Annotated in this window: 48 protein-coding genes and 1 pseudogene (1 of these 49 cut by a window edge); 37 read left to right on the top strand and 12 right to left on the bottom strand. The window is 71.5% G+C overall.

Annotated elements, in window-relative coordinates; translation table 11 throughout:
- Positions 1 to 77: 77 nt before the first annotated feature.
- Complete coding sequence (locus tag LE548_RS15445) at positions 78 to 470, bottom strand: pyridoxamine 5'-phosphate oxidase family protein (protein ID WP_225097400.1); 393 nt, start codon at positions 468 to 470, stop codon at positions 78 to 80.
- A 116-nt stretch (positions 471 to 586) separates the two neighbouring features.
- Between LE548_RS15445 and clpB the strand changes: the two genes are divergently transcribed.
- The 3 genes from clpB (at position 587) to LE548_RS15430 (ending at position 5,577) form a co-directional block, all read left to right on the top strand.
- The gene (clpB, locus tag LE548_RS15440) at positions 587 to 3,184 is read left to right on the top strand and encodes an ATP-dependent chaperone ClpB (protein ID WP_225097399.1); all 2,598 of its coding nucleotides are present in this window, start codon (positions 587 to 589) and stop codon (positions 3,182 to 3,184) included.
- 104 nt (positions 3,185 to 3,288) lie between these two features.
- A complete protein-coding gene (locus LE548_RS15435; RefSeq protein WP_225097398.1) occupies positions 3,289 to 4,902 on the top strand; it encodes a recombinase family protein in 1,614 nt (537 codons plus the stop codon).
- A gap of 126 nt (positions 4,903 to 5,028) precedes the next feature.
- Positions 5,029 to 5,577, top strand: coding sequence for a YbjN domain-containing protein (locus tag LE548_RS15430; RefSeq protein ID WP_225097397.1), 549 nt, complete (start codon positions 5,029 to 5,031; stop codon positions 5,575 to 5,577).
- Between the two features lie 3 nt (positions 5,578 to 5,580).
- Here the strand turns inward: LE548_RS15430 and LE548_RS15425 are convergent, their stop codons facing one another.
- Both LE548_RS15425 and LE548_RS15420 read right to left on the bottom strand, forming a co-directional pair.
- Positions 5,581 to 6,753: a hypothetical protein gene (locus LE548_RS15425; protein WP_374116101.1), complete on the bottom strand. Its 1,173-nt coding sequence runs from the start codon at positions 6,751 to 6,753 to the stop codon at positions 5,581 to 5,583.
- 175 nt (positions 6,754 to 6,928) lie between these two features.
- Entirely contained in the window at positions 6,929 to 8,128 is a 1,200-nt protein-coding gene (locus tag LE548_RS15420) for a pyridoxal phosphate-dependent aminotransferase (protein ID WP_225097396.1), read from the bottom strand.
- A 119-nt stretch (positions 8,129 to 8,247) separates the two neighbouring features.
- On the opposite strand from LE548_RS15420, the gene LE548_RS15415 reads away from it, so the two are divergent.
- The 21 genes from LE548_RS15415 (at position 8,248) to LE548_RS15315 (ending at position 29,297) form a co-directional block, all read left to right on the top strand.
- Positions 8,248 to 8,586 (top strand): hypothetical protein, encoded by a 339-nt coding sequence (locus tag LE548_RS15415; protein WP_225097395.1) that lies wholly within the window; start codon positions 8,248 to 8,250, stop codon positions 8,584 to 8,586.
- 342 nt (positions 8,587 to 8,928) lie between these two features.
- Positions 8,929 to 9,450, top strand: a complete 522-nt coding sequence (locus LE548_RS15410; protein WP_225097394.1) for a DUF2617 family protein — start codon at positions 8,929 to 8,931, stop codon at positions 9,448 to 9,450.
- A gap of 79 nt (positions 9,451 to 9,529) precedes the next feature.
- A complete protein-coding gene (locus LE548_RS15405) occupies positions 9,530 to 11,167 on the top strand; it encodes a polyamine aminopropyltransferase (protein WP_225097393.1) in 1,638 nt (545 codons plus the stop codon).
- 54 nt (positions 11,168 to 11,221) lie between these two features.
- The gene (locus LE548_RS15400; RefSeq protein ID WP_225097392.1) at positions 11,222 to 12,049 is read left to right on the top strand and encodes an SRPBCC domain-containing protein; all 828 of its coding nucleotides are present in this window, start codon (positions 11,222 to 11,224) and stop codon (positions 12,047 to 12,049) included.
- Between the two features lie 13 nt (positions 12,050 to 12,062).
- A complete protein-coding gene (locus LE548_RS15395) occupies positions 12,063 to 12,851 on the top strand; it encodes an aldose 1-epimerase (RefSeq protein WP_225097391.1) in 789 nt (262 codons plus the stop codon).
- 10 nt (positions 12,852 to 12,861) lie between these two features.
- Positions 12,862 to 13,410, top strand: a complete 549-nt coding sequence (gene pyrE / locus LE548_RS15390) for an orotate phosphoribosyltransferase (RefSeq protein WP_225097390.1) — start codon at positions 12,862 to 12,864, stop codon at positions 13,408 to 13,410.
- 143 nt (positions 13,411 to 13,553) lie between these two features.
- A complete protein-coding gene (gene fbaA / locus LE548_RS15385) occupies positions 13,554 to 14,576 on the top strand; it encodes a class II fructose-bisphosphate aldolase (RefSeq protein WP_225097389.1) in 1,023 nt (340 codons plus the stop codon).
- Positions 14,577 to 14,639: 63 nt separating this feature from the next.
- The gene (locus LE548_RS15380; RefSeq protein ID WP_225097388.1) at positions 14,640 to 16,094 is read left to right on the top strand and encodes an MFS transporter; all 1,455 of its coding nucleotides are present in this window, start codon (positions 14,640 to 14,642) and stop codon (positions 16,092 to 16,094) included.
- Between the two features lie 57 nt (positions 16,095 to 16,151).
- Positions 16,152 to 16,565 (top strand): DUF3151 domain-containing protein, encoded by a 414-nt coding sequence (locus LE548_RS15375; RefSeq protein ID WP_225097387.1) that lies wholly within the window; start codon positions 16,152 to 16,154, stop codon positions 16,563 to 16,565.
- Positions 16,566 to 16,716: 151 nt separating this feature from the next.
- Positions 16,717 to 17,565, top strand: a complete 849-nt coding sequence (locus LE548_RS15370; RefSeq protein ID WP_225097386.1) for a tryptophan 2,3-dioxygenase family protein — start codon at positions 16,717 to 16,719, stop codon at positions 17,563 to 17,565.
- Positions 17,558 to 18,751 (top strand): kynureninase, encoded by a 1,194-nt coding sequence (gene kynU / locus LE548_RS15365; RefSeq protein ID WP_225097385.1) that lies wholly within the window; start codon positions 17,558 to 17,560, stop codon positions 18,749 to 18,751. The genes LE548_RS15370 and kynU overlap by 8 nt, the downstream gene beginning before the upstream one ends.
- 192 nt (positions 18,752 to 18,943) lie before the next feature.
- Positions 18,944 to 19,843, top strand: a complete 900-nt coding sequence (locus LE548_RS15360) for an alpha/beta hydrolase (RefSeq protein WP_225097384.1) — start codon at positions 18,944 to 18,946, stop codon at positions 19,841 to 19,843.
- Between the two features lie 660 nt (positions 19,844 to 20,503).
- On the top strand, positions 20,504 to 21,448 hold the full coding sequence (locus LE548_RS15355) for an alpha/beta hydrolase (protein ID WP_374116100.1): 945 nt from the start codon (positions 20,504 to 20,506) through the stop codon (positions 21,446 to 21,448).
- Between the two features lie 73 nt (positions 21,449 to 21,521).
- Positions 21,522 to 22,700, top strand: a complete 1,179-nt coding sequence (locus LE548_RS15350; protein WP_374116107.1) for an acyltransferase — start codon at positions 21,522 to 21,524, stop codon at positions 22,698 to 22,700.
- Entirely contained in the window at positions 22,693 to 24,171 is a 1,479-nt protein-coding gene (locus tag LE548_RS15345; protein ID WP_374116099.1) for a sensor histidine kinase, read from the top strand. Before LE548_RS15350 ends, LE548_RS15345 begins: the two co-directional genes overlap by 8 nt.
- Complete coding sequence (locus tag LE548_RS15340; RefSeq protein ID WP_225097382.1) at positions 24,168 to 24,851, top strand: response regulator transcription factor; 684 nt, start codon at positions 24,168 to 24,170, stop codon at positions 24,849 to 24,851. Before LE548_RS15345 ends, LE548_RS15340 begins: the two co-directional genes overlap by 4 nt.
- 134 nt (positions 24,852 to 24,985) lie before the next feature.
- Positions 24,986 to 26,329 carry a histidine kinase gene (locus LE548_RS15335; protein WP_225097381.1) on the top strand — a complete coding sequence of 448 codons (1,344 nt, stop codon included), beginning with the start codon at positions 24,986 to 24,988 and terminating at the stop codon, positions 26,327 to 26,329.
- On the top strand, positions 26,326 to 26,991 hold the full coding sequence (locus LE548_RS15330) for a response regulator transcription factor (RefSeq protein ID WP_225097380.1): 666 nt from the start codon (positions 26,326 to 26,328) through the stop codon (positions 26,989 to 26,991). The genes LE548_RS15335 and LE548_RS15330 overlap by 4 nt, the downstream gene beginning before the upstream one ends.
- Before the next feature lie 65 nt (positions 26,992 to 27,056).
- Complete coding sequence (locus LE548_RS15325) at positions 27,057 to 27,524, top strand: hypothetical protein (protein ID WP_225097379.1); 468 nt, start codon at positions 27,057 to 27,059, stop codon at positions 27,522 to 27,524.
- Positions 27,521 to 28,015 carry a hypothetical protein gene (locus LE548_RS15320; protein ID WP_225097378.1) on the top strand — a complete coding sequence of 165 codons (495 nt, stop codon included), beginning with the start codon at positions 27,521 to 27,523 and terminating at the stop codon, positions 28,013 to 28,015. Before LE548_RS15325 ends, LE548_RS15320 begins: the two co-directional genes overlap by 4 nt.
- 58 nt (positions 28,016 to 28,073) lie before the next feature.
- On the top strand, positions 28,074 to 29,297 hold the full coding sequence (locus LE548_RS15315; protein WP_225097377.1) for a cytochrome P450: 1,224 nt from the start codon (positions 28,074 to 28,076) through the stop codon (positions 29,295 to 29,297).
- 26 nt (positions 29,298 to 29,323) lie between these two features.
- Here LE548_RS15315 and LE548_RS15310 read toward each other — a convergent pair whose 3' ends face one another.
- Both LE548_RS15310 and LE548_RS15305 read right to left on the bottom strand, forming a co-directional pair.
- Positions 29,324 to 30,898 carry an ABC transporter permease gene (locus tag LE548_RS15310; RefSeq protein WP_225097376.1) on the bottom strand — a complete coding sequence of 525 codons (1,575 nt, stop codon included), beginning with the start codon at positions 30,896 to 30,898 and terminating at the stop codon, positions 29,324 to 29,326.
- The gene (locus LE548_RS15305) at positions 30,895 to 31,788 is read right to left on the bottom strand and encodes an ABC transporter ATP-binding protein (protein WP_225097375.1); all 894 of its coding nucleotides are present in this window, start codon (positions 31,786 to 31,788) and stop codon (positions 30,895 to 30,897) included. The genes LE548_RS15310 and LE548_RS15305 overlap by 4 nt, the downstream gene beginning before the upstream one ends.
- Positions 31,789 to 31,863: 75 nt before the next feature.
- On the opposite strand from LE548_RS15305, the gene LE548_RS15300 reads away from it, so the two are divergent.
- The gene (locus LE548_RS15300; protein WP_225097374.1) at positions 31,864 to 32,352 is read left to right on the top strand and encodes a GbsR/MarR family transcriptional regulator; all 489 of its coding nucleotides are present in this window, start codon (positions 31,864 to 31,866) and stop codon (positions 32,350 to 32,352) included.
- A gap of 150 nt (positions 32,353 to 32,502) precedes the next feature.
- Complete coding sequence (locus tag LE548_RS15295; protein ID WP_225097373.1) at positions 32,503 to 33,105, top strand: Uma2 family endonuclease; 603 nt, start codon at positions 32,503 to 32,505, stop codon at positions 33,103 to 33,105.
- On the opposite strand, the gene LE548_RS15290 is transcribed toward LE548_RS15295, so the two are convergent.
- Complete coding sequence (locus LE548_RS15290) at positions 33,097 to 33,933, bottom strand: diacylglycerol kinase (RefSeq protein WP_225097372.1); 837 nt, start codon at positions 33,931 to 33,933, stop codon at positions 33,097 to 33,099. The genes LE548_RS15295 and LE548_RS15290 overlap by 9 nt on opposite strands.
- 196 nt (positions 33,934 to 34,129) lie before the next feature.
- Here LE548_RS15290 and LE548_RS15285 point away from each other — a divergent pair, with 196 nt between their 5' ends.
- Together LE548_RS15285 and LE548_RS15280 are read left to right on the top strand one after the other, a co-directional pair.
- The gene (locus tag LE548_RS15285; RefSeq protein ID WP_225097371.1) at positions 34,130 to 35,413 is read left to right on the top strand and encodes an adenylosuccinate synthase; all 1,284 of its coding nucleotides are present in this window, start codon (positions 34,130 to 34,132) and stop codon (positions 35,411 to 35,413) included.
- Between the two features lie 238 nt (positions 35,414 to 35,651).
- Complete coding sequence (locus LE548_RS15280; RefSeq protein ID WP_225097370.1) at positions 35,652 to 37,469, top strand: bifunctional UDP-sugar hydrolase/5'-nucleotidase; 1,818 nt, start codon at positions 35,652 to 35,654, stop codon at positions 37,467 to 37,469.
- Between the two features lie 70 nt (positions 37,470 to 37,539).
- Here the strand turns inward: LE548_RS15280 and LE548_RS15275 are convergent, their stop codons facing one another.
- From LE548_RS15275 to LE548_RS15265, 3 genes are all read right to left on the bottom strand, one after another.
- Positions 37,540 to 38,190, bottom strand: coding sequence for a hypothetical protein (locus tag LE548_RS15275; RefSeq protein ID WP_225097369.1), 651 nt, complete (start codon positions 38,188 to 38,190; stop codon positions 37,540 to 37,542).
- Positions 38,191 to 38,251: 61 nt separating this feature from the next.
- Positions 38,252 to 38,947, bottom strand: coding sequence for a GntR family transcriptional regulator (locus tag LE548_RS15270; protein WP_225097368.1), 696 nt, complete (start codon positions 38,945 to 38,947; stop codon positions 38,252 to 38,254).
- 103 nt (positions 38,948 to 39,050) lie between these two features.
- Complete coding sequence (locus LE548_RS15265) at positions 39,051 to 40,406, bottom strand: aspartate aminotransferase family protein (RefSeq protein WP_225097367.1); 1,356 nt, start codon at positions 40,404 to 40,406, stop codon at positions 39,051 to 39,053.
- 128 nt (positions 40,407 to 40,534) lie between these two features.
- On the opposite strand from LE548_RS15265, the gene LE548_RS15260 reads away from it, so the two are divergent.
- The 3 genes and pseudogenes from LE548_RS15260 to LE548_RS15250 all read left to right on the top strand — a co-directional run bounded on the left by LE548_RS15260 (position 40,535) and on the right by LE548_RS15250 (position 43,610).
- Complete coding sequence (locus LE548_RS15260) at positions 40,535 to 41,152, top strand: type 1 glutamine amidotransferase family protein (protein ID WP_225097366.1); 618 nt, start codon at positions 40,535 to 40,537, stop codon at positions 41,150 to 41,152.
- Entirely contained in the window at positions 41,149 to 41,607 is a 459-nt protein-coding gene (locus LE548_RS15255; protein ID WP_225097365.1) for a MarR family winged helix-turn-helix transcriptional regulator, read from the top strand. The genes LE548_RS15260 and LE548_RS15255 overlap by 4 nt, the downstream gene beginning before the upstream one ends.
- A gap of 102 nt (positions 41,608 to 41,709) precedes the next feature.
- Positions 41,710 to 43,610: pseudogene (locus LE548_RS15250) on the top strand (serine/threonine-protein kinase).
- Positions 43,611 to 43,810: 200 nt separating this feature from the next.
- Here the strand turns inward: LE548_RS15250 and LE548_RS15245 are convergent.
- Complete coding sequence (locus tag LE548_RS15245; protein ID WP_225097364.1) at positions 43,811 to 44,560, bottom strand: SLATT domain-containing protein; 750 nt, start codon at positions 44,558 to 44,560, stop codon at positions 43,811 to 43,813.
- A 327-nt stretch (positions 44,561 to 44,887) separates the two neighbouring features.
- Between LE548_RS15245 and LE548_RS15240 the strand changes: the two genes are divergently transcribed.
- Genes LE548_RS15240 through LE548_RS15230 form a run of 3 tightly spaced genes read left to right on the top strand, consistent with a single transcriptional unit; the run spans position 44,888 to position 46,538 of the window.
- Positions 44,888 to 45,232, top strand: a complete 345-nt coding sequence (locus tag LE548_RS15240) for a YbaB/EbfC family nucleoid-associated protein (protein ID WP_225097478.1) — start codon at positions 44,888 to 44,890, stop codon at positions 45,230 to 45,232.
- A 51-nt stretch (positions 45,233 to 45,283) separates the two neighbouring features.
- Positions 45,284 to 45,883 carry a recombination mediator RecR gene (gene recR / locus LE548_RS15235; RefSeq protein ID WP_076094544.1) on the top strand — a complete coding sequence of 200 codons (600 nt, stop codon included), beginning with the start codon at positions 45,284 to 45,286 and terminating at the stop codon, positions 45,881 to 45,883.
- A complete protein-coding gene (locus LE548_RS15230; RefSeq protein ID WP_225097363.1) occupies positions 45,876 to 46,538 on the top strand; it encodes a DUF5063 domain-containing protein in 663 nt (220 codons plus the stop codon). The genes recR and LE548_RS15230 overlap by 8 nt, the downstream gene beginning before the upstream one ends.
- Positions 46,539 to 46,718: 180 nt before the next feature.
- Here the strand turns inward: LE548_RS15230 and LE548_RS46020 are convergent, their stop codons facing one another.
- On the bottom strand, positions 46,719 to 47,264 hold the full coding sequence (locus LE548_RS46020) for a response regulator transcription factor (protein WP_225097362.1): 546 nt from the start codon (positions 47,262 to 47,264) through the stop codon (positions 46,719 to 46,721).
- Between the two features lie 9 nt (positions 47,265 to 47,273).
- Positions 47,274 to 48,038 (bottom strand): sulfite exporter TauE/SafE family protein, encoded by a 765-nt coding sequence (locus tag LE548_RS15220; protein WP_225097361.1) that lies wholly within the window; start codon positions 48,036 to 48,038, stop codon positions 47,274 to 47,276.
- 181 nt (positions 48,039 to 48,219) lie between these two features.
- Between LE548_RS15220 and LE548_RS15215 the strand changes: the two genes are divergently transcribed.
- From LE548_RS15215 to LE548_RS15205, 3 genes are all read left to right on the top strand, one after another.
- Positions 48,220 to 49,491 (top strand): aspartate kinase, encoded by a 1,272-nt coding sequence (locus LE548_RS15215; RefSeq protein WP_225097360.1) that lies wholly within the window; start codon positions 48,220 to 48,222, stop codon positions 49,489 to 49,491.
- Positions 49,492 to 49,507: 16 nt separating this feature from the next.
- Positions 49,508 to 50,578 (top strand): aspartate-semialdehyde dehydrogenase, encoded by a 1,071-nt coding sequence (locus LE548_RS15210; protein ID WP_225097359.1) that lies wholly within the window; start codon positions 49,508 to 49,510, stop codon positions 50,576 to 50,578.
- A gap of 320 nt (positions 50,579 to 50,898) precedes the next feature.
- On the top strand, positions 50,899 to 51,085 hold the 5' portion of the coding sequence (locus LE548_RS15205; RefSeq protein ID WP_374116097.1) for a SigE family RNA polymerase sigma factor. The gene runs 494 nt beyond the window's last position; the window shows 187 of its 681 coding nt (coding positions 1-187); it begins with the start codon at positions 50,899 to 50,901; the stop codon falls past the right edge of the window.

The raw sequence follows: 51,085 nt of genomic DNA, 5'->3' as shown, positions 1-51,085 counted from the left end.
GGCCCCGCCGCTGCAGTTTGCGGGGACATTTCGGGGTATGGGCGCGCTCCCGCGGTGGCCGAAAGTAGTCGGCCGTCTCAGCCATGTCCCAGGGCCCGCTCGACCTCGATCTCGATCACCACGCGGGCCGGATTCGGCCCCGGTGTCCGCTCGTAGCGCTCGGCGTAGCGCCGGACCGCCTCCGCGACCCGTTCCGGTTCCGTCCGTATCCGCGCCCGGCCCTCCAGCGTGGCCCAGCGCCGGCCGTCCACCTGGCACACCGCCACCCGGGCGCCCTCACTTCCGGCCGCGCGCACGTGCCGCACCTTCGTGCTGGTCCCGTTGGTGATCACCCGGGCCAGCCCGGCCTCCGCGTCGTATGTCACCCCGACCGGCACCACGTGCGGGCTGCCGTCGGGCCGGAGCGTGGTCAGCGTGCACAGGTGCCGTTCCCGCCAGAAGATCAGGTATTCGTCGGAGTGCTTCAGCATGCCCGCAACCTAGTGCCCCCACGTTCTCCCGCCCACCTTGAGCGGAATAGACTCAACTTTGTGTACGCTGCTTAAGTCAGCAGTGGAAGAGAGTCGCGCAGGAGGAGAACGGACACGTGGACGCCGAGCTGACCAACAGGAGCCGGGACGCGATCAACGCGGCGAGCAACCGCGCCGTGACCGAGGGACACCCGGACCTCACCCCCGCTCATCTGCTGCTGGCTCTGCTCCAGGGCCAGGACAACGCGAACATCATCGACCTGCTCGCGGCCGTCGACGCCGATCAGGCCGCCGTACGCTCCGGTACGGAGAAGATCCTGGCCACGCTGCCCAGCGTGACCGGGTCCACCGTCGCGCCGCCGCAGCCCAACCGCGAGCTGCTGGCCGTGCTCGCCGACGCCGGTGAGCGCGCGAAGGACCTCGGCGACGAGTACCTGTCCACCGAGCACCTGCTCATCGGCATCGCCGCGAAGGGCGGCCGGGTCGCCGAGGTGCTCCAGGCGCAGGGCGCCGATGCGAAGAAGCTGCTGGAGGCCTTCAAGAAGGCCAGGGGAGGACGCCGCGTGACCACCGCCGACCCCGAGGGTCAGTACAAGGCCCTGGAGAAGTTCGGCACCGACTTCACCGCCGCCGCCCGCGAGGGCCGGCTGGATCCGGTCATCGGGCGGGACCAGGAGATCCGGCGGGTCGTGCAGGTGCTGAGCCGTCGTACGAAGAACAACCCCGTCCTCATCGGCGAGCCCGGTGTCGGCAAGACGGCCGTCGTGGAGGGGCTCGCGCAGCGGATCGTCAAGGGGGACGTCCCCGAGTCCCTCAAGGACAAGCGGCTCGTCTCCCTCGACCTCGGCGCGATGGTCGCCGGGGCCAAGTACCGGGGCGAGTTCGAGGAGCGGCTGAAGGCCGTGCTCGGCGAGATCAAGGACTCCGACGGGCAGATCATCACCTTCATCGACGAGCTGCACACCGTGGTCGGGGCGGGGGCGGGCGGCGACTCCGCCATGGACGCGGGCAACATGCTCAAGCCCATGCTCGCCCGTGGTGAGCTGCGGATGGTCGGGGCGACGACGCTCGACGAGTACCGCGAGCGGATCGAGAAGGACCCGGCGCTGGAGCGGCGCTTCCAGCAGGTGCTGGTCGCCGAGCCGACGGTGGAGGACACGATCGCGATCCTCCGCGGCCTGAAGGGCCGGTACGAGGCCCACCACAAGGTGCAGATCGCCGACAGCGCGCTGGTGGCGGCGGCCACCCTCTCCGACCGCTACATCACCTCCCGTTTCCTTCCCGACAAGGCCATCGACCTGGTCGACGAGGCGGCCTCCCGGCTCCGTATGGAGATCGACTCGTCCCCCGTCGAGATCGATGAACTCCAGCGCGCCGTCGACCGGTTGAAGATGGAGGAGCTGGCGATCGCCAAGGAGACCGACCCGGCCTCCGTCACCCGCCTGGAGAAGCTGCGCCGCGACCTCGCCGACAAGGAGGAGGAACTGCGCGGCCTGACCGCCCGCTGGGAGAAGGAGAAGCAGTCCCTCAACCGGGTCGGCGAGCTCAAGGAACGCCTGGACGACCTGCGTGGCCAGGCCGAACGCGCCCAGCGCGACGGCGACTTCGACCGCGCGGCCAAGCTGCTGTACGGCGAGATCCCCACGCTGGAGAAGGAGCTGGAGGCCGCCTCCGAGGCCGAGGAGGAGGCCGCCCAGGACACGATGGTCAAGGAGGAGGTCGGCTCCGACGACATCGCCGACGTCGTCGCCGCCTGGACCGGCATCCCCGCCGGGCGCCTGCTGGAGGGCGAGACGCAGAAGCTGCTGCGCATGGAGGAGGAGCTGGGCAAGCGGCTCATCGGCCAGACCGAGGCCGTACGGGCCGTGTCGGACGCCGTACGACGCGCACGCGCCGGGATCGCCGACCCCGACCGCCCCACCGGATCGTTCCTCTTCCTCGGCCCGACGGGCGTCGGCAAGACCGAACTCGCCAAGGCCCTCGCCGACTTCCTCTTCGACGACGAGCGGGCCATGGTCCGCATCGACATGTCGGAGTACGGCGAGAAGCACAGCGTGGCCCGCCTGGTCGGCGCGCCTCCCGGCTACGTCGGCTACGAGGAGGGCGGCCAGCTGACGGAGGCCGTGCGCAGGCGGCCGTACACCGTCGTGCTGCTGGACGAGGTGGAGAAGGCCCACCCCGAGGTCTTCGACATCCTGCTCCAGGTCCTGGACGACGGACGCCTGACGGACGGACAGGGCCGTACGGTCGACTTCCGCAACACCATCCTGGTGCTCACCTCCAACCTGGGCAGCCAGTACCTGATCGACCCGATCACCGGTGAGGAGGAGAAGAAGCAGCAGGTCCTGGAGGTCGTCCGGGCCTCCTTCAAGCCGGAGTTCCTCAACCGGCTGGACGACCTGGTGGTCTTCTCGGCCCTCGACAAGGCCGAGCTGGAGCGGATCGCGCAGCTCCAGATCGACCGGCTGGGCAGGCGGCTGGCCGAGCGCCGGCTCACCCTGGAGGTCACGCCCGAGGCGCTGGCCTGGCTCGCCGAGGAGGGCAACGACCCGGCCTACGGCGCCCGGCCGCTGCGCCGCCTGGTGCAGACCACCATCGGCGACCGGCTCGCCCGGGAGATCCTCTCCGGCGAGATCAAGGACGGCGACACGGTCCGCGTGGACCGCTTCGGCGAGGGGCTGCTGGTGGGGCCGGCGACCGGGAAGACGCTGTGACTTCGGACGGCTCGCTGCTTCGCGGTGAGTATCGAGTCGATAGATGATGTTTGACGTAACCTCCCGGCAGGTCGGCTCGTTCCTCCAGCCGGGAGGGATGTCATATGAAGCGAGTACTGGCGGTTCAGCGCATCAGCCGTGACACGGAGGCTTCGTCGGCGCTCACGCGGCAGGACGAGGCGCTCACGATCGCGCTGCGACGGCGTGGTTACACCGAGGTGGGGCGCGTCGTCGACGCCACTGTGTCCGGCGCTGTGCACCTCGACCACCGCCCCAGCCTGAGGAAGTGGCTCAACGAGCCTCTTGTGCACGAGTGGGATGTCCTCATGGTCACCGAGCAAGACCGCATCACTCGCGATGACATGCACTGGTGGCACTTCGTCGACTGGATCCTCAAGAACGGGAAGGACATCGAAGTCCTCGACGATCCGACGTTCGACATCCACTCCGAGGAGGGCCGGATGCTGGCGGGGATCAAGGCGGCCCAGGCTGCCAAGTACCGCAAGTCAGTCCAGGCCAAGCAGCTCGACCGCACGCAGTTCTTCCGCGACAACAGGCTGTGGAACGGCGGAATCTGGCCGTTCGGCTACTGTGCCGAGGTGTTCACCCATCTGGGTGAGTCCCGCAAACGCCTGGCTGTCGACCCCCACACCTCACGGCTCGTGCGTGAGGCGTACGAGCGCATCGTCCATGGTGGCGACACGGTCTACGCCGTGGCGCAGGACTGGAATGCGCGGGGTGTACCCAGCGCCCGGGACCACCAGCGCAGGGAACAGAACAAGGGCCTTCCGGAACATGAGCGCAGGCCTGAGAAGGGGACGCTCTGGTCGGTGACCCCTCTGCGCAACATGCTGAGGTCGCCCGCTCTGATCGGCGTGATGATGCATCGCTCCGAACCTGTCCTGGACGAGGACGGAGAGCCGGTGGTCTGGGCGGATCCCATCCTCACCCCTCAGGAGTTCGCGGCCCTCCAGGACGCGATCACCACCGAGAGGAACACGGGAGAGCCCAGGTCGGCAAAGGGCTGGCGCACTCCTCTCCTCGGCGTGCTCTTCTGCATCTGCGGCAGGCCCATGTACGTGCGGCACCAGAAGAACCGCCTGGCCGACGGTACGGTGCGTGTGCTCACCTACTACCAGTGCCGTTCCGTCTCCGAGATGAACCGCTGTGAGGCTCCCGCGACCTGGCGCGCCGAGAGTCTCCACGAGACCGTTGAGCGGCGCTTCCTGGATGCGGCCGGCGATCTGACAGAGACGAAACGCACTTACGTGCCGGGACGGGACCACGCGGCGGCGATCGCCGAGTTGCGGGCGGCCCTCGTCAACCTCACCGCCGCCGTCGGACAGGCGGCCAGCGCCCTGGCCGTCGAGGCCTTGGCCCGGCAGATGGACGAGCACGCCAGGACCATCGAGCGGCTGGAGGCCGATCCAGCGGTCCCCGCCCGGTGGATCGAGGAGCCGACCGGTGCGGTTTACCGCGAACAGTGGTCCGCGAGAGCGGACTGGGACGCCAGGGCGTCCCTCCTCCGTAAAGCTGGTGTTCGCTGTTTCTGTGAGGGTACTCACAGATCGGGCACCGTACACATGTATGTCCCTGCGGCCGTGCCACGGCAGGACGCAGATCGAATCGACTGCCGTGAGGAGAGAGCCCGCCGTTACTTCGTGGAGCTTCGACAGAGCAAGGGAATGAGGTCGGGATTCTGGTACTCACCTCGCTGATCTGCCACGCGGAGGCGGCTCGCTGCCGGGCAGGTTGCCGGTCGCGGTCCAATAGCGAGAGGGTGGACAGTACGTCTGGTCCCAGCGATGGCCGGACGCGCCAGACGACCGCAGGAGTGTTCAAGTATGTCCATCGACCCGTCCTCGATTCCGAACTTCGGGGGCCAGCCCGAACCGCAGCCCCAGGGACCGGCGGGCCCCGTCCTTCCGGATCAGGACCTCGTGAAGCAGCTCCTCGACCAGATGGAGCTGAAGTACGTCGTCGACGAGGAGGGTGACCTCGCGGCTCCGTGGGAGCAGTTCCGCACGTACTTCATGTTCCGCGGGGAGGCCGACCAGGCGGTCTTCTCGGTGCGGACCTTCTACGACCGCCCCCACAAGATCGACGAGAAGGCGCAGCTGCTGGAGGCCGTCGACGACTGGAACCGCCGTACCCTGTGGCCCAAGGTCTACACCCACACCCACGAGGACGGCACCGTCCGCCTCATCGGCGAGGCCCAGATGCTGATCGGCACGGGCGTCGACATCAACCACTTCGTCTCCTCGACGGTCAGCTGGGTGCGGGCCGCGATCGAGTTCGACAAGTGGCTGCTGGAGCAGCTCGGCCTGGAGCAGGAGCTCGACCAGGCGGCCCAGGGCGACGAGGGGGACACCCCCGAGAGCGACGAGCAGTAGTCCCTACAGGGGAGTGTGCGCGTAGACGACCAGGTACGCGCCGTAGAGATAGCTGAACCCGGCCAGGGTCGCGACCAGCACGGTCGTGTGCCAGGGCCGGGTTCGTGCCAGGCGGACCAGCAGCCGCGCGAGCGGCAGCAGCAGCGGGAACGCCGGCAGCAGGAACCGCGGCTTGGACTCGAAGAAGCCCGACCCGCCGAGCGCGATCAGCAGCAGCACCCCGCTGTGCACGAGCAGCGGCACCGGGGCACGGTCCAGCGCCAGCAGCACGAACAGCACCGTCCCGGCCGTCACGATCAGCAGCGTCACCGGGAACACGAACGGGCTGCCGTGCGCCACCATCAGATGCACGAAGTGCAGCGAGCCCCGCCCGAAGTCGAACCTCGACCCCCACTGCCGCTGCACCTCGAAATAGCCGCCCAGCGGATCACCCTCGTGCAGGCCGACCCGCAGCACGTACCCCGCCCAGCCCAGCGGGGCGAGCGCCGCGCCCGTCCACAGCCTGTGGGAAACCTTTCCGCGCCGCCGCCACACCGCACATGCGGCCGTGGCCAGTACGGCGGCGGCGACCGCGAACCCGTTCGGCCGGGACAGCCCCGCGAGCGCCGCCAGCGCGCCCGCCCACAGCCAGTTGCCGGCCAGCAGCGCGTACAGCGACCAGGCCGCCAGCGCGGTCAGCAGCGGCTCGGTGTACGCCATCGACAGCACCACCGAGTGCGGCAGCAGCCCCCACAGCAGCACCAGCGCGATCCCGGTGGACCGCCCGTGCAGCAGGTCGCCGACCGCGTAGATCCCGGCGGCGGCCACCGCGGCCGCGGCCCACGAGATCAGCAGCCCGGCCGCGCCCCCGGTGACCGGCAGCACCGCCGTCACGGCCCGCACCAGTGCCGGGTACAGCGGGAAGAAGGCCAGGTCGCTGTGGACGCCCGGGGCGTGGGAGGGCAGGTCGTGGCCATAGCCGTGCACGGCGATGCCCAGGTACCAGACCGAGTCCCAGGACCGGCCGAGCAGCGTGAGCGGGCGCTGGTCGGCGAGCGTGGCGACGAGCGTGAGCACGGCCGCGCCGGCGAGCCGGGCGCCGAGGAAGAGGCCTACGGCGACGAGGTGCGGCGCCGGCTTCGGCGTGATGATGGGGCGGGCGCTGAGAGCGGTGCGGAGGGGGCTGGCGTGGGTCACATCTGAGCACCTTGCGTGACGCTCGTTTCGGCCGTGCGGTGACGCGCCGTCAGGTTGCGTCTCGTCGCCCGTCTGCGGGTGCGTTGTGGATCGACTGGGTGGCGGCCAGGTCCCGGTACAGCGTGCTGCGCCACGACCTGCCGGGGAACGTGAATCCGGGGCCCCGTTCGTGAGTTCAGGACCCGAGGCGTCGCAGGCGACCGGTGGCCTCGGCGAGCACGTCGTCCCGCTTGCAGAAAGTGAAGCGGACCTGGCTGCGGCCGGCGTCGGGGTCGTCGTAGAAGACGGAGTTCGGGATGGCGACGACACCGCAGCGTTCGGGCAGCGCCCGGCAGAAGGCGTAGGCGTCCTTCTCACCGAAGGGGGTGATGTCGGTGGTGATGAAGTACGTGCCCTGGGGCTGGTAGACCTCGAACCCGGCCGCGCGCAGGCCGTCGCCGAGCAGGTCGCGCTTGCGGCGCAGGTCGGCGCGGAAGCCGTCGAAGTACGAGTCCGGCAACCGCAGAGCTTCGGCGATCGCGTACTGGAAGGGGCCCGAGGAGACGTACGTCAGGAACTGCTTCACCGAGCGAACCGCGCTGACCAGCTCCGGCGCGGCCGTCACCCAGCCGACCTTCCAGCCGGTGAAGGAGAACGTCTTGCCGGCCGAGCCGATGGTGACCGCGCGCTCGCGCATCCCGGGGAACGTGGCGAGGGGGACGTGCTCGGCCTCGTCGAAGACCAGGTGCTCGTACACCTCGTCCGTCACGACCAGCAGATCCCGCTCGACCGCCAGCTCGGCGATCGCGGCCAGCTCCGCGCGCGTGAGGACCGTACCGGTGGGGTTGTGCGGGGTGTTGATCAGCAGGAGGCGGGTGGCGTCGGTGACCGCCGCGCGCAGTTCGTCCAGGTCCAGGCGGAAGGAGGCCCCCTCGTCGGCGTCCGGGCGCAGGGTCACCGGGACCCGGCGGCCGCCCGCCATCGCGATGCTCGCCGCGTAGGAGTCGTAGTACGGCTCCAGGGCCACTACCTCGTCGCCCGGTTCCAGCAGGGCCAGCAGGCTCGCCGCGATCGCCTCCGTCGCGCCCGCCGTGACCAGCACCTCGGTGTCGGGGTCGTACGACAGCCCGTAGCGGCGCAGCTGGTGCGCGGCGATCGCGGTGCGCAGCTCGGGGATGCCCGGCCCCGGCGGGTACTGGTTGCCGCGGCCCTCGCGCAGCGCCCGTACGGCGGCCTCCCGGACCTCCTCGGGGCCGTCGGTGTCGGGGAAGCCCTGGCCCAGGTTGATCGACCCGGTCGCCGTGGCGAGGGCGGACATCTCGGCGAAGATCGTCGTACCGAACTCGGCTAGCCGGCGGTTCAGGTGGGGGCGCGTGGTGGAGGTCATGCCGGTCATCCTGCGCTCAAGCTCTGGAGTTCCTCAACTCTGCTTTGCGCCTTCGGGCGGCCGGGCATCCCTCGTTCACCGCGGTCCACGGGGGGCCGTCTCGGGGGAACGGAAAGCAGGTGACGTCCATGGGCATCGTCATCCTCGTCGTGCTGGCGGTCGTCGTGTTCGTGAGCGTCGGGGCGCTGCGGAGTCGGGCCAGGAACCGGCGGACGCGGGTGTCGCTCGGCAAGGGCGGCCGGTCGCGGTCGTACCGCTCCTCGTCGTCGACGTCGTCCTCCTCGGGGGCGTACGCCGACGGCGCGAGCAGTTGGTGGGTGGGCGGCGGCGACTCGGGCTCGTCCTCGGGGAGCCACGGGGGACACCACGGCGGCCACCACTCGTGCGGCGGCGGCCACTCCTGCGGCGGCCACTCCTCCTGCGGCGGAGGTTCCTCGTGCGGGGGCGGATGCGGGGGAGGCAGCTGACACGGGGCAGCTGAGCTCCCAGGGTTCCGGGGGAACCGTGTCCGGTCCGCACCACGGGCGCCCGCCGGGCGATGGCAGCCGGCGGGCGCTCGCCCGTGGGGACGCGCGCCCCGCGTACGCCATGGTTGAACAGTTGAGCAGAGAAGCCCTCTGAGGGATGGAAAGCCCACGAAGTTGGGTAAAAAAGCTGTGGCGGCTGCTCTGTCCATGATTCCCTCTAAAACGCCAACGCAGCCCCTCGGACGCCCCGCAGACTTCCCCCTCCGGCCGGGACGGCCGGGACGCCGACCTGGCTGACGTGGCCGATCTCCCTCCCTCTTCGTGTGTTAGCGGAGCCGACCCATGCTCACGACCCTGAACACCTCCTACACCGACACGCGCGCCGCCGACCTCGCCTGGGCCCTGGGGCGCGAGCCGCTGCCCGCACTGGCCACCCTCGACCTCGAACTGACCGGGGCGAAGCTCCAGTTGAGACTGCTCGGCGCGTCCCACCAGGTGCTGCTGGAGGAGGAGCGCGGCAACTGTTCGGAGACGGTCGCGTGCATCCCCGGCTCCAGCACCCCGCTGCCACTCGGCGTCGCCAAACGCGTCGGCGACTGGGAGTACGAGTTCGCCGCCCGCGTCGAACTGCTCACGCCCGGCTCCTTCGCGGGCCGTGCCCAGGAGTTGCTGGCCCTGGTCTCCGACCATCCGCACGGCCTGGCGGGCGTGTTCCCGGGCAGCCCGCACGCCTTCACCGCGATGCTGGCCCAGCGGCACGAGGGCCAGGTGCACTGGCGGACCTGGCACGCCTACCCGCAGGACGGCCAGCTGGTCGCCACCCGCACCCGCGTGGGCGCCCGGATGCCGACCGCAGCCGCATAAACGTGTTCGGCCGCAACTCGCCTCAGATTCACACGTGTGGGTGACGAAGCGTGCCGAGCATGTGACGTAACGTCGCAGGGTGATCGAACCGCACGCCCCCGCGCCCCCGCGCGTCCCGCCCCACTGGACAGGCCCCGCCCGGCTGCCCGTCCGGCCCGGCACCGGGCGGTTCCTGGTCCTCCTGTGCGTCTTCGTCTGCGCGGCCTGCGGGCTGGTGTACGAACTCGAACTCGTCGCGTTCGCCTCGTACTTGATGGGCGACTCGGTCACCCAGGCCTCCGTCGTGCTGTCCGTCATGGTGTTCGCGATGGGGGTCGGCTCGCTCGGCGCCAAGCGGCTGCGCTGGCACGCGGCGGCCGGCTTCGGCGCCATCGAGACGACCCTGGCGCTCATCGGCGGATGCAGCGCGATGGCGCTGTACGCCGTCTTCGCCTGGACCGGCGGCTGGGGCGGGGTCTGGGCCGACGGCCCGCGCTTCCTGCTGGTCGCCTTCTCCCTCGCCATCGGTCTGCTCATCGGCGCCGAGGTGCCGCTGCTGATGGAGCTGATCCAGCGCATCCGGCTCCAGGACGCGGGCGGCGCGGTCGCCGACCTGTTCGCCGCGGACTACGTCGGCGCGCTGGTCGGCGGCCTGGCCTTTCCCTTCCTCCTGCTGCCGTTCCTCGGCCAGTTGACGGGCGCGCTGGTCACCGGCACGGTCAACGTGGTGGCGGGCGGCGCCCTCGTCCTCGGCCTCTTCCGCCGCGACCTGTCCCACCGGGCCCGCTGGACCCTGCTCCTCGTCGGCCTCACCGTCCTCGGCGTCCTCGCCTCCGCCGCCGCCCTCGCCGGCGACTTCGAACGCGCCGCCCGGCACGCCGTCTACGGCCAGGACGTCCGGGTCGCCGTGCAGACGGACGTACAGGAGGTCGTCCTGGCCGGCGGCACCGGCGGCAAGCCCCTCGACCTCTTCCTCGACGGCCGGCTCCGCGTCGGCGGCCGCGACGAACGCCGCTACCACGAGGCCCTCGTCCACCCGGCCCTGTCCGACGGCGCCCACGCGCGCGTGCTCATCCTCGGCGGCGGCGACGGCATGGCCGCCCGCGAGGTGCTGGGCGCGCGCGGGGTGCGCCGCGTCGACCTCGTCGAGATCGACTCCGGCCTGGTCCGCCTCGCCCGCCACGACCCCGGCCTCGCCGCCGCCAACGGCCACGCCTACGACGACCCCCGCGTCCACGTCGTCACGGCCGACGCCTTCGGCTGGCTGCGCGGGGCGCCCGCCTCGGCGTACGACGTCGTGATCGCCGACCTGCCCGACCCCGGCATCACCGCCAGCACCAAGCTGTACTCCCAGGAGTTCTACGGCCTGGCCCGCCACGTCCTCGCCCCCGGCGGCCGGCTCGTCGTGCACGCCGGGGCCGTCACCACCCGCCCCCGGGTCTTCTGGACGGTCGCCGCGACCCTCCGCGCGGCGGGCTTCGCCACCTCCCCCTACCGGGTCCTCGGCCACGACTCCGGCTTCGCGGCCGGCCCCGACCGCTCGGCCGATGCCTCCCGCGCCCCGCACGACTGGGGCTTCCTGCTGGCGGCCCCGGGACCCACCGCGCCCCCGCTGCGCCTGGGCGCCGGCCACCCGCGCACCCTCACCCGGGCCGGCCTGACGGCGGACGCGACGGCGGCCGGGCGGACCCGGATCCCCGGGCTGCCGGCCTCCACGCTGGTGCATCCGCGGTACTGACCGGCCGGTCGTCGCAGGGTACGTTCCGGCCACTCCTGGGTAGGCTCAGCCGACATGGAGCACCAGGTCTTCGTCCCGGTCCCGGTCGACCCGCTCAGGAGCGCCCTCGCCGACCCCGCACGCGTCGCCCGCGCGGTCCCCGGCCTTCAGCAGGACGCCGGTGCCGACCCCGTCGCCGGCCGGCTGAAGCTGCGCGTCGGCGGACATTCCGTCACCTACCGGGGGGCCGTACGGATCACGCCCCGCGAGGACGGCGCGTACGACGTCACGGGGGACGCCACCGAGGCCCGGGGCACCGGCACCGTGAAACTCGCCCTCACCCTGCGCCTCACGGAGACCGAGGGCGGCACGACGGTCACGGCCGAGGGCACGGCGGACGCGGACGGCCGCATCGCGGAACTCCCGGCGGAGGCGGTGAGTTCGGCGGCGACGCGCCTGCTGAACCGTTTCCTGGAGAACCTGGCGGAACCGGTGCGGGAGCCGGAGGAGCGCGAACCGGAGGAGGTACCGGAGTCCGAAGAGGCACCGGAGTCCGAAGAGGCGCTGGAGCCGGAGGAGGCACCGGAGGCACCGGAGGCGGAACACCCCTCGGTCTTCGACACCGAGGTTCCCCCGCCCTCCCTGGACCCCGCGACGGACCGCTTCTCGGACGACTTCACCGACACCGGCGAACCCCCCGCCGAGGCCGCGCACGCCCGCCGCACGATGATCGGCCGCAGCGCCGAGGAGGTCGACCACGCCCCGCCGAGAGGCCGCTACGCGCCGGTCCCGGCCCCCCAGACGATCACCGGGAACCAGGCGCTGCGCTGGGCGGCCCCGGCGGCGGCCGTGGCCCTGGCGTCGGCGATCGTCGTGACAAGGGCACTTCGCAAGCGCAGGTGAGTAGTGTCGTCCCGTGAGTAACGACGACATCACGCTGACCGCGGGCACCGCAGAAGTACACGTCAGCCCCGCCAACGGCGGCCGTATCAGCGCCCTCAGGGTCGACTCCCTGGAACTGCTCCGCCAAGGGGACCGCTTCGGCTGCTTCCCCATGGTCCCCTGGTGCGGCCGGATCAGAGAGGGCCGCTTCCCCGAAGGCGGCATCGTCCGCCAGATGCCGCTGAACTCCCCGCCGCACGCCATCCACGGCACCGCACGCGACGGCGCCTGGCAGACCGCGCAGGTCGCGGAGAACGAGGCGGTGATCACGTACGACCTGGTCGACCCATGGCCGCACCCGGGCCGCGTCACCCAGGTCGTCACGCTCGCCGAGGACAGCCTGACGCTGACCATGTCGGTGGAGGCCCGGGACGACTCCTTCCCGGCGCAGATCGGCTGGCACCCCTGGTTCAACCGCAACCTCGGCGGCCAGGACGTGACGCTCGACTTCGAGCCCGCCTGGCAGGAGGAGCGCGGCGACGACCATCTGCCCACCGGCAACCGGATCGACCCGAAGCCCGGCCCCTGGGACGACTGCTTCGGCATGCCCGACGGCGTCGACGTCACCCTCACCTGGCCCGGACAGCTGGAGCTGAAGGTCACCAGCCACGAGGAGTGGGTCGTCGTCTACGACGAGCAGGCCGAGGCCGTGTGCGTGGAGCCGCAGACCGGCCCGCCCAACGGCCTGAACACGCTCCCGCGCCTGGTCACCCTGCTGGAGCCGCTGGAGGCGACGACGACCTGGAGCTGGCGGCGCCTCTAAGCTGGTCGGCATGACGGACGTACGCGGCGCGCTGCTGCAGCAGATCAAGGACAAGGCCGTGGTGCACGGCAAGGTGACCCTCTCCTCGGGTCTGGAGGCCGACTACTACGTCGACCTGCGCCGCGTCACCCTGGACGGCGTGGCCGCCCCGCTGGTCGGTCAGGTGCTGCTGGACCTGACGGCCGACCTGGAGTTCGACGCGGTCGGCGGCCTGACCATGGGCGCCGACCCGGTCGCGGCCGCCATGCTGCACGCCGCCGCCGCGCGCGGGAAGCGGCTGGACGCGTTCGTCGTGCGCAAGGCGGCGAAGGCGCACGGGATGCAGCGGCGGGTCGAGGGCCCGGACATCGCCGGCCGGCGGGTGCTCGTGGTCGAGGACACCTCCACCACCGGCGGCTCCCCGCTCACCGCGGTGGAGGCCGTGCGCGAGGCCGGCGCCGAGGTCGTCGCCGTCGCGACCATCGTGGACCGGGCGACCGGTGCCGCCGAGAAGATCGAGGCCGGTGCGGGCGTTCCGTACCGGTTCGCCTTCTCGAAGGATGAACTGGGTCTGGACTGACCGGGCGGTATGACCTGGACTTGACCGGCGCGTGGACCATGGGTCCATGTCTGGAAAGATGGGGATGACGATGACGTCACCCCTAAGGTCTAGGTCAGGGCCGTAACGCAGAACCTCTCACCCGCAACACAAGGAGCGGACAGATGCCCATCGCAACCCCCGAGGTCTACAACGAGATGCTCGACCGGGCGAAGGCAGGCAAGTTCGCCTACCCGGCCATCAACGTCACCTCGTCGCAGACCCTGAACGCGGCACTGCGCGGCTTCGCGGAGGCGGAGAGCGACGGCATCGTCCAGATCTCGACCGGTGGTGCCGAGTTCCTCGGCGGCCAGTACAGCAAGGACATGGTGACGGGCGCGGTCGCCCTCGCCGAGTACGCGCACATCCTCGCCGAGAAGTACCCGGTCAACATCGCGCTGCACACGGACCACTGCCCGAAGGACAAGCTCGACGGGTACGTACGTCCGCTGATCGCGATCTCCGAGGAGCGCGTGAAGGCCGGCCGGAACCCGCTCTTCCAGTCCCACATGTGGGACGGCTCCGCCGAGACCCTCGCCGACAACCTCGCCATCGCTCAGGAGCTGCTGGAGCGCACCAGCGCCGCCAAGATCATCCTGGAGGTGGAGATCACCCCGACCGGCGGTGAGGAGGACGGCGTCTCGCACGAGATCAACGACGAGCTGTACACCACGGTCGAGGACGCGATCCGCACGGTGGAGGCCCTGGGCCTGGGCGAGAAGGGCCGCTACCTGCTGGCCGCGTCCTTCGGCAACGTCCACGGCGTGTACAAGCCGGGCAACGTCGTGCTGCGCCCCGAGCTGCTGAAGGAGCTGAACGAGGGCGTCGCCGCCAAGTTCGGCAAGCCGTCCCCGTTCGACTTCGTCTTCCACGGCGGCTCCGGCTCCACCGAGCAGGAGATCCTGACCGCGCTGGAGAACGGCGTCGTGAAGATGAACCTCGACACGGACACCCAGTACGCGTTCACCCGCCCGGTCGCGGGCCACATGTTCGCGAACTACGACGGTGTCCTGAAGGTCGACGGCGAGGTCGGCAACAAGAAGTCCTACGACCCGCGCACCTGGGGCAAGCTGGCCGAGGCCGGCATGGCCGCGCGTGTCGTCGAGGCGACGCAGAACCTGCGGTCGGCGGGCAACAAGATCAAGTAACCCGCTCCGCTCGACGGGCCCGGTGACTGTCCACGTCACCGGGCCCGCTGTATACCTGGGGACATGCCCGATGTCCGGCTGGCCTCGCCTCAGGGCAAGTGGATCCTGCTCACCACGGTCCTCGGCTCCAGCATGGCCCTGCTGGACTCGACCGTCGTCAATGTGGCGCTGCCCCGCATCGGGCGTGACCTGGACGCGAGCCTGGCCGCGCTCCAGTGGACGGTCAACGCGTACATGGTCACGCTGGCCGGCCTGATCCTGCTGGGCGGCTCGCTCGGCGACCACTACGGGCGCCGGAAGATCTTCGTGCTGGGCGTGGTGTGGTTCGCCGCCGCGTCCCTGCTGTGCGGCCTGGCGCTGAACCCGGCCATGCTGATCGCCTCGCGGGCCTTGCAGGGCATCGGGGGAGCGCTGCTCACGCCCGGTTCCCTGGCGCTGATCCAGGCCTCCTTCCATCCCGACGACCGCAGCCGGGCGGTCGGCCTGTGGTCGGGGTTCGGCGGGATCGGCGCGGCGGTCGGCCCGTTCCTGGGCGGCTGGCTGGTGTCCGGCCCCGGCTGGCGCTGGGTGTTCCTGCTGAACGTCCCGCTGGCGCTGCTGTGCGTACCGGTCGCCCTACGGCATGTCCCGGAGTCCGCGGACGGGGGCAGGCACGCCCGCTTCGACGTGCTGGGCGCGGTGCTGGGCGCCCTGGCCCTGGCCCTGCTGACGTACGCCCTGATCGAGGCCAGGACGGGTTCACTGATCGTGGCCCTGACCGCGGTCGTGGGCCTGGCGGCGGCCGTGGCCTTCGTCCAGGTCGAGCGGCACCGCCCGGACCCGATGCTCCCGCCGGACATCTTCGCCTCACGCCAGTTCACGGCGGTCAACCTCGTCACCCTGTGCGTGTACGCGGCGTTCGGCGGCTTCTTCTTCCTGGTGGCGCTCCAGCTCCAGGTGGTGGCGGGCTACTCGCCGCTGGCGGCCGGTACGGCACTGCTGCCGACGACGGCCCTGATGCTGCTCTTCTCGGCCCGCTCGGGCGCCCTGGCGGACCGTACGGGCCCGCGCCTGCCCCTGACGGTCGGCCCACTGCTCTGTGCGGCGGCGATGCTGCTGATGCTGCGGGTGGGGCCGCACTCCTCCTACCTCACGGACGTCCTCCCGGCCCTGCTGGTGATGGGCGCCGGCATGGTCACCCTGGTCGCCCCTCTGACGGCGACGGTCCTCGCCTCGGTGGACACCGCCCGTGCGGGCCTGGCCAGCGGCATCAACAACGCGGCGGCGCGGGCCGCGGGCCTGATCGCGGTGGCGGCGCTGCCGCTGCTGGCGGGCATGGGCCCGGAGGCGTACCGGGTGCCGTCCTCCTTCGATGCGGCGTTCCGGCGGGCGATGCCGATGTGCGCGGGGGTGCTGGTCGTGGGCGCGGCGCTGGCCTTCGCCCTGATCCGCCGCCCGGCGCCGGACTGCCGGCATCCGGACTGCCGGACCTACGGGAGCGTGACGGTGCCGCCGCTGGAGGGGAAGGGACACGTGTAGGCCGGGACGGTGCCCACCCGGCGGCGGCCGTCGTAGCCGCGTAGCAGACTGGACCCCATGACGATTCACCAGAACCTCCTCGGCGGCCCGCCCCCGACCCATCTCCCCGACGACCCGGAGCCCCGCGAAGCCCTCGCGAACGGCACCGCCCCCGCGGACGTCGCCGCCAAGTACCCCACCTCCTCCCTCGCCTGGGCCCAGCTGGCCGACGACGCGTTCGAGGCCGGCCGGGTCGTGGAGTCGTACGCCTACGCCCGTACGGGCTACCACCGCGGCCTGGACGCCCTGCGCCGCAATGGCTGGAAGGGCCACGGCCCGGTGCCGTGGGAGCACGAGCCGAACCGCGGCTTCCTGCGCGCCCTGCACGCCCTCGCCCGCGCCGCGCAGGCGATCGGCGAGCAGGAGGAGTACGAGCGCTGCTCGCAGTTCCTGAAGGACTCCTCCCCGACGGCCGCCCAGACCCTGGGCTGACCCTTCCCGCAAGGGACCGGTGTGGCCCGTCCGGCAACGGACGGGCCTTGCCGTACGGGAGTCGATTACGGAGGATGCCGTTGGGGACCGGGGCCCCCGTGCCGGAATCGGCAGGGGCGGACCGCTACCCGGAGTACAACAGGAGACAGCGATGTCCCAACAGGCTCATCTGTCGATCGAGACTCAGGAGCCCGAGACCCCGCATCTCGACTTCGCCGGCACCACGCCGTACGAGGACTACGTCAAGGCCGACGTGCTCACCCACCTCCAGCACACCCTCTCCGACGATCCCGGGGAGATGGTCTTCCTGGTCACGACCCAGGTGATGGAGCTGTGGTTCACGGTGATCGTGCACGAGTGGGAGACGGCGGCGAACGCCCTCCGCTCGGACGACGCGCCGACCGCGATCGCCGCGCTGAAGCGCTCCGTACGGGAGCTGGAGGCCCTCAACGCCTCCTGGACCCCGCTCGCCCAGCTCACCCCCGCGCAGTTCAACTCCTACCGCTCCGCCCTCGGCGAGGGCTCCGGCTTCCAGTCGGCCATGTACCGGCGCATGGAGTTCCTGCTCGGCGAGAAGTCCGCGTCCATGCTCGTACCGCACCGCGGCGCCCCCCGCGTTCACGCGGAACTGGAGAAGGCGCTGCACGAGCCGAGCCTGTACGACGAGGTGCTCCGCTTCCTGGCCCGCCGCGGCCACGCCGTCCCCGCCGCCGTCGTCCAGCGTGACGTCTCCCAGCGCTACGAGCCCTCCGACCAGGTCGAACAGGCCTGGGCGGCGATCTACTCCGGCGACCCGGACGCCGAGCCGGCCCGCCTGGGCGAGGCGTTGACCGACGTCGCCGAACTGGTGTGGCGCTGGCGCAACGACCACCTGGTCGCCACCCGCCGCGCCATGGGCGCCAAGCCCGGCACGGGCGGCTCGGCCGGTGTGGCCTGGCTGGAGAAGCGCGCCCGCAAGAACGTGTTCCCCGAGCTGTGGACGGCGAGGTCCCATGTCTGAACTGGCCCTGGAAGCAGAGAAGTTCGACGCCGCGGACGAACTGGCGCCGCTCCGGGACCGCTTCGTCCTCGACGATGTGGTGTATCTGGACGGCAACTCGCTCGGCGCGCTGCCCGCCCACGTCCCCGACCGGGTCGCGGACGTGGTCCGGCGCCAGTGGGGCCAGCTGCGCATCCGCTCCTGGGACGAGAGCGGCTGGTGGACCGCGCCCGAGCGGATCGGTGACCTGATCGCCCCGCTGGTCGGCGCGGCGCCCGGCCAGATCGTCGTGGGTGACTCCACAAGTGTCAACGTGTTCAAGGCACTGGTGGCCGCGGTACGGATGGCGGACGAGGCCGGTGAGGGCCGGAGCGAGATCCTCGTCGACGCGACGACCTTCCCCACGGACGGCTACCTGGCCGAGTCGGCGGCCCGCCTGACCGGCCACACCCTGTGCGCGGTGACCCCGGCGGAGGTGCCGGCGGCCCTGAGCGAGCGTACGGCGGCGGTCCTGCTGAACCACGTCGACTACCGCACCGGCCGTCTGCACGACCTGCCGGGGCTGACCGCGGCGATCCACGCGGCGGGCGCCCTCGCCGTCTGGGACCTGTGCCACAGCGCGGGCGCGCTGCCGGTGGGCCTGGACGAGCACGGGGTCGACCTGGCGGTCGGCTGCACCTACAAGTACCTGAACGGCGGCCCGGGTTCACCGGCGTACCTCTACGTCCGCCAGGAGCTGCAGTCCCGCTTCGACTCCCCGCTGCCCGGCTGGAACTCCCACACCGACCCGTTCGGCATGAGCCCGTCGTACGCCCCGGCGCCGGGCGCGCTGCGCGGCCGGGTGGGCACGCCGGACATCCTGTCCATGCTGGCCCTGGAGGCGGCCCTGGAGGTCTGGGACGGCGTCTCGGTCGCGGCCGTCCGCGCGAAGTCCCTCGCCCTGACGGACTTCTTCCTGCGCTGCGTGCGGGCGTACACCGAGCCGGGCCGCGTGGAGTCGGTGACACCCGAGCGGCACGAGGAGCGCGGCAGCCAGGTCGCCCTGCGCTGTCCGGACGCCGGTGCGGTGATGAAGCGGCTGATCAGCAGGGGTGTCGTGGGCGACTTCCGGCACCCGGACGTCCTGCGCTTCGGCTTCACCCCGCTGTACGTCGGCTTCGCGGAGACGGAGCGGGCGGCGCGGATCCTGGCGGAGGAGCTGGCGTAGCGGGAGCTCTGGGGGAGCGGCCGGTCAGGTCTCTCCCCCAGGGCCCACACAGAACCGTTTTCCCTCACCCTCCGTCACATCCCCATGTCCGCGCACGTCACTGGCCTGATACCGTCCCCGCCAAGGTGAACGAGAAGTTCCCCATCTGGTCCGCCACACGCCAAACACGTTCCATCACTGAGAGGTTGGAGCATGCCGGACGACGCCGCAGCAGCCCGCGCCGCCGCCGAAGAGGAGTCGGCCTTCTCGCACTCCCCGGTCGACCCCGACGTCAGCTCCGCCTACGGTGACCACCCCGACCAGGTGATCGACTTCTACGCACCGCGGTCCGACCAGGACGTCTCCGCTCCGCTGGTGGTGGTCCTGCACGGGGGCGCGTGGCGGGCCCGGTACGACCGGCGGCACATCACGCCGTTCGCGGACTACCTGGCCCGTAGGGGTTTCGCGGTGGCCAACGTGGAGTACCGGCGCGGCGGTGAGCCCTCGTCGTCCCTGATCCCCGAGCAGAACACGGGCGAGACCGTCCCTCCGGCCGGCCGCTGGCCGGAGACCTTCGACGACGTGGCGGCCGCCCTGGACGCCCTGCCGGATCTCGTGCGTACGGCGCTTCCGCAGGCCGACCCGCGCCGCATGGTGCTGACGGGCCACTCGGCGGGCGGCCACCTGGCGCTGTGGGCGGCGGCCCGGCACTGCCTCCCGGCGGACGCCCCGTGGCGCACGGCGGGCCCGGCACCCCTGCGGGGCGTCGTCGCCCTGGCCCCCATCGCGGACTTCGAGGTGGCGGAGAAACTGGACGTCTGCGGCAACGCGAGCCTGCAACTCCTGGGCGGCCACGACACCTTCCCCGGCCGCCGCCCGTACGCCGACCCCGTCCTTCTGCTCCCGACGGGCATCGCGACGACGCTGGTCCAGGGCCGTACGGACCTGGTCGTACCGCACGCGGTGGCCGAGTCGTACGCGGACGCGGCGGCGAAGGCGGGCGAGGTGGTGGGCCTTACCCTGCTGGAGGACGTGGGCCACTTCCCCCTGATCGACCCGGCCGCGGACGCGTGCGCGGTGGTGGCGGAGGAGATCGCCCAACTGGCCTGGTGACCCCGTCTCAGGGGGAGCACCTCGGGGACCGCCCCGGTCATACCCGTAGTACCTGAGAGCTACCCCGCAGGACAGCTCTCAGGCGGGACGCCGACGACACGCTCCGCTCCATAACTTCCTTGCCAGAAGAGCCCGATGGCCGGGCATTCTGAAAGGAAGCCGACCATGGGGCACACCGGGCACCGGGCCCACCAGCAGATGCCGGCGGTGGATGGGCCCCGTGAGGGGCGCGGGGCTGTATCCCTGTACGGCTCCGCCGCGATGGGGGGGCCTCCCTGCTCGAACGAAGTCGAGAGCTCGGGGGAGCGACCAGCCACAACGGACCCGCACACGACACCCGACACGCAGTCCCCGTCCTCGCGTCCGCAGCCGCCGACGGCGCATCTGCCCCACCAGGGCCACCCGCACCCGGCGACGATCGACGATCGCCCCTCCGCCACCCCTTCCCCTCACCCGCAGCCGCCGGCGGCGAAGGCCCTTCACCAGGGCCACCCGCACCCGGCGACGATCGACGATCGCCCCTCCGCCACCCCTTCCCCTCACCCGCAGCCGCCGGCGGCGATGGCCCCCCGCCAGGGCCACCCGCGCCCGGCGACGAAAGCGTCACGGGGGGTGCGGGTCGGCAAGCGAAGCGGCCGGGCCCGCGGATGCGTTCGCGCGTTGTTCGCCGCCCTGCTCGTCACCGCCATCGCGGCCCCCCTCTCCGCCCTCTCCGCCGCCACCACGCATCCCGGGATACCGGCCCCCCGGCCCGCCCGTCTCCCCGCGCTCACGGCGGCCACCCTCCACTCCACCTACGCGGCGAACCGAGCCGACGCGGCCCAGGCCGCCCGGATGGCCGCGGCCCACGGGGACAGCCACCGTGCCGCCGCCGACCGCGCGCTCGCCGCCCCGGCCCGCACGCTCCTCACCTTCGACGGCCGGGGCGCCGGCCAGGCCACGGAGGTGCTCGGCGACCTGGCGCACGCCGGCCACATCGCCGTACTGGTCCCCGGTTCGGACACCTCGCTGGACACCTACGCCCGCTTCCACAAGGCCGCCGCGGCCCTGTACACGGACCTCACCCATCGCGCCCCCCACGGCATCCGCGTCGCCGTCATCGCCTGGCTCGGCTACGCGACCCCGGCCACGGTCAGCACCACGGTCACCACGACCACCCGAGCCGACGAAGCCGCCCCCCACCTGCGTGCCTTCGTACGAGACCTGCGCGCCGCGACCGAGCCGGGCGCACACCTCTCCCTGCTCTGCCACTCCTACGGCTCGGTCGTCTGCGGCCGGGCCGCCCCCGGCCTGGACGCCGACGACATCGCCCTGGTCGGCAGCCCCGGCACCGGCGCGGACTCCGCCGCCGGCCTGCACGCCCGCGCCCGCGTCTGGGCCGCCCGCGGCAGCGACGACTGGGTGGCGCACGTCCCGCACGTCCGCGTCGGTCTCTTCGGCACCACCCTCGGCTTCGGCACCGACCCGGTCTCCCCCGCCTTCGGCGCCCGGGTCTTCGACGCGGCCGGCGCCCAGCACAGCGGCTACTTCACCCCGGGCTCGGCCTCCCTCGCCAACCTGGCCCGGATCACCCTCGGCGAGACCTCGGAGGTGACCCGTGTCTGAGCCCGCCGTACTCCACACCGTCCACACCCGGACCCACACCCCTCACCGCCACTTTCTCCGTCCGCTCCACCCCCTGCACGCCCTGCGCCGTACCGCGCACCAGGTCGACTCCGTCACCCCCGCCGACCGGGACCGAGCGGTCGACGCCCTGCGGGCCTTCGCGATCCTCGGTGTCGTCCTCGGCCACTGGCTGGTGACCGCGCTGGTCGCCAAGGACGGCGGCCTGCACACCACCAGCCCGCTCCAGCACATGCCCTGGCTGGCCCCGATCTCCTGGCTGTTCCAGACCCTGGCCGTGTTCTTCCTGGTCGGCGGCCATGTGGCGACCCGCAGCCTCGCCTCTGCCCGCGCGCGAGGCGAGGGCTACGGCGCCTGGCTGCGGGCGCGGCTGGCCCGCCTGCTCCGCCCGGTGGCCGCGCTGCTGTGCCTGTGGGCGGTCGCGGCCCTGGCCCTCCTCCTCACCGGCACCCCGCCGGCCACGATCGAGGCCCTGCTCAAGCTGGCTCTGTCCCCGCTGTGGTTCCTGCTGGTCTTCGCCGGCCTGACCGCCGCCACCCCGCTCCTCACCCGCCTCAACCCCCTGTGGCCGCTGGCCGTCGTCCTGCATGTCGACCTGCTCCGCTTCGGCCTCCACCTCGGCCCCTCCTGGCTGGCCTGGCTGAACCTCCCGGCGGGCTGGCTCGTGCCGTACACCCTGGGCGCGGCCTGGACCCGGGGCGAACTGGACGGCCGGCGCGCGGCCTGGGTCCTCCTCCTCGGCGGTACGGCGGCCACGGCGCTGCTCATCGGCTTCGCGGGCTACCCGGCGTCGATGGTCGGCGTCCCCGGCGCGAAGATCTCCAACCTCGACCCGCCGACCCTCGCGGCCGTCGCCTTCGGCTTGGCCCAGTGCGGCCTGGCCCTGCTCCTGCGGGACCGGCTGCGCCGCGCGATGGCCCGCCCGTTGCTCTGGTCGGCGGTGGCCCTCGTCAACCTCTCCGCGATGACCATCTATCTCTGGCACCAGACGGCGATGATGGCCACGACGGCGACCGGTCTGACAGCCGGCCGGCTGCCCGGTCTGCACACCGCCCCCGACTCACTGGACTGGGTGGCGTACCGCCTCGCCTGGCTCCCCGTCTTCACCCTCGTCCTGGCCCTGTGCCGGGCGGCCTTCCGCCACCACGAACAGGGTCCCCGCCGTCCCCGTCACCGCACGTCGCGCGTGGTCCGCCGCCACGTGCCGCCAGCGAAGTCCCCGCATCATGCCTAAGGTTGACTCCGTGAAGCCCGCGGACCCGCACGATCTCGATCAGTTCCACCCCTCCGCCGGTGCCACTCCCACTCCCGCGCCCACCGTCCCCGGTGCCGGGCCCGGCCTCGGACGCCGCCTCCGGGTCTGGCTGGGCGAGGCGCCGTCGGCGCAGTCGCCGCCCTTCTCGAAGTACCGCTGGGCCCGCCTGCTCACCTACGTCCTCGTCGGCTATCTGGCCCTCGGCATCGCTCTCGCCGGCGGGGAGGAGCTGGCCAACAGCTACGGCTTCACCATGGCTGTGGCGTTCCTGAGCACCTTCCTCCAGGCCGCCGCCATCGTCCTGGCTCTGTGGCGACCCGTCCCTGCCTGGGCCCTGTCCCTGTCCGCCGCCACTTTCACCGCGCTGCTCGCCCGCCAGAACCTGGCACAGCTGCGGCTCCCCGGCCCCAACTGGCCGTGGACCACGCCGACGCTGCTGGCCCACATGGCCGTGCTGCTGCTCCTCGCCCTGCGCGTCCGCCCCCGCGGCACGGTCGCCGCGGTCGGCGGGAGCGCCCTGGTGACCTTCGTCGTCGAAGGCCCCATAGGAGCGCAGCGCTACTCCCCGACGGGGATGGCCGCCTTCGGTCTGTTCACCGTTGCCGCCGTCATCGGCTCGGCCCTGCGCGGCCGGAGCGAGGCCCGTAAGGAACTGGTCGAGCAGACGACGATCACCGCGGAGGAGCGGGCGCGCCGGGCCCTGCTGGAGGAGCGCAGCCGTATCGCGCGCGAGCTGCACGACGTGGTCGCCCACCACATGTCGGTGATCTCGATCCAGGCCCAGGTGGCCCCGCACCTGGTGGAGAACCCCTCCGACGAGCTCAAGGAGAACTTGGCGGGGATCCGCAACAACGCCCTGGAGGCCCTGACGGAGCTGCGCCGTGTGCTCGGGGTGCTGCGGTCGGCGGGTCCGGGCGACCCCGAGGCCCTGGACGACGCCTACCGGCTGTCCGCCCCCGGCACCGGCCCGGCCCCCGACGCCCCGCAGCCGAACCTCGCCCGGCTGGACGCGCTGATCGAGAACACCCGGGCGGCCGGTCTGGAGGTCGTCCTGAAGAGGGACGGCGAGCCGCGCGGCTATCCGCCGGGCGTGGAGCTGTCGGCGTACCGGATCGTGCAGGAGGCCCTGAGCAACGTCCTGCGGCACGCGCCGGGCGCGTCGGTCAGCGTGGAGGTCCTGCACTATCCGGACGGGATCTGCCTGGACATCACCAACTCCCGCCCGAGCCGCCCGGCCCCGCCGTCCCCCGGCAGCGGCCACGGTCTGCTCGGGATGCGGGAGCGCGCGGCGATGCTCGGCGGGCATGTCGTCGCGATGGGCGACCGGCGCGGCGGCTTCCGGGTGACGGCGTTCCTGCCGCGCGAGGGCACCCCGAAGCCGACGGACACCGAACGGCCCTTTCCGCCGCACAGCAGCCCCGAGCCACCGACAGGAGAACAGGACCCATGACGAGCGGTGCCGGCACCATCCGTGTACTCATCGCCGACGACCAGGAGATGGTCCGGCAGGGTTTCACCGTGCTGCTCAACACCCAGCCCGACATCCAGGTGGTCGGGGACGCGGTGGACGGGCGGGCCGCGATCGCCCGGACCGCCGAACTGGCCCCGGACGTCGTGCTGATGGACATCCGGATGCCCGAGATGGGCGGCCTGGAGGCGACCCAGCGGATCACGGTGGAGCATCCCGCCGTCAAGGTGCTCGTGCTGACCACCTTCGACCTGGACGAGTACGTGTACGAGGCGCTGCGGGCCGGTGCCTCCGGCTTCCTGCTCAAGGACGCCTCGGCGGACAAACTGGCCGAGGCGGTCCGGGTGGTGGCCGCGGGCGACGCCCTGCTCGCGCCCGGCATCACCCGGCGCCTGATCGCCCAGTTCTCCCAGCTGGACGGCGGCGGCCGGGCCCCGCTCAAGCAGCGCGTCGGTGATCTGACGGAACGGGAGACGGAGGTGCTGGCGCTGATCGCGCAGGGCCTGTCGAACGCGGAGATCGCCGAGCGGCTGGTCGTGGCCGAGCAGACCGTGAAGACGCACGTCGGCCGGATCCTGGTGAAGCTGGGGCTCAGGGACCGCACCCAGGCGGCGGTCTTCGCCTTCGAGTCGGGCCTGGTCCGCCCGGGCGGCGCCCGCTGACCGGCCGCCCGGCACAGCCCCGCCGGCACCTACGGGTCCGCGCCCCCGAAGACCCGTAGTACCTGAGAGGGACCCCCAAGGACCCCTCTCCAAGGGGACGACCGCGGCCCCGGGCCCGGCCTACCGTTCTGTACGTGACCGAGACGACGCACACGCAGACGACACCGCCGGGCCCGGCCGGGCGGCCGCGCAGCCCGGAGCTGCGGCTCGCGGCGGAGGCCCTGCGGGGGCTGCGCCAGGAGATGTTCGAGGACGCCTTCGCCTACGACCCGCTGCCCCGGCGGGCCGAGGCCGGCTCGCCGGGGCATCCGTCGGGCCGGATACGGTCCTACGGAGTCTGGACCCCGCATGTACTGGTGGGCCTCGGCGCCGCGGTGGCCATGTTCCTCGCCTTCACGGACGAGGAGGCGCCCGTGAGGGCCCTGCTGTGCGGGCTGCTCGCGCTGGTGCCGGTCCTGCTGACCCTGGTGCGTCCGGTGGGCGCGTTCTGGGCGTCGCTGGCGGCCACGGTCGTCATGTCCGTGATCGGTACCGCCGACGGCAGCTGGCCATGGCTGCCGGGCAGCTTCGTCTCCCATCTGCTGGTGATGACGATCGTCGCGCTGCGCACCCGCCCGCGCACGGCGGCCTGGATGTGGGTGCTGACCGCATTGTTCGGCCTCTTCGCCGACATACTCCTCGGCCGCGGCAGGTTCGGCTCCGACACCGCCCCGATGCTGATCCTGTCGGCGCTGATCCTGCTGATCGTCACGGTCCGGCACATACGCAAGCAGGCCCAGCAGGACATGACCGTGCAGCAGACGGTGACGGCGCACGAACGCTCTCGCCGCACCCTGCTGGAGGAGCGCACGACGATCGCCCGCGAACTGCACGACGTGGTCGCCCACCACATGTCGGTGGTCGCGATCCAGGCGGAGGCCGCGCCGTACCGGGTGGAGAATCCGCCGCCGGAGCTGGAGAAGGCGTTCGCCACCATCCGGGAGAACGCGGTGGCGGCCCTGACCGAGCTGCGCCGGGTCCTGGGCGTGGTCCGCGCGGAGGACTACGAGGCCCCGGACGCCCCGCAGCCCACGCTCGCCGATCTGGACGCGCTGCTGGCCAATGTGCGCGAGGCCGGGCTGACCGTGGACAAGGTGGTGACGGGCGCGGTCCGTGAACTCCCGCAGGGGGTGGAGCTGTCGGCGTACCGCATGGTTCAGGAGGCCCTCAGCAACACCCTGCGGCACGCACCGGGGGCGAGCGCCCGCGTGGAGATCGGCTATGTTCTGGGCGGCCTGGGCCTGCGCATGGTCAACGCCGCTCCGCCCGCGCCCCACCTGATCAAGCCCTCACCGGGCGCCGGGCACGGCATCACGGGCATGCGGGAGCGGGTCTCGATGCTGAACGGCGAGATGACGGCGGGCCCGACGGACGACGGGGGTTACGAGGTGACGGTGTTCCTGCCGGTGCCGGCCGCCGCGAGCGAAGGGGACGCATGACCATCCGCGTACTGATCGCGGACGACCAGATGATGGTCCGCGAGGGCTTCTCGGTCCTGCTGAACGCGATGCCGGACATCGAGGTCGTCGGCGAGGCCGTCAACGGGAGGGAGGCGGTGGACCGGGTTCGCGAGCTGGCCCCGGACGTCGTCCTGATGGACATCCGGATGCCGGAGCTGAACGGCATCGAGGCGACGCGGGAGATCGTCGCGGCGGACGCGGCGGCGAAGGTGCTGGTGCTGACCACCTTCGACCTGGACGAGTACGTGTACCAGGCCCTGCGCGCGGGCGCCTCCGGCTTTCTGCTGAAGGACGCCTCGGCCCGCCAACTGGCCGACGGCGTCCGGGTGGTCGCCACCGGCGAGGCCCTGCTGGCTCCCTCGGTCACCAGACGCCTGATCACGGAGTTCTCCCGCCTCTCCGAGCCCCCGCGCCTGATGCCGGCGGCCCAGACGGCCTACGGCGAACTGACCGAGCGGGAAACGGAGGTACTGGTCCTGATAGCCCAGGGCCTGTCGAATGCGGAGATCGCCGAGCGCCTGGTGGTGGCGGAGTCGACCATCAAGACCCACGTCAGCCGCATCCTGGTCAAGCTGGGGCTCAGGGACCGCACCCAGGCGGCGGTGTTCGCGTACGAGGCCCGCCTGGTCACACCGGGCTGACCTGGTGTCGTAACGTCGTACCGCATCGAACCGCATCGACGGGGAGTATGAGCGGGGGAGCGGGCGTGGAACTCGAACTGCTGCCGCATGTCGGCGTCGCGCGTTTCCGGCTCGGCATGTCGGTCGAGGCGGTGCGGGACGCGGTGCGGGAACGGGGTCTCTTCCGGGTCGTCGCGAGTGATCCGGTCCCGGGACAGATCTCCCTCACGCACGACGAGTCCGGGCTGAGCATCATGCTCGGGTTCACCAAGGGCGCGCTGAGCGGTGTGGAGCTGTTCCGGTTCCGGAACGAGGCCGCCGACGTGCGGGTGCTGCTCGACGGGCTCGACGTCTTCCGCACCCCGAGCGCCGACCTCATCGGACAGCTCGCGGAACGGGGCCACACCGTCGAGGAGAACGACCTCGGCTTCGACGCCCTGCCGGAGCTGAAGGTGTTCCTGGCGAACGAGAGCAGCTACGAACACCCGGTGGACGAGGAGGGCGACCCGCTCTCCTACGACTACGTTCTGATCAGTGGGGAGGCCGGCGCGTGACCGTGGATCTCGTCCTCGATCCGCCGCGCGGTGTGGCGCCGCTGCGGCTGGGCATGACGCTCGACGAGGCGATCGCGGCGGTGCCCGGCTGGGGCGAGCCCAGAGTCCTCGGGCGCCGGAGTTCGGCGCAGGCCTCCTGGTCCCTGGACGGGGTGGGGGTGCAGGCGCTGCTGGAGGGCGGTCCCGCGGTGACGGCGATCGAGCAGTGGTGGCCCGGAGAGGGCCGGACGTCCACGACACGGGTCCTGCTCGACGGGGACGACGTGTTCGGCACGCCGGCCGAGCGGCTCTTGCGCCGTGCCGCCGCCCGTGGCTGGACGGTCGACACGTCCCGCCCCGAGTATCCGGTGATCCCCGGGGTGTCCCTGGGCTTCACCCGGCAGACCTCCCAGGAGGTCCCGCGCGACGCCGAGGGCCTGCCGGTGCATGTCACCTCTGTGCTCGTCGGCGGGGAGGACTACTACGACTTCCTCAGCGAAGGCCACGGTTGACCATGTCAGTGGCGGACACCCCTGGTCAGAGGGCGGTCCGGCGGGTTAGCGTCCCGGCATGGCAGGCCCCACCGACCTCGGTTTCGATCCCTGGGACCCGGCGTTCGTCGCCGACCCCTACCCGGCCTACGCCGAGCTGCGCGCACGCGGCCGGGCGATCCGGTACGAACCGACCGACCAGTGGCTGATCCCGCACCACGCGGACGTCTCGGCGCTGCTGCGGGACCGGCGGCTGGGGCGGACGTACCAGCACCGGTTCTCGCACGAGGAGTTCGGCCGGACCGCGCCTCCGCCGGAACACGAGCCGTTCCACACCCTCAACGATCACGGGATGCTCGACCTGGAGCCGCCGGACCACACCCGGATCCGGCGCCTGGTGTCCAAGGCGTTCACCCCGCGCACGGTGGAGCGGCTGAAGCCGTACGTCGAGACGCTGGCGAACGACCTGGTGGCGGCCCTCGTCCGGGACGGGGGCGGGGATCTGCTCGCGGACGTCGCGGAGCCGCTGCCCGTGGCGGTGATCGCAGAGATGCTGGGGATCCCGGCGGGGGACCGGGGGCAGTTGCGGCCCTGGTCCGCGGACATCTGCGGGATGTACGAGCTGAATCCGTCGGAGGAGACGGCGGCCAGGGCGGTTCGGGCGTCCGTCGAGTTCTCGGAGTTCCTGCGCGAGCTGATCGCCGCGCGACGCAAGGAACCGGGGGAGGACCTCATCTCCGGGCTGATCGCCGCACACGACGAGGACGACGACCGGCTGACCGAGCAGGAGATGATCTCCACGGCCGTGCTGCTGCTCAACGCGGGGCACGAGGCGACGGTCAACGCCACGGGCAACGGATGGTTCGCGCTGTTCCGGAATCCGGAGCAGCTGGCTTCCCTGCGGGCCGATCACTCCCTGATCCCGTCCGCGGTCGAGGAGCTGCTGCGCCACGACACCCCGTTGCAGCTCTTCGAGCGCTGGGTGCTGGACGACATCGAGATCGACGGTACGACGATCCCGAGGGGCTCGGAGATCGCCATGCTCTTCGGGTCCGCCAACCACGACCCGGCCGTCTTCGCCGACCCCGGCCGGCTGGACCTGACCCGCACGGACAACCCGCACATCTCCTTCAGCGCGGGCATCCACTACTGCATCGGCGCGCCCCTGGCCCGTATCGAGCTGGCCGCCTCGACGCGGGCCCTGCTGGAGCGGGCTCCGGCCCTGGCCCTGGCGGCCGAGCCGGAGCGGAAGCCCAACTTCGTGATGCGGGGGCTCAAGGAGCTGCGCGTGCAGGTCGGCTGAGCACCGTGGCCGGCTGATCCCCGTGCTCAGCCGGCGGCCAGGTCCCGGCGGCGCAGGCCCGCCAGCCCGCCCGCCACCAGCAGGGCCGCCAGGGCCGGCAGGACGCCCACCGGGGTCCAGTCGAGGTGTCCGCCGGGCAGCTTGGGCAGGTGGCCGAAGGGGGAGAGGTCCAGGACGGCGCGGGGGACGTTCAGGGCGGGGCCGATCCAGCCGATGAGCAGGGCCGCGCCGGCCACGCCCCACGCCGCCGTCACGCCCTGCGGCAGGACGCCGAGGAGCAGCACGGCGAGCCCGCCGATGACCCAGACGGCGGCGACCTGGAGCAGACACGCGCCGAGCACCAGCCCGATCTGCCTGCCGTAGCCGACGGCGAAGCCCAGACCGGCGAGCAGCATGATCAGGGCCGAGCCGCCGAAGGCGATCAGCAGATGCCCGGCGGCCCAGCGCAGCCGGCCCACCGCACCGGCCAGGACGGGCTCGGCGCGGCCGGAGGTCTCCTCGCCGCTCAGCCGCAGCACGGCGGAGACGATGTAGAGCGCGGCGACCAGGCCCAGCATGCCGACCATCGCGGCGAGGAAGGCGTCCGTCAGCCCCGACCGGCCGCCCAAGCGCTGGAAGATCTCCCGGGCCTGGGCGTTGTCGCCGACGAGCTTGGCCGCGCCGTCCGTCAGCCCGCCGTAGACGACCCCGGCGAGGAAGAAGCCGAGGCTCCAGCCGAGCACGCTGCCGCGCTGCAGTCGCCAGGCCAGCGCACCGGCGGTGCCGAGCCGGCCCGCCGCCGGTCCCGGCCGGGTCGGCAGGAAACTCATGCCGATGTCCCGGCGGCCCGCCAACGCGTAGGCGGCCAGGACCTGAAGAGCCGTCGCCGCCACGAACAGGAGGAGCACCCACCAGCGTTCGGCCGCGAAGGCGCGCAGGTTCTCCAGCCAGCCCAGCGGGGACAGCCAGGTGAGGACGGAGGAGCCGTCGGAGGAGGCCGAGTCGCCCGCCGCGCGCAGCACGAAGGCCGCGCCGAGCACCGCCGCCGTGAGCCCCCGGGCCAGCCGGGCGCTCTCGGTCAGCTGCGCGACGATCGCCGCCGCCGTCGCGAAGACCATGCCCGCGCCCGCCACCCCGAGCCCGAAGGCCAGTGCGCCGGCCGCGCCCTGCCGTGCCAGTCCGGCGGCGATCAGCAGCCCCAGCAGGGCGTTCGCGACCGCAGCCGCCAGCAGGGCCGCCGTGAGCGGGGCCCGGCGCCCGACCGTCCCGGAGGAGATCAGCTCCTGCCGTCCGCTCTCCTCCTCGTCCCGGGTGTGCCGTACGACGACGAGGAGGCTCATGCCGGCGGCGAGCGCGCCCGCGTACACCCCGACCCGCCAGGCGGTCAGCGCGCCGAGGGAGTCGTCGAAGACCGGGCCGACCACGGCGCGCAGCGAGGTGTTGGTCGCCATCTGGTGCATGAGATCGGCGCGTTGGGCGGGGGTGGCGTACAGGGTCTTCAGGGTGTTCGGCATGGAGAGGACCATGAGCGCGTTCACCGCGACCCAGACGGGGAGCATGACGCGGTCGCGGCGCAGGGCGAAGCGCAACAGGGTGCCGGTACCGGCCAGTTGGCGGCTCATACCGCCACCTCGTCCGTGTAGTGCCGCAGGAACAGCTCCTCCAGCGTGGGCGGGGTGGAGGTCAGCGAGCGTATCCCCGTGGCGTTCAACGACCTGAGGACGGCGTCGAGTTGGCCGGTGTCGACCTGGAGCCGGACCCGGTGGCCCTGGATGTCGAGGTCGTGCACGCCCGGCAGGTGGGCGAGGCCGTTGGGCGGGCCGGCGAGTTCGGCGCTGACGCTGGTGCGGGTCAGATGCCGCAGATCGGCCAGCGAACCGCTCTCCACGGTCCGGCCCTTGCGGATGATGCTGACCCGGTCGCAGAGCTCCTCGACCTCACTCAGGATGTGGGACGACAGCAGGACCGTACGGCCCCGGTCCCGCTCCTCCTCCACGCACGCCTGGAAGACCTCCTCCATCAGCGGGTCCAGGCCCGAGGTCGGCTCGTCCAGGATCAGCAGGTCGACCTCGGAGGCGAAGGCGGCGACGAGGGCGACCTTCTGCCGGTTGCCCTTGGAGTACGTGCGGCCCTTCTTGGTGGGGTCCAGCTCGAACCGCTCGATCAGCTCGGTGCGGCGCCGGGCGTCGAGCCCTCCGCGCAGCCGGCCGTAGAGATCGATGACCTCGCCGCCGGAGAGGTTGCGCCACAGGGTGACGTCGCCGGGGACGTACGCGATGCGGCGGTGCACCTCGACCGCGTCCCGCCACGGATCGCGGCCCAGCACCTGAGCGGCGCCCGCGTCGGCGCGCAGCAGCCCGAGCAGGACGCGGATGGTGGTCGACTTGCCGGCGCCGTTCGGGCCGAGGAAGCCGTGCACCTCACCGGCCTCGACGTCCAGGTCGAGGCCGTCCAGGGCGTGGGTGCGGCCGAAGGACTTGTGGAGTCCTGCGACCGTGATGGCCTTCGTCATGGCTCCGAACGTACGCTTCTTTCAGAAATTTGTGAAGTTAGGGAAGACTCTGAATCACTGGTTAGGATGACGACCATGGCAGAGGAGAACGGACGCGACACGGAGGCGGTCTCCCGGTTCGTGGAGAGCTTCGCGGCCCAGCTCGTCGAGGCCGGGATGCTGCGGATGCCGGCCCGGGTGTTCGCGGCCCTGCTGTCCTCGGACTCGGGCACGCTGACCTCGGCCGAGCTGAGCGAACAGCTCCAGGTCAGCCCCGCGGCCGTGTCCGGGGCCGTGCGCTATCTCGCCCAGCAGCACATGGTCTCGCGGGAGCGTGAGCCCGGTTCGCGCCGTGAGCGGTACCGGGTGCACAGCAACCAGTGGTACGAGGCCCTCACCAACCGCGAAGCCGTCATCAAGCGGTGGGAGGGCGCTCTGCGTGACGGCGTCGCCAGCCTGGGCGCCGACACCCCCGCCGGGCGCCGCATGGCCGAGACGCTCGCCTTCTTCGAGTTCGTCGACGGCGAGATCGCGGCCATGATGGAGCGCTGGCGCGTGCACAGGGAGAAGACCTTCGGCCGGTGAGGCCGGGTGTCACCGCTCCACAGGGAGCCCGACACCGCCATCGCCGCCAGTACGGCGAAGGTGGCGCGGGATTCGCGATTCTGTGCAGAATGCGTGTTCGTTCGGCTACGCTGAGTGTCGGCTGGTTTGCAGCGACAGGGAGGGCGCATCATGACGTTGATGACAGAGCGACCGGTGATAAGCGTGCCCGAGCCCCGCGACGGCTTTGAGGAGATGTTGAGCGTCCTCGACGGGTTGGACGTGCGTGACGGCTACAAAGCCGAGATCATCAGGGGGAAGATCGTTTTGTCGCCGTGGTCGAAGGGGTACTACACCCGCGTCATGAGGCGGGTGTGTGACCAACTGCAGCCGCACCTCCCCGAGGGCCACATCATCGAGCGGACTCCTCAACTGTTCGTCTTTCCAGGTGTAGAGCGTGCTTACGGGCCGGACATTCATGCGGCCCACGAGCGGACATACGAAACAGACAGCACCCACCTGGACGGAGAGGGCCTTTCCTTGGTGGGCGAGCTGACCTCCTCTTCGACCAGGCACATCGACCTGACGGACAAAGTCGAGATGTATGGAAAGTCCGGTGTTCCCATCTACCTGGTCCTCGACATGCAGGAAGAACGAGCCACTGTCTTCTGGTTGCCGACAGACCGTGGCTACCAGGCACGCGTGAGCAAATCCTTCGGTGAGAAGCTCGACATCCCGGACCCGTTCGGTTGCTTGCTCGATACAGCGGGCTTCAAGGAAATCGCCTCACACTGACGGCAGCACCAGCCCCCACGCCCCCTCCACCACCCGCCACGTCCGCCTCCGTACCGGCCCTGAGAGCCGCGCGTCGGCGCGGTAGCGGAAGTCCGGGCCGGTGACCGACACCGTCCGCCCGGACGCCCGTACCGGCGTTGCCTCCGCGCCCACCGACAGCGGGCGGATCTCCACCTCGGCCAGGCCGGACGAACCGGGGGTCACCGTCACCGCCTCCACCGGCTGGTCCAGGTCCACCAGGGTCTCGCCGTCCAGCTGGACCAGCAGACGGGCCGGGCCGGGGGAGGGGACGGTGGAGAGGCGGGGTGGGCGGGCGGGCAGGGTGCGGGAGAGGAGCGTGCGGTACCAGGGGGCGGACGGGGACACCGGCTCCCGTGCGATCGTACGGGCCGTACGGGTCGGCGGGATCGTCACGTCCGTCAGGACCAGCCCGTCGCTGTCGTCCAGCAGCAGGTCCAGGCGGCGCTCCACCCCGTCCAGCACGGTCCGCGCCGCCGCCACCGCCCCGGCCGGTACGCCCAGGGACCGGGCCAGAGACGTTTCGCCGACCGGGACCACCGACAGGCCGCAGCCGGCCGGCTCGCGCTCGCGGTGCAGCAGGGTGACCGCCCGGAGCAGAGCGTGGTCGTCGCCGATCACCACCGGCCGGCGCGAACCCCTCCGGCCCAGCGCGCGAGCGAATTCCTCCGGGCTGTCCGGGAGACACACCTTCGCCGCCGCACCCGCGCTGAGCACGTCTTTCGCGATACGTACGGACTCCCCGTCCGCCTCCCGTGCCGCCGGATCGATGATCACCAGCAGCTGCTCGGACGTCGCGAAAGTCGCCACCTCGGTCCTGCCTCGCTTCCTCGGGTAGCATCTTTGTGCAAGAGCCCCTTGCGCTATTGCGCCAGGGGCTTCGTCTATTCCGGGGCATCCGGTCCGACGGTTGGCGACCAACGGCGGTCGCTGTGGCACGCGGCGGTGAACCTTACGCCCACGCCCCCGACCTTGGACATGCCCCGCCCGGAAGGGGTGTACGCGCGTGCCCGCACTTGTGCTGCTCGGTGCTCAGTGGGGTGACGAAGGCAAGGGGAAGGCGACCGACCTGCTCGGTGGCTCGGTGGATTATGTAGTGCGCTACCAGGGCGGCAACAACGCCGGCCACACGGTCGTCGTCGGCGACCAGAAGTACGCGCTCCACCTCCTCCCTTCCGGAATCCTCTCCCCCGGCTGTACGCCGGTCATCGGTAACGGTGTCGTCGTCGACCCGTCGGTCCTGCTCTCCGAGCTGAGCGGTCTGAACGAGCGAGGCGTCGACACGTCCAAGCTCCTGATCAGCGGTAACGCGCACATCATCACGCCGTACAACGTGACCGTCGACAAGGTGACGGAACGCTTCCTCGGCAAGAGGAAGATCGGTACGACGGGGCGCGGCATCGGGCCGACGTACGCGGACAAGATCAACCGCGTCGGCATCCGGGTCCAGGACCTGTACGACGAGTCGATCCTGACCCAGAAGGTCGAGGCGGCCCTCGACGTCAAGAACCAGCTCCTCACCAAGCTGTACAACCGGCGCGCGATCGCCGTGGACCAGGTGGTCGAGGAGCTGCTGGGCTACGCCGAGCAGATCAAGCCGTACGTCACCGACACCGTCCTGGTCCTGAACCAGGCGCTGGAGGAGGACAAGGTCGTCCTGTTCGAGGGCGGTCAGGGCACCCTCCTCGACATCGACCACGGGACCTATCCCTTCGTCACGTCCAGCAACCCGACGGCGGGCGGTGCGTGCACCGGCGCCGGCGTGGGCCCGACGAAGATCAGCCGGGTCATCGGCATCCTCAAGGCGTACACGACCCGCGTCGGCGCGGGCCCGTTCCCGACCGAGCTGTTCGACGCGGACGGCGAGGCGCTGCGCCGGATCGGCGGCGAGCGGGGTGTGACCACCGGCCGTGACCGGCGCTGCGGCTGGTTCGACGCCGTCATCGCCCGGTACGCGACCCGCGTCAACGGCCTGACCGACTTCTTCCTCACCAAGCTGGACGTGCTGACCGGCTGGGAGCAGATCCCGGTCTGCGTCGCGTACGAGATCGACGGCAAGCGCGTCGAGGAGCTGCCGTACTCGCAGAGCGACTTCCACCACGCGAAGCCGGTCTACGAGACGCTGCCGGGCTGGTCCGAGGACATCACGAAGGCCAAGTCCTTCTCGGAGCTGCCGAAGAACGCCCAGAACTACGTCAAGGCGCTGGAGGAGATGTCCGGCGCCCCGATCTCCGCGATCGGCGTGGGCCCGGGCCGGGACGAGACGATCGAGATCAACTCGTTCCTCTGAGTCCGGACACGTTCCGACTGGTCGCGCCCCCGTCCGGCTTGCTCATGCCGGCGGGGGCGTTTTCCGTTGTGCGCCCGTTCGGGCTCGACCCGCTCCTCGGGCCGGTCATGGACATGAAGTTCCTTGACCGGCCCTTGGGCTGTTCGTGGTTCTCAGGGGAATGAGTCGAAGGCAAGCATCTACGCGGGTAGTTGCCTGCGTTCCTCCCTCCTTCTCATCTTCGCTCCAGGAGCCCTGTATGCCTGTCAGCCCCATGAATCGCCGGGAGTTCGTGAAGAAGTCGGCCGTCACCGGAGCGGCCGTCGCCGCGGCCGGGACCGTCGCCGCGGCCCCCGCCCAGGCCGCCGAGCAGAAGCGCGAATGCAAGCCGCGCACCTGGTCGTTCTCCATCCTCGGCACCACCGACCTGCACAGCCACGTCTTCGACTGGGACTACTACAAGGACGCCGCCTACACCGACAAGGCGGGCAACTCGGTCGGCGTCGCCCGCGTCGCAACCCTCATCAAGCAGCAGCGCGAGGCCAAGGGCGAGGACCACGTCCTCCTCGTGGACGCCGGTGACATCATCCAGGGCACCTCGCTCGCCTACTACTTCGCCCGCGTCGACCCGATCACGGGCACCGACGGCAAGAAGGGCCCCAAGCACCCGATGGCCGTGGCCATGAACCACATGCGCTACGACGCCGCCGCCCTCGGCAACCACGAGTTCAACTACGGCATCGAGACCCTGCGCAGGTTCGAGAAGCAGTGTCACTTCCCGCTGCTCGGCGCGAACGCGCTGGACGCGAAGACGCTGCGGCCCGCCTTCCACCCGTACACCGTCAAGCGCATCTGCGTCCCCGGTGCCCCGGACATCAAGGTCGGCATCCTCGGCCTCACCAACCCCGGTATCGCCCTGTGGGACAAGGACAACGTCAGCGGGAAGATGGTCTTCCCCGGACTGGTCGAGCAGGCGAAGAAGTACGTGCCGAGGCTGCGGGCGCTCGGCTGTGACGTGGTCTTCCTGACCGACCACTCCGGCCTCGACGGCTCCTCGTCGTACGGCGACGAGCTGCCGTACGTCGAGAACGCCTCCAACCTGGTCGCCGAGCAGGTGCCGGGCATCGACGCGATCCTGGTGGGCCACACCCACGTCGAGGTCCCCTCCTACACGGTGAAGAACGCGGAGACCGGTGAGGAGGTGCTCCTCTCCGAGCCGTACTGCTGGGGCTACCGTCTGAGCGTCTTCGACTTCGAGCTCGAACTGCACCACGGCCAGTGGAAGGTGACGAGCAAGACCGCTCAGACCCTCAACCCCAAGGACGTGGACGAGGACCCGGAGATCAAGAAGCTCCTGGAGGCCGACCACGAGCTGGTCGTGAAGTACGTCAACACCGCGGTCGGCACCTGCACCGAGAACCTCTCGGCGGCCGAGTCCTGCTGGAAGGACGTGCCGATCATGGACTTCATCCAGAAGGTCCAGGCCGACACGGTGAAGGCGGGCCTCTCGACGGCCGACGCGGCCCTCCCGGTGATCTCCGTCGCCGCGCCGTTCAGCCGCACGGCCGACATCCCCCAGGGCAACGTCACCATCAAGGACATCGCCGGGCTCTACATCTACGACAACACCCTGTACGGCAAGAAGCTGACGGGCGCCCAGCTCAAGGACTACCTGGAGTACGCGGCGAAGTACTACCACCAGGTCCCGGCCGGCACGAAGGTCGACACCGCGACCCTCACCAACGCCAACAACTTCTGGGACTACATGTACGACGTGGCGGCGGGCGTCGACTACGAGATCGACATCGCCCAGGCGGAGGGTTCGCGGATCAAGAACCTCTCCTACAACGGCGCCCCGGTCGCGGACGACCAGGTGTTCGTGGTCGCCGTCAACAACTACCGCGCGAACGGCGGTTCCGGTTACCCGCACATCGCCTCGGCGCCGATCGCGTACAGCTCCACGAACGAGATCCGGCAGCTGATGATCGACTACGTGACGACGACGAAGACGCTGGACCCGGCGACCTTCGCGAAGGTCAACTGGAAGCTGACGCAGGCGGGTACACCGGTCTTCTAGACGCGCCCACCCCGCTGTTCACGCGCGGGCCACCGCTCTCGGGGGCGGTGGCCCGCGAGTCTTGTTCCGGTCAGCTGAAGACGATCATCGAGCCCTGGGCCAGCGACCGTGTCGCCGCCGCGTGCAGGCCCAGCCACACGTGCCGTTCGCGGGCGAAGGGGCTCGGGTCGTAGGGGGCCGGGACGGCCGGCTCCTCCAGTTCCGTGGGGGCCGTGGGGGCGGCCGGCGCGGCCGGGGGGTTGGCCGGGTCGATGCCGAGGGACGGGGCCACGTACTCCAGTTCGCGCAGGAGCGTCTGCGAGGAGCCCAGCGGGCCGCCCCCCGCGAGGAGTTCGTCGTTGGACAGCGGGTGCGGGAAGTCGACCGGGACGTACGCGCCCGCGTGGTCGTAGTGCCAGACCAGATGGGACTGCTGGGCCGTGGACTCGAACATCTCCAGCAACTGCTCGTAGTCGCCGCCCAGTTCGCCCACCGGGGTCACGGGCAGTCCGCAGACCTGGAGCAAATACGCCCGGCGCAGGAAGTGGAGGGCGTCGTAGTCGAAACCGGCGACGGGCGCGACCTCGCCGGACAGGCCCGGCATGTACTGGTACACCGGCACCGGGGGGAGCCCGGCAGCCGCCAGGGCGTTGTTGTACTGCGCGAGTTCCTCGGCGAACGGGTTGTCCGGGGTGTGGCACAGGACGTCCACGAGCGGTACCAGCCACAGGTCACAGGCCAAAGAGGGCTCCCTCGCACACAGAAAGGTCCACAGCAGGTGGTCAGGGAAGGGTACCCGTCGCTCAGCCGTTGGTCAGGTGTTCCAGCAGGGCCAGCGAGTGGGCGTTGGCGGCGGCCACGATCTCGCGGGCGGCCTCGGTCTCGCGGCGGGCCAGCGCGTCGACCAGGTCCGTGTGCCCGGCCCAGAGCCGGCCGCGCAGGTCGGGGAGGCGGAGCAGGTGCTGCACCGCGCAGACCCAGGACTGCACGCGCAGCCGGTGCAGGAAGTCGCCGAGGTAGGGGTTGCCGAACAGGGCGCTCAGCTCGCGCCAGAAGCGCAGGTCGTAGCCGATGAGGATGGTCAGGTCACCGGCGGCCGCCGCACGCTGGGCCTCCTCGCCCCGGCGCCGGACGGTGGCGAACGCGGCGGCCGAGCGGGGGTCCTCCGGCGGGGTGCGGAAGACGGGGTGCTCGGTGGACAGGGCCTGGAACATGCCGTTGGTGACCAGGCTGCGGGCCTCGATCATGTTCCGGTAGTCGGTGAGCGAGTACTCCGGCACCCGGAAGCCGCGGTGCTGGTCGGCCTCCAGGATGCCCTGCGCGGACAGGTCGACCAGCGCCTCGCGGACGGGGGTGGCGGAGACCCCGTACTGGTCGGCGATCTCCTTGACCGTGAACGCCCGGCCCGGTCGCAGCCGCCCCGCCAGCACCTCGTCGCGGAGCGCGTCCGCGATCTGCTGGCGCAGGGTGCTGCGGGTCACGGCGCCGTTGCCGGGCATGGTCGGGTCACTCCTCGCGCGTAGATGGCGTACTCGTCGTCCCCTACGGGACTTCTTACGAGCACGTCACCTTACGCGTTCGAACCAGCCCGGCGGCAGCCGGTCACTCCGTGTATGTGTCGGCGACGCTCAGCGCCGCGTCGAGGGCGGCGAGGCCCTCCTTCAGCTCGGCCTCGGTGACATTGCAGGGCGGGACCACGTGGGTGCGGTTCATGTTCACGAAGGGCCACAGGCCGTGCTGCTTGGCGGCGGCCGTGAAGGCGGCCATGGGGGCATTGGCCTCGCCGGCCGCGTTGTACGGCACGAGCGGCTCGCGGGTCTCGCAGTTCCTCACGAGCTCCAGCGCCCAGAACATGCCGGTGCCGCGGACCTCGCCGACGCTCGGGTGGCGCTCGGCCAGGGCGGCGAGGGCGGGCCCGAGGAGATCGGCGCCCAGGCTCTTGGCGTTCTCGACCACGCCCTCCTCCGCCATCACGTTGATCGTGGCGACGGCGGCGGCGCAGGCCAGCGGGTGCCCGGAGTAGGTCAGGCCGCCCGGGTAGGGGCGCTTGCCGAAGGTCTCGGCGATCGCGCCCGAGACGGCGACACCGCCCAGCGGGACGTAACCCGAGTTCACGCCCTTGGCGAAGGTCATCAGGTCGGGTACGACACCGAAGAGGTCGGCGGCGAACCACTCGCCCGTGCGCCCGAAGCCGGCCATGACCTCGTCCAGGATGAAGACGATGCCGTGGCGGTCGCAGATCTCGCGGACCCCGGCCAGATAGCCGGGCGGCGGGACCATGATCCCGGCCGTGCCCGGGATGGTCTCCAGGATGATCGCGGCAACCGTCCCCGGACCCTCGAAGGCGATCGTCGTCTCCAGGTGCTCCAGCGCCCGCGCGGTCTCCTGCTCCTCGGTCTCGGCGTAGAAGCGGGAGCGGTAGAGGAACGGCGCCCAGAAGTGGACGACGCCGTTCGTGGCGCTGTCGCTCGCCCAGCGGCGCGGGTCGCCGGTGAGGTTGACCGCCTGCTGGGTGCCGCCGTGGTACGAGCGGTACGCCGAGAGCACCTTCGGGCGTCCCGTGTGCAGCCGCGCCATGCGCACCGCGTGCTCGACGGCGTCCGCGCCGGCGTTGGTGAAGAAGATCTTGTCCAGGTCGCCCGGGGTCCGTTCGGCGATCAGCCGGGCCGCCTCCGAACGCGCCTCGACCGCGAAGGCGGGCGCGAAGGTGGTCATCCGTGCCGCCTGCTCCTGGATCGCCGCGACGACCTTGGGGTGCTGGTAGCCGATGTTGGTGAAGACGAGCCCGCTGGTGAAGTCCAGGTACCGCTTGCCGTCGTAGTCCCAGAAGTACGACCCCTCGGCGCCGGCGACGGCGAGCGGGTCGATGAGGTCCTGGGCGGACCAGGAGTGGAAGACGTGCGCGCGGTCCGCGGCCTTGACCGCGGCGCCGGTTTCGGGGTTGGGCTGAGGGGTCATGCGGACGAGCGTAAATGTCCGCGATGCGGAAGCGACATCGGCGTCCTGTTCCGTGGGAGGGGGGTTTCCACGACAGAATGTCTATGGACAGCATGCTGTCGAAGTGACAGCATGCTGTCATGAATGCCATGACGGGATCGGCTGACCGGCGGGTGCATCTCGCGGTCTACGACAGCCTCGCCGACTGGGAGACGGGGCATACGACCGCGTATCTGGCCCGTGCCGGGTACGAGGTGGTGACGGTGGGGCCCGGCCGGGAGCCGGTGACGAGCATCGGCGGGCTGCGGATCCTGCCCGACCTCGCGCTGGACGAGCTGCGCCCCGAGGACAGCTCCCTGCTGATCCTGCCGGGCGCCGACCTCTGGTCCGCCGGCGACTGCCTCGCCCCCCTCGCCCGCGCGGCGCGCGCCTTCCTCGACGCGGGTGTGCCGGTGGCCGCGATCTGCGGGGCGACCGCCGGCCTCGCCCGCGAGGGGCTCCTCGACGACCGCGCCCACACCAGCGCCTCCCCCTTCTACCTGGCGCAGGCCCCCGGTTACGCCGGGGGCGACCGCTACGTGGAGGCGGACGCCGTGACCGACGGCGGCCTGATCACCGCCGGGCCCACCGAGCCGGTCGCCTTCGCCCGGGAGGTCTTCCGGCTCCTCGGGGTGTACGAGGGTGAGGTGCTGGACGCCTGGTACCGGCTGTACCACGACTCCGACGCGGAGGCGTACTTCGTGCTCCAGCAGGCCGGTGGCCGGTGAGCCGGAAACACCAGGACCTCCTCAGCCGCGGTGCCGTCGGCACCTTCCGGCTGAACGGCCAGTTCCTCGCCGTCGCCGAGGAGCTGGCACGGCCGGCCGGTCTGACCGCCGCCTGGTGGCAGGTGCTGGGGGCGGTGCTCGGGGAGCCGCTGCCGGTCGCCGGGGTCGCGCGGGCCATGGGCATCACGCGGCAGAGCGTACAGCGCATCGCCGATCTGCTGGTGGAGCGGGGGCTCGCCGAGTACCGGCCGAACCCGGCCCACCGGCGTGCGAAGCTCCTCGCGCCGACCGAGGAGGGCCGGGCGGCCGTGGCGCGCATCGGCCCGGGGCACGCGGCCTTCGCCGGGCGGCTGGCGGCGGCGATGGGCGAGACCGAGCTCGCCGAGGCGGTACGGCTGTTGGAGCGGCTCTCGGAGGTCCTGGACCAGCTCGGCAGGCCCGTTATGGAACCGTAGAGCGGGGGCCGGGCGACTCCTCGTAGAGCCGGATTATCCTCGGTCCGGTCGCACACGTATGCGTGCGCGTCGTGGTGCGTGTCGGGGGGAGGCGGGGTGGCCATGGAGAAGCTGGGGTCGGGGGATCCGCAGCAATCGGGGGCTATCGGCTGCTGGCGCGGCTCGGGGCCGGCGGGATGGGGCACGTGTATCTCGCCCGGTCGGACCGGGGCCGTACCGTCGCCGTGAAACTCGTCCGTGCGGAACTCGCCGCGCAGGAGGAGTTCCGGGCCCGCTTCCGGCAGGAGGTGCAGGCCGCGCAGCGGGTCGGCGGGTACTGGACCGCGCCCGTGCTCGACGCGGACACCGAGGCGGCCGTGCCGTGGGTGGCGACCGGGTACGTGGCCGGGCCCAGCCTTCAGCAGGTCGTCGGCCGGGATCACGGGGCGCTGCCCGAGCGGTCGGTACGGATCCTCGCGGCCGGGCTCGCGCACGCGCTCAAGGACATCCACGCGGCCGGGATCGTGCACCGGGATCTGAAGCCGTCGAACGTGCTGGTGACGATCGACGGGCCGCGCGTCATCGACTTCGGGATCGCGCGGGCGCTGGAGACGACCTCGCTGGGCGGGGAGGGGCTGACGCATGCGGGCGCGCTGGTCGGGTCGCCCGGGTTCATGGCGCCGGAGCAGGTGCGGGGGGACCGGATCACGCCGGCGTGCGACGTCTTCTGCCTGGGGTCGGTGCTGGCGTACGCGGCGACCGGTGCGCTGCCGTTCGGTACGGCCGACAGCGGTGCGCACGCGTTGATGTTCCGGATCGCTCAGGAGGAGCCGGATCTCACGGGCGTGCCGGAGGGGATCGCCGACCTGGTGCGCGCATGCCTGCGCAAGGATCCTGGGGGGCGGCCTTCGCTGGACGTGATTCTTGAGCGGATCGGCGCGGAGGGCACGGTGTCCGGGGGGCGGTCCCGGGATCCCTGGCTGCCGGCCGTGCTGGTCGCTCAACTGGGCCGGCACGCTGTGCAGTTGCTGGAGGTCGAGAATCCGGACGGGGGGACCCCGGCTGCGACTCCGGCGCCGGAGCTCCCACCCGCACCGCCCGCGCAGTCTTCGTCGCCGGGTGCGGGCGGTGCCGGCCCGAAGAGCGGGGCGGAGTCGTCGCCCGAGCATGCCGCCGCCTCCGATGAGGGCGGTGCCGATGCCGGTGTCGACCGGTTGCCCACCGTTGTGGCGGTGCCCGGGGCGCCCGCCGTGCCGCCGGGGTCCGGGTACGGGCAGGCGCAGCCGCATCCGCAGCCGGCTCCGCCGTATCCCCAGCCCCAGCCCCCCGCGCCGTACGGCTACCCGCAGCAGCCGTACGGCTCCTACGGCGGCGGACTCGGCTCCACCCCGCCCTACGGGCCGATGCCTCCCGGCCCGGAGGAGGAGCCGGAGCGGCGCAGCGGGCGGTCGACCGCGCTGCTCATCGTGGTCGCGCTGGTCGTGGCGCTCGGCGCCGGCGGATCGGTGTACGCGCTGATGAACGGCGGCGGGCACACCCAGGGCGGCGGGAAGAGCCCGTCGCCCTCCGCCACCTCCGCGCCGGCGGACGGAGGTACCGGCGGGACGTCGGGGGCGCCCTCCCCGGCCGGCTCCGGGCCGTCCTCCTCCGCGTCCACGTCCACGGACGGAGCGGTGCCGGCCGGCTATCTGGGCACCTGGAGCACGACCATCGACAACGCCAACGGGACCAATACCCGCCAACTGACCATCCGGCAGGGCCAGGTGGGCGACACCGTGCTGACGCTGGTCGCGGACGGGCCGACCGACGGCGGTGGGTCGTACCACTGTGTCTTCGAGGCCAAGCTCGACCGACAGCCCAGCGGGAACGGGCCGTTGGAGATCGGGCCGTCCACCGTCAGCTCCGGCGAGCCCGCCTCCTCCTGCACCCCGGGCGAGGCCACCGAGATCACACTCCAGCCGGACGGCACGCTGAAGCGGGAGAAGACGAGCGGCGGGGAGAGCCTGACGTACACCAGGCAGTGAGCGGGCGACCGGCTGAGCAGGCCGGGTGAGGTCCGCTGCGGTTCGGCAGCGGACTTGAGGGGCGCGGGGCTGCGTCTGGTGTGCGGCTGCCGCCGCGAGGGGGCCCGGGTTCGAGCGAAGCCGAGAACGTGGGGGAGCGACCGGCCGCGACGGCGCTGCGAACAACCGACGACCGTGTCACGGCACTTCCGGCGGAGCGCTCAGCGGGGCTCCGGCGGGCGCTGCCTCGGCATGTTCGGGCGGGTGCCGTTCGCCGGGGGGAGCGGGAAACGCCCCCCGAAGCCCCCGCCCTCCTGCCTCGGCACCGCCGCCACCGCCGTCTGGATGCCCAGCGGCGCCGAACCGGTCCGGAACTCGACCATCCAGTCGGTCGTCTCGGTGCGGACCAGCTCGGCGACGTCCTCGGAGAACCGCCGCAGCACGCCCAGACACCGCTCGGCCGCCTCGCTCGCCGTGCCCTCCGCCGGGCCCAGCACCTCGCGGATGCTCTCGGAGGCCCAGTCGAACTGCAGGGCCTGCAGGCGCCGCTGCACCGCCTGGGCCGTGGCCACGTCCCGCATCCAGCCGGAGGTCACGCCGAAGAACCGGTCGATGCCGACGCAGGCCACCGCGAGGAGCAGGGCCAGGCAGCCCCAGGGGGCCACGCTGTGGGCGGCCCCGGTCAGGTCCAGCAGGGGCAGTGCCGCGCCGGCCGTCACACCCGCCGCCGCGCCGGCCCGCAGCACGCGCGCGCCGCGCCGCTTCCACACGCGGTCGCGCAGATACCAGGACGCGGTCTGGAGCGCCCCGCGCTCCACCCACCGGTACAGCTCGTCCAGCCGTTCGGCGGGCTCCCCCCAGTCCCCGAGCGGAAAGGCCCGCCCGGTCACATCGCCCGGCCGCAGCCCGGACCGACCCTCGCCCCGCCCGTCCTGAGGCGGACCCTCGGGCTGCATCTCCGGCTGACCCACCCGGCACTCCCAACTGATCCCGAACCGATCCCGATCCGATCCTGACTGAAACCGTCCGACCCGAACCCGTCTGATCTCGACCAATCACCCAGCGTGACACTTCGCACCGACACTCCGCCGGACCCTGCCGACACCCTGCCGACGCGCGGGCCCCCTTCCTACCGCCCAATGGGTGGCGAAGACTGGGCTTTCCCGGCTTTTCCGCCCGGAAGAGGGTCTTGATCAGGTATAGGGCTCCTGGACTTCTCACTCGAAAGAGTGGCGGGGCGACGGGGGCGTGGACCACGTAGGCTCATGCTCAGCGGAGAAAACGTTAAGGAGCTGATCGTGTTTCCCGGTGGTGGCCAGCCCAACATGCAGCAGTTGCTCCAGCAGGCCCAGAAGATGCAGCAGGACCTGCAGCGGGCGCAGGAGGAACTGGCGAACACGGAGGTCGACGGGCAGGCCGGCGGCGGTCTGGTGAAGGCCACCGTGACCGGCTCCGGCGAGCTGCGCGCGCTCCAGATCGACCCGAAGGCGGTGGACCCCGAGGACACCGAGACCCTCGCCGACCTGATCGTGGCGGCCGTGCAGGCGGCCAACGAGAACGCGCAGGCGCTCCAGCAGCAGAAGCTCGGCCCGCTGGCCCAGGGCCTCGGCGGCGGCACGGGCATCCCCGGTCTGCCGTTCTGAGTCCGGGGCAACTACGGTACGTACCGAAAGGTCTCCAGGAAGGGCAGTCCGGTGTACGAAGGCGTGGTCCAGGACCTCATCGACGAGCTGGGGCGGCTTCCCGGCGTCGGTCCCAAGAGCGCGCAGCGGATCGCCTTTCACATCCTGCAGGCGGAACCGACGGACGTGAAGCGTCTCGCCCAGGCGCTCATGGAGGTGAAGGCGAAGGTCCGCTTCTGCGCGACCTGCGGCAACGTGGCACAGGAGGAGCTGTGCGGCATCTGCCGTGACCCGCGCCGCGACCCGTCGGTCATCTGCGTGGTGGAGGAGCCGAAGGACGTCGTCGCCATCGAGCGGACCCGCGAGTTCCGCGGGCGCTACCACGTCCTCGGCGGCGCCATCAGCCCGATCGAGGGTGTCGGTCCCGACGACCTGCGTATACGAGAACTTCTCGCGCGGTTGGCCGACGGGACGGTCACGGAACTGATCCTGGCGACGGACCCGAACCTGGAGGGCGAGGCGACAGCGACGTACCTCGCCCGGATGATCAAGCCCATGGGCCTGAAGGTCACCCGCCTGGCCAGCGGCCTCCCGGTGGGTGGCGACCTGGAATACGCGGACGAGGTCACGCTCGGCCGCGCCTTCGAGGGGAGACGACTCCTAGATGTCTGACGCCACACTGCACGCGACCGGTCGCAACCCGGACGACTTCGCGGTCCAGATCGCGGACCAGATCGAGAGCTTCCTGGTGGCCGTCACGGAGGTGGCGAGGGGCGACGAGCCCGGCTCGACGGTGCCCTTCCTCCTCCTGGAGGTCTCCCAGCTGCTGCTGGCCGGCGGCCGCCTCGGCGCGCACGAGGACATCGTCCCCGACGAGCGCTACGAGCCCGACCTGGGCCCGGAGCCGGACGTGGACGAGCTCCGCGAGAACCTCGCCCGCCTGCTGGAGCCGGTGGACGTGTACTCGGAGGTCTTCGACCCCTACGAGCCCCGCAGGCCCGCGGTCCCGGCCCGTATCTCCGACGACCTGGCCGACATCATCACCGACCTGCGCCACGGCATGGCCCACTACCGCGCGGGCCGCACCACCGAGGCCCTGTGGTGGTGGCAGTTCTCCTACTTCTCCAACTGGGGCCCCACAGCCTCCTCCGTCCTGCGCGCCCTCCAGTCGGTCCTCATCCACGTCCGCCTCAACCAGCCCCTGGAGGAACTGGACGGCCTCGACACCGACCAGGCCACGATGGGCGACGAGACGCTGGAGTTCGAGGCGGGCCGGGTCATGGCGGAGGAGATCGGGACGCCGCTGGGGATGCGACGGGGGAAGTAGGGACGAGTTCGCCCTGCGCAGGAGATGGGTGTGAGCCAGTACAGCAACTGGGCTGACGTCAAGCGGCGGCTGCGGGAGATCCGAGAGGAAAGGGGCTGACACAGGCTGAGGTGGCCGGTGCCTCCGTCAAGCTTCCCGATCCCGTGAACGTCACTCTGGACACCGAGCCGCTCAAGGAGTTCAGCGACTGAGCAGCAGGCGGAAGCCGATGCCTCGGACCTGTTCCAGGGTGATCGTCTCGGGGAGTTCGGCGCGCAGTGCCGTCACGTGGGCGTCCAGGAGGGAGTCCGTCAGGCCGGGGAGGCAGGCGAGTTGGGCGCGGGTGAGCACACGGTCCGGGTGGGCGAGGAAGTGAGCGAGGAGCGTGCGTTCCGGCTCCGATAGGTTCAACTCGTCCACGTCTACCCGGACTTCGGGCGGACCGGGCAGCGGTAGCCGTACCGTCGCGCGGATGCGGTCGATGATTCGTGACGCCTCGTGCGGTTCGTCCACGTAGTCGTCCGCGCCCATCTCCAGGGCCGTCACCCGGTCGCGTTCGGTGCGGACGAGCGCGATCAACGGTGTGGTCGTACGGGAGCGCAGGGTTCGGCACGCCGGCAGGGACGTAGGGCCGACGATGATCACGTCGTGGCCGTCCTCCGGTCCGCTTCCGTGGTCCGCCTCGTAGCCGTGGGCCCGTAAGGCGTCTGCCAGTGTCTCGTCGTCCTCCAGCAGAAGTACGCGCACGACCGCACCCTAGCGGCCGGGCCACAGTCCCCACAGGCCTTTGGCCATCGTCATGGCACCGCCCGCCAGGGCCAGGAGGAGGACCAGGTGGCGGGCCCGGCGTTCGGGGATGCGCGCGGCGATGGCATGGCCGATCACCGCGCCGGTCGCCATCGCGACGCAGACGGCCGCCCACTGCACGCCGGTCAGGTGAGGGGTGCCGTTCGCCGCTATCGAGAAGGCGTTGACCGCCACGCCGTAGAACTGGGCGTTCGGCACGAACTCCCGTACCGTCCAGCCCGCGTTGAGGGCGTACAGGGACACCGGTGGGCCGCCCACGCCCGCTGCCGCGTTCATGAAGCCGCCCAGGGCGCCCGCCGTCACCGCTCCCTTGCCGCCGCGCAGTGCCGGGACCCGTGCGCCGCGCAGGACCAGCAGCACGGCCGCCGTCACCAGGGCGCCCATCGTCAGCAGCAGGACCGGGTGCGGGAGCCGGCGGGTCAGCCAGGCGCCCGCCGGTACCGTGCAGGCCGCCGCCAGGCACAGCGGGACCATCGCCGCCGGGCGGACCCGGCGCCAGCCGCCGGCCAGGCCGACCACGCTGATGGCGCCGGCGGCGCAGTTCGCGAGGATCACCCCCTGGGCCGGGCCGAGCAGCAGCACCAGGGCCGGTACGGCGACCAGGGCGAAGCCCATGCCGGTCAGCCATTGGACGCCGGCGCCGAGCAGGACGATCGACGCCAGCAAGATCTCCGTCACCCCCGTATCCCCGCCCATGTCCGTGTCCCTGTCCATGCCGGGGAGGTCAGTGTGACCCAGCGCACTTTCCCGCGTGGTGTGGCAGAGGCTGGGCAGGTACCGGACCGCGGACGTCCGGTGGCCACCGTGACCATGTCTCACCATGCGGGAGCAGGGTGGTGGATTTCGGGCGCTCGTTAGACTGAGCCGACACAAACGAACCGAGCGAGGAGCGCACGTGGGCCTTGTCGTGCAGAAGTACGGAGGCTCCTCCGTAGCCGATGCCGAGGGCATCAAGCGCGTCGCCAAGCGGATCGTGGAAGCGAAGAAGAACGGCAACCAGGTTGTCGTCGTCGTTTCCGCGATGGGCGACACGACGGACGAGCTGATCGATCTCGCCGAGCAGGTTTCTCCGATGCCTGCCGGGCGTGAATTCGACATGCTGCTGACCGCCGGAGAGCGGATCTCCATGGCCCTGCTGGCGATGGCGATCAAAAACCTGGGTCACGAGGCCCAGTCGTTCACGGGCAGCCAGGCAGGCGTCATCACCGACTCGGTCCACAACAAAGCCCGGATCATCGACGTCACGCCGGGCCGGATCCGGGAGTCGCTCGACAAGGGCAACATCGCGATCGTCGCCGGGTTCCAGGGTGTCAGCCAGGACAAGAAGGACATCACCACGCTGGGGCGTGGCGGGTCCGACACCACGGCCGTGGCGCTCGCCGCCGCGCTCGACGCCGAGGTCTGCGAGATCTACACCGACGTCGACGGCGTGTTCACCGCCGACCCGCGTGTGGTGAAGAAGGCGAAGAAGATCGACTGGATCTCCTTCGAGGACATGCTGGAGCTCGCCGCCTCCGGCTCCAAGGTGCTGCTCCACCGCTGTGTGGAGTACGCCCGCCGCTACAACATCCCGATCCACGTCCGGTCCAGCTTCAGCGGGCTGCAGGGCACGTGGGTCAGCAGTGAGCCGATTGGGGACAAGCAGGTGGAGCAGGCCATCATCTCCGGTGTCGCGCACGACACCTCCGAGGCCAAGATCACGGTCGTCGGCGTGCCGGACAAGCCGGGTGAGGCCGCCGCGATCTTCCGGACCATCGCCGATGCCGAGATCAACATCGACATGGTCGTGCAGAACGTGTCCGCCGCCTCCACCGGGCTGACGGACATCTCCTTCACGCTGCCGAAGACCGAGGGCCGCAAGGCCATCGACGCGCTGGAGCGCAACCGGTCGGGCATCGGCTTCGACTCGCTGCGCTACGACGACCAGATCGGGAAGATCTCGCTGGTCGGCGCCGGGATGAAGACCAACCCGGGCGTCACCGCCTCCTTCTTCGAGGCGCTGTCCGACGCGGGCGTGAACATCGAGCTGATCTCGACCTCCGAGATCCGTATCTCGGTCGTCACCCGCAAGGACGACGTCCCCGAGGCCGTCCGCGCCGTGCACACCGCCTTCGGGCTGGACTCCGACAGCGACGAGGCCGTCGTCTACGGAGGCACCGGCCGATGAGCCGGGGTACGGGCCGATGACCGGCCCGCTGACCCGCAAGCCGACGCTCGCGGTCGTGGGAGCGACCGGGGCCGTCGGCGCGGTCATGCTCCAGATCCTGTCCCAGCGGGCGGACGTCTGGGGCGAGATCAGGCTGCTCGCCTCCCCGCGCTCGGCCGGCCGCAAGCTGGCCGTGCGCGGGGCGGAGGTCGAGGTGACGGCCCTGACGGAGGACGCCTTCGACGGGGTCGACGTCGCCATGTTCGACGTCCCGGACGAGGTCGCCGCCGAGTGGGCGCCGATCGCCGTCGCGCGCGGCGCGGTCGTCGTCGACAACTCGGCCGCCTTCCGGCTGGACCCCGAGGTGCCGCTCGTGGTGCCCGAGGTCAACCCGCACGCCGCACGGATCCGGCCGCGCGGGATCATCGCCAACCCCAACTGCACGACCCTGACGATGATCGTCGCCCTGGGCGCGCTGCACGCCGAGTTCGGGCTGCGCGAGCTGGTGGTGTCGTCGTACCAGGCGGTGAGCGGGGCGGGGCGGGCCGGCGTGGACACGCTGCGGGCCCAGCTGTCCCTGGTGGCCGACACCGAGCTGGGGACCTCCCCCGGTGACGTACGGCGGGCCGTCGGCGAGAACACCGGGCCGTTCCCGGAGCCGGTCGCGCTGAACGTGGTGCCGTGGGCCGGGTCGCTGCGCGAGGACGGCTGGTCCTCGGAGGAGATGAAGGTCCGCGACGAGTCCCGCAAGATCCTCGGGCTGCCGAAGCTGCCGGTCGCCGTGACCTGCGTCCGGGTGCCCGTGGTCACCACGCACTCCCTGACCGTCCACGCCCGCTTCCAGGGCGAGGTCACCGTCGACGGCGCCCGCGAGATCCTCGCGACCGCGCCGGGCGTGGTGCTCTACGACGACCCGGCCGCCGGTGAGTTCCCGACCCCGGCCGATGTCGTGGGCACCGATCCGACCTGGGTGGGTCGGGTACGGCGGGCCCTGGACGATCCGACCGCGCTGGAGCTGTTCGTGTGCGGGGACAACCTCCGCAAGGGTGCCGCGCTGAACACCGCGCAGATCGCGGAGCTGGTCGTGGCGGAGCGAAGCGGCCACTGAGTCCGAAAATCCGCAGAACATTTGTAGGATCTGCGTAAGAAATGTGGCCGGAAGCATGGTCCAATGCACTTGATCCATTGGTTCACGGCAACAGAGGATTTCCCTCCCCGCCCGCGCAACCGTGCGCAGGGCGGGGAGCGTCTTTGCGGTCACTCTTCGGGCGGTGGGGACGCCGTGAGCGGACCGGGCGTGGGGAAGCCCGTCCACATCGGACATAGGGGAAGAGCGGGACGCATGACGGCTCTTGAGGCACCGTCGGTTGTCGCACATGTGACGCCCGGCACGTACAACCCTGGCGGGGTCGGACGTGTCCAACAGGCGTGGCAGAGGTACTCGAACTCCGTGCGGCCCGCGGCACCGCTGCGCTCCGGCCGCCCCGTGCGGCGCTCCGGCCCCGCACGTCCGGCGGCATGCCGGTGATCGCGCCCATGCCCGCCGCGCGGCCCGCCCGCGTACCCGGTCAGCGCGACGCGGCCGACGCCGAAGGGGCCGCGGCGACCGTGGTCG

It is taken from the genome of Streptomyces sp. CoH27 (genome assembly GCF_020181035.1).
Taxonomy (GTDB): domain Bacteria; phylum Actinomycetota; class Actinomycetes; order Streptomycetales; family Streptomycetaceae; genus Streptomyces; species Streptomyces camelliae.
This window is presented reverse-complemented; position numbering and strand designations above follow the sequence as displayed.

What these genes read in the sequence shown, in the direction of transcription:
- LE548_RS15445 (WP_225097400.1), bottom strand. Translation starts at nt 470, where the DNA reads ATGCTGAAGCACTCCGACGAATACCTGATCTTCTGGCGGGAACGGCAC.
- LE548_RS15435 (WP_225097398.1), top strand. Translation starts at nt 3,289, where the DNA reads ATGAAGCGAGTACTGGCGGTTCAGCGCATCAGCCGTGACACGGAGGCT.
- LE548_RS15430 (WP_225097397.1), top strand. Translation starts at nt 5,029, where the DNA reads ATGTCCATCGACCCGTCCTCGATTCCGAACTTCGGGGGCCAGCCCGAA.
- LE548_RS15420 (WP_225097396.1), bottom strand. Translation starts at nt 8,128, where the DNA reads ATGACCGGCATGACCTCCACCACGCGCCCCCACCTGAACCGCCGGCTA.
- LE548_RS15415 (WP_225097395.1), top strand. Translation starts at nt 8,248, where the DNA reads ATGGGCATCGTCATCCTCGTCGTGCTGGCGGTCGTCGTGTTCGTGAGC.
- LE548_RS15410 (WP_225097394.1), top strand. Translation starts at nt 8,929, where the DNA reads ATGCTCACGACCCTGAACACCTCCTACACCGACACGCGCGCCGCCGAC.
- LE548_RS15400 (WP_225097392.1), top strand. Translation starts at nt 11,222, where the DNA reads ATGGAGCACCAGGTCTTCGTCCCGGTCCCGGTCGACCCGCTCAGGAGC.
- pyrE (WP_225097390.1), top strand. Translation starts at nt 12,862, where the DNA reads ATGACGGACGTACGCGGCGCGCTGCTGCAGCAGATCAAGGACAAGGCC.
- fbaA (WP_225097389.1), top strand. Translation starts at nt 13,554, where the DNA reads ATGCCCATCGCAACCCCCGAGGTCTACAACGAGATGCTCGACCGGGCG.
- LE548_RS15380 (WP_225097388.1), top strand. Translation starts at nt 14,640, where the DNA reads ATGCCCGATGTCCGGCTGGCCTCGCCTCAGGGCAAGTGGATCCTGCTC.
- LE548_RS15375 (WP_225097387.1), top strand. Translation starts at nt 16,152, where the DNA reads ATGACGATTCACCAGAACCTCCTCGGCGGCCCGCCCCCGACCCATCTC.
- LE548_RS15370 (WP_225097386.1), top strand. Translation starts at nt 16,717, where the DNA reads ATGTCCCAACAGGCTCATCTGTCGATCGAGACTCAGGAGCCCGAGACC.
- kynU (WP_225097385.1), top strand. Translation starts at nt 17,558, where the DNA reads ATGTCTGAACTGGCCCTGGAAGCAGAGAAGTTCGACGCCGCGGACGAA.
- LE548_RS15360 (WP_225097384.1), top strand. Translation starts at nt 18,944, where the DNA reads ATGCCGGACGACGCCGCAGCAGCCCGCGCCGCCGCCGAAGAGGAGTCG.
- LE548_RS15345 (WP_374116099.1), top strand. Translation starts at nt 22,693, where the DNA reads ATGCCTAAGGTTGACTCCGTGAAGCCCGCGGACCCGCACGATCTCGAT.
- LE548_RS15340 (WP_225097382.1), top strand. Translation starts at nt 24,168, where the DNA reads ATGACGAGCGGTGCCGGCACCATCCGTGTACTCATCGCCGACGACCAG.
- LE548_RS15330 (WP_225097380.1), top strand. Translation starts at nt 26,326, where the DNA reads ATGACCATCCGCGTACTGATCGCGGACGACCAGATGATGGTCCGCGAG.
- LE548_RS15315 (WP_225097377.1), top strand. Translation starts at nt 28,074, where the DNA reads ATGGCAGGCCCCACCGACCTCGGTTTCGATCCCTGGGACCCGGCGTTC.
- LE548_RS15310 (WP_225097376.1), bottom strand. Translation starts at nt 30,898, where the DNA reads ATGAGCCGCCAACTGGCCGGTACCGGCACCCTGTTGCGCTTCGCCCTG.
- LE548_RS15305 (WP_225097375.1), bottom strand. Translation starts at nt 31,788, where the DNA reads ATGACGAAGGCCATCACGGTCGCAGGACTCCACAAGTCCTTCGGCCGC.
- LE548_RS15300 (WP_225097374.1), top strand. Translation starts at nt 31,864, where the DNA reads ATGGCAGAGGAGAACGGACGCGACACGGAGGCGGTCTCCCGGTTCGTG.
- LE548_RS15295 (WP_225097373.1), top strand. Translation starts at nt 32,503, where the DNA reads ATGACGTTGATGACAGAGCGACCGGTGATAAGCGTGCCCGAGCCCCGC.
- LE548_RS15280 (WP_225097370.1), top strand. Translation starts at nt 35,652, where the DNA reads ATGCCTGTCAGCCCCATGAATCGCCGGGAGTTCGTGAAGAAGTCGGCC.
- LE548_RS15270 (WP_225097368.1), bottom strand. Translation starts at nt 38,947, where the DNA reads ATGCCCGGCAACGGCGCCGTGACCCGCAGCACCCTGCGCCAGCAGATC.
- LE548_RS15265 (WP_225097367.1), bottom strand. Translation starts at nt 40,406, where the DNA reads ATGACCCCTCAGCCCAACCCCGAAACCGGCGCCGCGGTCAAGGCCGCG.
- LE548_RS15260 (WP_225097366.1), top strand. Translation starts at nt 40,535, where the DNA reads ATGACGGGATCGGCTGACCGGCGGGTGCATCTCGCGGTCTACGACAGC.
- LE548_RS15230 (WP_225097363.1), top strand. Translation starts at nt 45,876, where the DNA reads ATGTCTGACGCCACACTGCACGCGACCGGTCGCAACCCGGACGACTTC.
- LE548_RS15220 (WP_225097361.1), bottom strand. Translation starts at nt 48,038, where the DNA reads ATGGACAGGGACACGGACATGGGCGGGGATACGGGGGTGACGGAGATC.
- LE548_RS15210 (WP_225097359.1), top strand. Translation starts at nt 49,508, where the DNA reads ATGACCGGCCCGCTGACCCGCAAGCCGACGCTCGCGGTCGTGGGAGCG.